General features: G+C 63.6%; 53 protein-coding genes and 4 tRNA genes (1 of these 57 cut by a window edge). 37 read left to right on the top strand and 20 right to left on the bottom strand.

The window, feature by feature from the left end:
* From gltX to NAO55_RS20080, 6 genes are all read left to right on the top strand, one after another.
* Positions 1-636, top strand: the final stretch of a protein-coding gene (gene gltX, locus NAO55_RS20105; RefSeq protein WP_102839877.1) for a glutamate--tRNA ligase. 846 nt of this gene lie to the left of the window's left edge; only the last 636 of its 1,482 coding nucleotides appear in the window; its start codon lies off the left edge, out of view; the stop codon is at positions 634-636.
* A gap of 177 nt (positions 637-813) precedes the next feature.
* A tRNA-Ala gene (locus NAO55_RS20100) sits at positions 814-889 on the top strand.
* A gap of 67 nt (positions 890-956) precedes the next feature.
* Positions 957-1,032: transfer RNA gene (locus tag NAO55_RS20095), tRNA-Glu, on the top strand.
* A gap of 44 nt (positions 1,033-1,076) precedes the next feature.
* A tRNA-Ala gene (locus NAO55_RS20090) sits at positions 1,077-1,152 on the top strand.
* A 42-nt stretch (positions 1,153-1,194) separates the two neighbouring features.
* Positions 1,195-1,270: transfer RNA gene (locus NAO55_RS20085), tRNA-Glu, on the top strand.
* A 183-nt stretch (positions 1,271-1,453) separates the two neighbouring features.
* Positions 1,454-1,903, top strand: a complete 450-nt coding sequence (locus NAO55_RS20080) for an acyl-CoA thioesterase (RefSeq protein WP_102839878.1) — start codon at positions 1,454-1,456, stop codon at positions 1,901-1,903.
* Between the two features lie 8 nt (positions 1,904-1,911).
* Here NAO55_RS20080 and NAO55_RS20075 read toward each other — a convergent pair whose 3' ends face one another.
* Positions 1,912-2,163 (bottom strand): hypothetical protein, encoded by a 252-nt coding sequence (locus NAO55_RS20075; RefSeq protein WP_102839879.1) that lies wholly within the window; start codon positions 2,161-2,163, stop codon positions 1,912-1,914.
* 94 nt (positions 2,164-2,257) lie between these two features.
* On the opposite strand from NAO55_RS20075, the gene dinB reads away from it, so the two are divergent.
* The 18 genes from dinB to NAO55_RS19985 all read left to right on the top strand — a co-directional run bounded on the left by dinB (position 2,258) and on the right by NAO55_RS19985 (position 21,174).
* A complete protein-coding gene (gene dinB / locus NAO55_RS20070; RefSeq protein WP_102840389.1) occupies positions 2,258-3,322 on the top strand; it encodes a DNA polymerase IV in 1,065 nt (354 codons plus the stop codon).
* A 319-nt stretch (positions 3,323-3,641) separates the two neighbouring features.
* On the top strand, positions 3,642-4,565 hold the full coding sequence (locus tag NAO55_RS20065; RefSeq protein ID WP_102839880.1) for a type IV pilus biogenesis protein PilM: 924 nt from the start codon (positions 3,642-3,644) through the stop codon (positions 4,563-4,565).
* Positions 4,565-5,170: a PilN domain-containing protein gene (locus NAO55_RS20060; RefSeq protein ID WP_102839881.1), complete on the top strand. Its 606-nt coding sequence runs from the start codon at positions 4,565-4,567 to the stop codon at positions 5,168-5,170. Before NAO55_RS20065 ends, NAO55_RS20060 begins: the two co-directional genes overlap by 1 nt.
* Entirely contained in the window at positions 5,163-5,837 is a 675-nt protein-coding gene (locus NAO55_RS20055) for a type II secretion system protein GspM (protein WP_102839882.1), read from the top strand. Before NAO55_RS20060 ends, NAO55_RS20055 begins: the two co-directional genes overlap by 8 nt.
* A gap of 91 nt (positions 5,838-5,928) precedes the next feature.
* Complete coding sequence (locus NAO55_RS20050) at positions 5,929-6,156, top strand: Type II secretory pathway component (RefSeq protein WP_232244563.1); 228 nt, start codon at positions 5,929-5,931, stop codon at positions 6,154-6,156.
* Positions 6,153-7,754, top strand: a complete 1,602-nt coding sequence (gene mshL, locus NAO55_RS20045; protein WP_102839883.1) for a pilus (MSHA type) biogenesis protein MshL — start codon at positions 6,153-6,155, stop codon at positions 7,752-7,754. Before NAO55_RS20050 ends, mshL begins: the two co-directional genes overlap by 4 nt.
* Before the next feature lie 5 nt (positions 7,755-7,759).
* Positions 7,760-8,689, top strand: a complete 930-nt coding sequence (locus NAO55_RS20040) for an ExeA family protein (RefSeq protein ID WP_102839884.1) — start codon at positions 7,760-7,762, stop codon at positions 8,687-8,689.
* Positions 8,686-10,053 (top strand): tetratricopeptide repeat protein, encoded by a 1,368-nt coding sequence (locus NAO55_RS20035; protein WP_102839885.1) that lies wholly within the window; start codon positions 8,686-8,688, stop codon positions 10,051-10,053. The genes NAO55_RS20040 and NAO55_RS20035 overlap by 4 nt, the downstream gene beginning before the upstream one ends.
* Entirely contained in the window at positions 10,050-11,774 is a 1,725-nt protein-coding gene (locus NAO55_RS20030; RefSeq protein WP_102839886.1) for a GspE/PulE family protein, read from the top strand. Before NAO55_RS20035 ends, NAO55_RS20030 begins: the two co-directional genes overlap by 4 nt.
* 57 nt (positions 11,775-11,831) lie before the next feature.
* The gene (locus tag NAO55_RS20025; protein WP_102839887.1) at positions 11,832-13,070 is read left to right on the top strand and encodes a type II secretion system F family protein; all 1,239 of its coding nucleotides are present in this window, start codon (positions 11,832-11,834) and stop codon (positions 13,068-13,070) included.
* Positions 13,067-13,603, top strand: a complete 537-nt coding sequence (locus tag NAO55_RS20020; RefSeq protein ID WP_102839888.1) for a hypothetical protein — start codon at positions 13,067-13,069, stop codon at positions 13,601-13,603. The genes NAO55_RS20025 and NAO55_RS20020 overlap by 4 nt, the downstream gene beginning before the upstream one ends.
* The gene (locus NAO55_RS20935; protein ID WP_061341075.1) at positions 13,600-14,085 is read left to right on the top strand and encodes a type II secretion system protein; all 486 of its coding nucleotides are present in this window, start codon (positions 13,600-13,602) and stop codon (positions 14,083-14,085) included. Before NAO55_RS20020 ends, NAO55_RS20935 begins: the two co-directional genes overlap by 4 nt.
* Before the next feature lie 20 nt (positions 14,086-14,105).
* The gene (locus NAO55_RS20930) at positions 14,106-14,579 is read left to right on the top strand and encodes a pilin (protein ID WP_102839889.1); all 474 of its coding nucleotides are present in this window, start codon (positions 14,106-14,108) and stop codon (positions 14,577-14,579) included.
* 3 nt (positions 14,580-14,582) lie between these two features.
* On the top strand, positions 14,583-15,017 hold the full coding sequence (locus tag NAO55_RS20005) for a pilus assembly FimT family protein (RefSeq protein ID WP_102839890.1): 435 nt from the start codon (positions 14,583-14,585) through the stop codon (positions 15,015-15,017).
* A complete protein-coding gene (locus NAO55_RS20000; protein ID WP_102839891.1) occupies positions 15,014-15,487 on the top strand; it encodes a prepilin-type N-terminal cleavage/methylation domain-containing protein in 474 nt (157 codons plus the stop codon). The genes NAO55_RS20005 and NAO55_RS20000 overlap by 4 nt, the downstream gene beginning before the upstream one ends.
* Complete coding sequence (locus NAO55_RS19995) at positions 15,478-16,359, top strand: PulJ/GspJ family protein (protein ID WP_102839892.1); 882 nt, start codon at positions 15,478-15,480, stop codon at positions 16,357-16,359. Before NAO55_RS20000 ends, NAO55_RS19995 begins: the two co-directional genes overlap by 10 nt.
* Entirely contained in the window at positions 16,340-16,777 is a 438-nt protein-coding gene (locus NAO55_RS19990; protein ID WP_232244561.1) for a pilus assembly PilX family protein, read from the top strand. Before NAO55_RS19995 ends, NAO55_RS19990 begins: the two co-directional genes overlap by 20 nt.
* Positions 16,778-16,788: 11 nt before the next feature.
* Positions 16,789-21,174 carry a LamG-like jellyroll fold domain-containing protein gene (locus tag NAO55_RS19985; protein ID WP_180981627.1) on the top strand — a complete coding sequence of 1,462 codons (4,386 nt, stop codon included), beginning with the start codon at positions 16,789-16,791 and terminating at the stop codon, positions 21,172-21,174.
* A 261-nt stretch (positions 21,175-21,435) separates the two neighbouring features.
* On the opposite strand, the gene NAO55_RS19980 is transcribed toward NAO55_RS19985, so the two are convergent.
* The 8 genes from NAO55_RS19980 to NAO55_RS19945 all read right to left on the bottom strand — a co-directional run bounded on the left by NAO55_RS19980 (position 21,436) and on the right by NAO55_RS19945 (position 28,365).
* The gene (locus NAO55_RS19980) at positions 21,436-21,840 is read right to left on the bottom strand and encodes an META domain-containing protein (RefSeq protein ID WP_102840391.1); all 405 of its coding nucleotides are present in this window, start codon (positions 21,838-21,840) and stop codon (positions 21,436-21,438) included.
* Positions 21,840-22,274, bottom strand: coding sequence for a hypothetical protein (locus tag NAO55_RS19975; RefSeq protein ID WP_102839894.1), 435 nt, complete (start codon positions 22,272-22,274; stop codon positions 21,840-21,842). Before NAO55_RS19975 ends, NAO55_RS19980 begins: the two co-directional genes overlap by 1 nt.
* A 95-nt stretch (positions 22,275-22,369) precedes the next feature.
* Positions 22,370-23,176, bottom strand: coding sequence for a dienelactone hydrolase family protein (locus NAO55_RS19970; protein WP_102840392.1), 807 nt, complete (start codon positions 23,174-23,176; stop codon positions 22,370-22,372).
* Between the two features lie 171 nt (positions 23,177-23,347).
* Positions 23,348-24,049 carry an ABC transporter ATP-binding protein gene (locus NAO55_RS19965; protein ID WP_102839895.1) on the bottom strand — a complete coding sequence of 234 codons (702 nt, stop codon included), beginning with the start codon at positions 24,047-24,049 and terminating at the stop codon, positions 23,348-23,350.
* A 2-nt stretch (positions 24,050-24,051) separates the two neighbouring features.
* The gene (livG, locus tag NAO55_RS19960; protein ID WP_102839896.1) at positions 24,052-24,819 is read right to left on the bottom strand and encodes a high-affinity branched-chain amino acid ABC transporter ATP-binding protein LivG; all 768 of its coding nucleotides are present in this window, start codon (positions 24,817-24,819) and stop codon (positions 24,052-24,054) included.
* Positions 24,816-26,072 (bottom strand): high-affinity branched-chain amino acid ABC transporter permease LivM, encoded by a 1,257-nt coding sequence (locus NAO55_RS19955; RefSeq protein ID WP_102839897.1) that lies wholly within the window; start codon positions 26,070-26,072, stop codon positions 24,816-24,818. The genes livG and NAO55_RS19955 overlap by 4 nt, the downstream gene beginning before the upstream one ends.
* On the bottom strand, positions 26,069-26,992 hold the full coding sequence (gene livH / locus NAO55_RS19950) for a high-affinity branched-chain amino acid ABC transporter permease LivH (protein ID WP_102839898.1): 924 nt from the start codon (positions 26,990-26,992) through the stop codon (positions 26,069-26,071). Before livH ends, NAO55_RS19955 begins: the two co-directional genes overlap by 4 nt.
* Before the next feature lie 254 nt (positions 26,993-27,246).
* Positions 27,247-28,365: a branched-chain amino acid ABC transporter substrate-binding protein gene (locus NAO55_RS19945; protein ID WP_102839899.1), complete on the bottom strand. Its 1,119-nt coding sequence runs from the start codon at positions 28,363-28,365 to the stop codon at positions 27,247-27,249.
* Positions 28,366-28,564: 199 nt separating this feature from the next.
* Here NAO55_RS19945 and NAO55_RS19940 point away from each other — a divergent pair, with 199 nt between their 5' ends.
* On the top strand, positions 28,565-28,882 hold the full coding sequence (locus NAO55_RS19940) for a DUF2288 domain-containing protein (RefSeq protein WP_102839900.1): 318 nt from the start codon (positions 28,565-28,567) through the stop codon (positions 28,880-28,882).
* Positions 28,883-28,936: 54 nt separating this feature from the next.
* On the opposite strand, the gene NAO55_RS19935 is transcribed toward NAO55_RS19940, so the two are convergent.
* The 8 genes from NAO55_RS19935 to NAO55_RS19900 all read right to left on the bottom strand — a co-directional run bounded on the left by NAO55_RS19935 (position 28,937) and on the right by NAO55_RS19900 (position 36,848).
* Positions 28,937-30,502 (bottom strand): M48 family metallopeptidase, encoded by a 1,566-nt coding sequence (locus tag NAO55_RS19935; RefSeq protein ID WP_180981628.1) that lies wholly within the window; start codon positions 30,500-30,502, stop codon positions 28,937-28,939.
* A 4-nt stretch (positions 30,503-30,506) separates the two neighbouring features.
* Positions 30,507-30,872, bottom strand: a complete 366-nt coding sequence (locus tag NAO55_RS19930) for a hypothetical protein (RefSeq protein WP_102839902.1) — start codon at positions 30,870-30,872, stop codon at positions 30,507-30,509.
* Positions 30,806-32,164, bottom strand: coding sequence for a CHASE2 domain-containing protein (locus NAO55_RS19925; protein WP_102839903.1), 1,359 nt, complete (start codon positions 32,162-32,164; stop codon positions 30,806-30,808). Before NAO55_RS19925 ends, NAO55_RS19930 begins: the two co-directional genes overlap by 67 nt.
* A gap of 84 nt (positions 32,165-32,248) precedes the next feature.
* Complete coding sequence (gene phnE / locus NAO55_RS19920; protein ID WP_102839904.1) at positions 32,249-33,016, bottom strand: phosphonate ABC transporter, permease protein PhnE; 768 nt, start codon at positions 33,014-33,016, stop codon at positions 32,249-32,251.
* Positions 33,013-33,846, bottom strand: a complete 834-nt coding sequence (locus NAO55_RS19915; protein ID WP_102839905.1) for a PhnE/PtxC family ABC transporter permease — start codon at positions 33,844-33,846, stop codon at positions 33,013-33,015. The genes phnE and NAO55_RS19915 overlap by 4 nt, the downstream gene beginning before the upstream one ends.
* On the bottom strand, positions 33,840-34,694 hold the full coding sequence (locus NAO55_RS19910) for a phosphonate ABC transporter ATP-binding protein (protein WP_102839906.1): 855 nt from the start codon (positions 34,692-34,694) through the stop codon (positions 33,840-33,842). Before NAO55_RS19910 ends, NAO55_RS19915 begins: the two co-directional genes overlap by 7 nt.
* A gap of 19 nt (positions 34,695-34,713) precedes the next feature.
* The gene (locus tag NAO55_RS19905) at positions 34,714-35,565 is read right to left on the bottom strand and encodes a putative selenate ABC transporter substrate-binding protein (RefSeq protein ID WP_102839907.1); all 852 of its coding nucleotides are present in this window, start codon (positions 35,563-35,565) and stop codon (positions 34,714-34,716) included.
* Positions 35,566-36,035: 470 nt separating this feature from the next.
* On the bottom strand, positions 36,036-36,848 hold the full coding sequence (locus NAO55_RS19900) for an undecaprenyl-diphosphate phosphatase (protein ID WP_102839908.1): 813 nt from the start codon (positions 36,846-36,848) through the stop codon (positions 36,036-36,038).
* Positions 36,849-37,093: 245 nt separating this feature from the next.
* Here NAO55_RS19900 and NAO55_RS19895 point away from each other — a divergent pair, with 245 nt between their 5' ends.
* The 5 genes from NAO55_RS19895 to NAO55_RS19875 all read left to right on the top strand — a co-directional run bounded on the left by NAO55_RS19895 (position 37,094) and on the right by NAO55_RS19875 (position 42,679).
* Complete coding sequence (locus NAO55_RS19895) at positions 37,094-37,981, top strand: NAD(P)-dependent oxidoreductase (RefSeq protein ID WP_102839909.1); 888 nt, start codon at positions 37,094-37,096, stop codon at positions 37,979-37,981.
* On the top strand, positions 37,978-38,760 hold the full coding sequence (locus NAO55_RS19890; RefSeq protein ID WP_102839910.1) for a hydroxypyruvate isomerase family protein: 783 nt from the start codon (positions 37,978-37,980) through the stop codon (positions 38,758-38,760). Before NAO55_RS19895 ends, NAO55_RS19890 begins: the two co-directional genes overlap by 4 nt.
* Before the next feature lie 119 nt (positions 38,761-38,879).
* A complete protein-coding gene (locus tag NAO55_RS19885) occupies positions 38,880-40,226 on the top strand; it encodes a spinster family MFS transporter (RefSeq protein WP_102839911.1) in 1,347 nt (448 codons plus the stop codon).
* 159 nt (positions 40,227-40,385) lie between these two features.
* A complete protein-coding gene (locus NAO55_RS19880) occupies positions 40,386-41,651 on the top strand; it encodes an Hsp70 family protein (protein WP_197932482.1) in 1,266 nt (421 codons plus the stop codon).
* Between the two features lie 104 nt (positions 41,652-41,755).
* On the top strand, positions 41,756-42,679 hold the full coding sequence (locus tag NAO55_RS19875) for a CHAD domain-containing protein (protein ID WP_079327361.1): 924 nt from the start codon (positions 41,756-41,758) through the stop codon (positions 42,677-42,679).
* A gap of 60 nt (positions 42,680-42,739) precedes the next feature.
* Here NAO55_RS19875 and rapA read toward each other — a convergent pair whose 3' ends face one another.
* On the bottom strand, positions 42,740-45,589 hold the full coding sequence (gene rapA / locus NAO55_RS19870) for an RNA polymerase-associated protein RapA (RefSeq protein ID WP_102839913.1): 2,850 nt from the start codon (positions 45,587-45,589) through the stop codon (positions 42,740-42,742).
* Positions 45,590-45,738: 149 nt separating this feature from the next.
* On the opposite strand from rapA, the gene NAO55_RS19865 reads away from it, so the two are divergent.
* From NAO55_RS19865 to ccoM, 4 genes are all read left to right on the top strand, one after another.
* A complete protein-coding gene (locus NAO55_RS19865; protein ID WP_102839914.1) occupies positions 45,739-46,035 on the top strand; it encodes an aspartate-semialdehyde dehydrogenase in 297 nt (98 codons plus the stop codon).
* 1 nt (position 46,036) lies between these two features.
* Positions 46,037-46,654, top strand: coding sequence for an alpha-ketoglutarate-dependent dioxygenase AlkB family protein (locus NAO55_RS19860; protein ID WP_102839915.1), 618 nt, complete (start codon positions 46,037-46,039; stop codon positions 46,652-46,654).
* Positions 46,651-46,812 (top strand): hypothetical protein, encoded by a 162-nt coding sequence (locus tag NAO55_RS19855; protein WP_166082524.1) that lies wholly within the window; start codon positions 46,651-46,653, stop codon positions 46,810-46,812. Before NAO55_RS19860 ends, NAO55_RS19855 begins: the two co-directional genes overlap by 4 nt.
* Before the next feature lie 263 nt (positions 46,813-47,075).
* Complete coding sequence (gene ccoM, locus NAO55_RS20925; RefSeq protein WP_285361209.1) at positions 47,076-47,189, top strand: cytochrome c oxidase subunit CcoM; 114 nt, start codon at positions 47,076-47,078, stop codon at positions 47,187-47,189.
* A 70-nt stretch (positions 47,190-47,259) separates the two neighbouring features.
* On the opposite strand, the gene pulA is transcribed toward ccoM, so the two are convergent.
* Together pulA and NAO55_RS19845 are read right to left on the bottom strand one after the other, a co-directional pair.
* Positions 47,260-50,379, bottom strand: coding sequence for a pullulanase-type alpha-1,6-glucosidase (gene pulA, locus NAO55_RS19850; RefSeq protein ID WP_102839917.1), 3,120 nt, complete (start codon positions 50,377-50,379; stop codon positions 47,260-47,262).
* A 227-nt stretch (positions 50,380-50,606) separates the two neighbouring features.
* Positions 50,607-51,077: a MaoC family dehydratase gene (locus tag NAO55_RS19845; protein ID WP_102839918.1), complete on the bottom strand. Its 471-nt coding sequence runs from the start codon at positions 51,075-51,077 to the stop codon at positions 50,607-50,609.
* A 274-nt stretch (positions 51,078-51,351) separates the two neighbouring features.
* Between NAO55_RS19845 and fadD2 the strand changes: the two genes are divergently transcribed.
* The 3 genes from fadD2 to NAO55_RS19830 all read left to right on the top strand — a co-directional run.
* Complete coding sequence (fadD2, locus tag NAO55_RS19840; protein ID WP_102839919.1) at positions 51,352-53,040, top strand: long-chain-fatty-acid--CoA ligase FadD2; 1,689 nt, start codon at positions 51,352-51,354, stop codon at positions 53,038-53,040.
* A gap of 223 nt (positions 53,041-53,263) precedes the next feature.
* Positions 53,264-54,955 (top strand): long-chain-fatty-acid--CoA ligase FadD1, encoded by a 1,692-nt coding sequence (gene fadD1, locus NAO55_RS19835; protein WP_102839920.1) that lies wholly within the window; start codon positions 53,264-53,266, stop codon positions 54,953-54,955.
* Positions 54,956-55,128: 173 nt separating this feature from the next.
* Positions 55,129-56,269: cache domain-containing protein (locus tag NAO55_RS19830; RefSeq protein ID WP_256070295.1), on the top strand; the 1,141-nt coding region annotated here is incomplete at its 3' end.

Genomic DNA, 56,269 nt, shown 5'->3' with positions numbered 1-56,269 from the left:
TGGTCGATGCCGGATGAGCGCGAGAAGTTCACGCTCGACGAGATGATCGAGCACTTCGACATCAACCGGGTATCGCTCGGTGGACCGATCTTCGATCTGGAGAAGCTCTCCTGGCTCAACGGCCAGTGGCTGCGCGAGCTGCCGGTCGAGCAGTTCGCTGCCGAAGTACAGAAGTGGGCGTTCAATCCCGAGTACATGATGCAGATCGCGCCGCACGTGCAGCAGCGCGTGGAAACCTTCAGTCAGATTGCGCCATTGGCTGGCTTCTTCTTTTCCGGTGCATTGCCGCTCGACCCCGCATTGTTCGCTCACAAGAAGCTCGATGCCACGCAGGTGCGCCAGGTCATGCAACTGATCCTGTGGAAGCTCGAGGCACTGCGCCAGTGGGAGAAGGAACGCATCACCGCCTGCGTCACTCAGGTCGCCGAACACCTTGGCTTGAAGCTGCGCGACGTGATGCCGTTGATGTTCGCCGCGATTACCGGTCAGGCCAGTTCTGTCTCCGTGCTCGATGCAATGGAGATTCTCGGCCCGGATCTGACGCGCTTCCGCCTGCGCAACGCGCTGGAGCTGCTTGGCGGGGCGTCGAAGAAGGAAGTCAAGGAGTGGGAGAAGCTTCTGGCCAGCCTCGCCTGAGCCGAGGCGGTGCCGACTCAGGCACCGCCATTCTGCTTGGTGGTTCGGCAGCATCGTGTTGCGACCGTTGGTCGGCGGTAAGTAATTGTTCCTGCTGCCAAAAAAACTGCGGTCGCGCCGAAATTTGTTGTTGACACTGCCGGGGGGCACCCCTAATATGCGCCCCGTCCTCGAGATGGGGCTATAGCTCAGCTGGGAGAGCGCTTGCATGGCATGCAAGAGGTCGACGGTTCGATCCCGTCTAGCTCCACCAATCTCGAAGAGCAGAATTGCCACCAGCCTGTAGCCATCGAAGTACAGGTTGCGCTTGAAGGGATTGCGTCCCCTTCGTCTAGTGGCCTAGGACACCGCCCTTTCACGGCGGTAACAGGGGTTCGAGTCCCCTAGGGGACGCCACTATTCAGCGATGTTCGCATCGCACGTCGAGGGACGCTAAATCCGGGGCTATAGCTCAGCTGGGAGAGCGCTTGCATGGCATGCAAGAGGTCGACGGTTCGATCCCGTCTAGCTCCACCAAATTGCCAGCGATTCCAAAATTTCGGAATCGTCGAAGGTTTCGTCCCCTTCGTCTAGTGGCCTAGGACACCGCCCTTTCACGGCGGTAACAGGGGTTCGAGTCCCCTAGGGGACGCCATTTTTATTGCCCGTTTTGGGCTTCAAGGGGTCATCTTTCATGAGATGGCCCTTTTTGTTTTGCGCGACGAAAATGCGTTGCGTTGGCTGAATGGCTCGTCATAGCCGTCGGCAGCGGGCGTGACTTGCCGGCTCAGCTGCGCTTTCATAGGCCATCGCATCGGTCATCAAGGGTATCTGACGAATGAGCTGGGACCAGCCACAGGCGTTCATCATTGACCTGCAAGTCGAGGTGGAACATATCGACGAGCTTGGGCATGCCAATAACGCGGTCTATGTGACATGGCTGGAGCAGTGCGCCTGGCAGCACTCGCAGAGCCTGGGGCTGGGAATAGCCGACTATCGGCGGCTCGACCGGGCCATGGCGGTGCTGCGCCATGAAATCGATTACCTCGCCGCGGCCTATGAAGGCGATGAGCTACAGCTCGGCACCTGGATTTCGGAGTCCGATCAGCGCCTGAAGATGAAGCGCAGTTTTCAGCTGATCAGGTCCGCCGACGGCGCGACGCTGCTGCGCGCGCAGACCACCTTCGTCTGCATCGAGCTTTCCAGCGGCAGGCCCAAGCGCATGCCGCCGGAGTTCATTGAGGGCTATGGCAATGCGTTGATACAGCCCTATCCGCTAGAGCTCTGATGGGTGGCTTAGCCGCGTTGCTCCGGTTTCATCACGTCGCTTTCGCGGCGCTTCTCGGCGTCGTCGCGCCAGTCGTCCTGGACTTCTTCTTTCATCCGCTGTTTATCGCCATCCTTGTTGTCGTGCATCTGGTCGTCGCCATGCTTCTGTTGCTGGATGTTGGTACCTTGCGGCTGCGTGTTCATCATGTCCTGATCGGCGATCGCCATCGCGGAGAACAAGCTGCCTAGCGTGATGATGCCTGCGTACAAGATTTTCATCTGAGCCTCCGACTATCGGGTGGTAAGGGGCTTGCCCTTTCATTAACGACCTGTCGTGCTGAAGTTTCGTTCATTCCATTCCGGTAGCGGTTCCGTGAGTCAGGCCAGTTCCCGCAAGATCATCCATATCGATTGCGATTGCTTCTATGCCGCGATCGAAATGCGCGACGATCCGAGTCTGGCGCGCCGGCCGATCGCGGTCGGCGGCGCAGCGGACAGGCGCGGCGTCATCGCCACCTGCAACTACGAGGCGCGCGCGTATGGGGTCCGCTCGGCCATGGCGTCCGGCCACGCCCTCAAGCTCTGCCCAGACCTGCTGATCCTGCGTCCTCGGATGGAGGCCTACCGCGAAGCCTCGCGCGAGATCCATAACATCTTTCGGACCTATACCGAGCAGATCGAACCGCTGTCGCTGGATGAGGCCTACCTGGACGTCACCGCCTGCGAACACTTTTCCGGCAGCGCCACGCGCATAGCCGAGGACATCCGTCGGCGTGTCTGGCAGCAGTTGCGCATCACCGTGTCGGCAGGCGTGGCGCCCAACAAGTTCCTGGCCAAGATTGCCAGCGAATGGAACAAGCCCGACGGTCTGTTCGTGATCACCCCGACGCAGGTCGAGGAGTTCGTGCGGGCGTTGGAAGTGAAGCGTCTGCATGGTGTCGGTCGAGTCACTGCCGAGAAACTTGGGCGCCTGGGAATCCACACCTGCAATGACCTGCGTGAGTGGGGCAGATTGGCGCTGGTCCGCGAGTTCGGCGCCTTTGGTGAGCGCCTCTGGGGGCTGGCGCGCGGCATAGACGAGCGTCCGGTACAAGTGGAAAGCCGGCGTCAGTCGGTGAGTGTCGAGCAGACCTACGACCGCGATCTGCCTGACCTTGCGGCCTGTATCGAACGCCTCCCTGAGCTGCTGCAGCAGTTGGGAGTGCGTATGGCCCGGCTGGACGGCGGCTATCGGCCCGGCAAGCCATTCGTCAAGCTGAAGTTCCATGACTTTACCCAGACCACGCTGGAACAGGCCGGTGCCGGGCTGGAGCTTGGCGACTACGCGGAGCTGCTTGCCGGTGCTTTCGCGCGTGGTGGCCGCCCGGTGCGGTTGATTGGAATCGGCGTTCGTCTGATCGACCTGCGTGGAGGCTTCGAGCAGCTCAGTCTGTTCTAGCCGTCCCCGCCTGAGGCACCCTGGCTCCGGAACTTGGCTCGGCGGCGGCTGCCGTTCGTCTGAATCTTCCCCTGCAAAGTCACCCTCGGCAGCCCGCCCATAGAGAGCGCCTTTCGCCTGTTGACGGGCTCACCCGCATCATGACGCGAGTGAAATGACGCATCTTTGGCGAATGCTTGATTCACGACAATATTTGGACCTGCGCGGCGGATATTGTTAGAGTCCGGTTAGATGGCAATATGCTATCTAGTGACGTCATCCGTATCGATCATCTGTTTTCTGGCGGCTGAAGCCCGACGTCCTGGCAGGGGAGCCATTGGTGGGTCTGTTTTCTTCTTCATCCAGAAAGTCCAAGCCGGCCGGCACGCTGGGCATTGAGCCGGGACCGCAAGGTCTCGCGCTGGCGCATCTGCTGCGCTCGCCAGGGGAGCGGCCCGCGCTGCTGCGCTGTGAATATTTCGAAGGTCCGGTCGATGCCCACGCTGCGCTGCTGGAGCGGGCGGTGAGCGAGCGCACCCTGCAAGGGCTACCGGTCAATCTCCTGCTACATCCATCCGAGTACCAGCTGTTCCTGCTCGAGGCCGCTGACGTCCCGCCGCAGGAGCTTCGTGACGCCATGCGTTGGCGAATCAAGGACATGATCAGCCAGTCGCTGGACGACGTCGTGATCGACTGTTTCGCCCTTCCGGAGGACGCCTATCGCGGGCGTACGCGCATGGTCTATTGCGCGGTGCTGGACAAAGGCCGCATGCAGCAGTACGTCGAGCTGGTGCAACAGGCGGGGCTGCGGCTGGCCAGCATCGATATCACCGAGATGGCGTTTCGTAACCTGGGCATGCTCGCCGGCGCCGAGGGCGTCAACATCGCCCTGCTGCGTCTGCGTACCAGCGAAGGCCTGATCTGCATTCAGAACGGTGCGGATCTCTACATGGCGCGGCGCATCGAACAGGGCCTGGCTCGTGCCGCCCAGGAGCTGGGCAGCATGACGCTGGAGATCCAGCGCTCGCTCGACTATTTCGAGAGTCAGCTCGGCAAGGGCTACATCAACCGGCTGATGCTTCTCCCCATGAAGCAGGACGGCGAGCGGACCTACCAGGGGCTTGCCGGCGGTTTGGCAGTCAACCTTCAGCGCCTCGATCTGCGCGATCTGTTCCCGGGCCAGCCAGCCGCGGATCTGAGCGAAGCGCAGCAGGCCTTCTGTCTCGGCGCCGTTGGCGCCGCGCTGCGGCAGGACGCCCCCTGATGCAGAACGTCAACCTCTATCAGCGTGAACGCCGCGCACAGGGTGGGCCGCGCCCGCGGATGATTCTGCTCGGTGCATGCGCGCTGCTCGTGGCGCTGCTGGCGCATGCTGCCTGGCAGGGCTGGATGCTGAAGCAAAGCGCGCTTGCGCGCCAGGCGGCCGAGGCGCAGGCGCTGGCTGCCGAATCCGAGCTGACGGCCTTCAGGGCCGGTTATCGCGAGCCGACGCTGGATAACCGGTTGCCGGCACAGCTGGCGGAACGCGAGGCGCGAAACCGCCAGCTGCAAGCGCTGGCGACGCACCTGCAAACGCTCGACAGCCAGCTGCGTGACGGTTTCGCACCGCTGCTCGCTGCGCTCTCCGAGCGCCATCCACCCAGCGGGCTCTGGCTGACGCGCATCCGCCTGCAGGCCGGAGGCAGCGACATACTGCTGAGAGGGCTGAGCCAGGACCAGGAGCTGCTGCCGCTCTACCTGGAAAGCCTGGGACGCAGCGACGCCCTGCGCGGACGTGAGTTCGGCAGCTTCGACCTGCAGCGCGAAGACGATGGCCTGCTGCTGTTCCACCTGTCGTCCCGTGCCATCAAGGAGAGCGAGAATGAATGATCGCGTGGATAGCTTGCGGCAACGCTGGCAGGCGCTGGCTCCGCGTGAGCAGTGGTTGTGCTTGCTGGTAGGCCTGACCTTGCTGTCGCTGCTTTATGTGCTTCTGGTTGCCGATCCGCTGACCCGGCGCATCGCAGAAGAGGACAGCCAGCGTCGCCTCGCGGAGGCCCGTCGGCTGGAGGCGACCAAGACACGCCTGGAGCTACAGGCGAGACTGGCTGCCGATCCAAATCTGCCTTACCAGCGCGCGATCGAGGCGGCTGATGCCAGCCGCGAACAGATCCTGCGACGTATCGACGAGCAGACCAGCTCGCTGGTGTCACCGTCCCGCATGAAGGTCCTGCTGCAGGACCTGTTGCGTCGCCAGCCGCGGCTGCAGATGGTTGGGCTGCAGAGCTTCAGCACGCCGCTGGAGCTGCCGGGCGCCGCCTCGGTGGACGCCGACGCGACTTCAGCCGCGCCAGGCTTTTATCGTCACGGTCTGCGCCTGACGCTGCAGGGCGGTTATTTCGACCTGCTCAGCTATCTGCAGGCGGTGCAGGACAGCGGCTGGCGCCTGCATTGGGACAGCCTCGATTACCTGATCGAGGACGCCGGCCCGGACGCGGCGCGCATTACCTTGGAACTGCATACCCTCAGTCGCCATGCGGGGTGGGTCGGTGTCTAGAGTTCTGCCCTTCGTTTGTCTGATGTGCCTGCTACCGGCTTCGGCATTCGCCCTTGATCCGACGCGACCGCCGGCGGCGCTTGTCTCTGCGATGCCTGCACAACAGCCATCGGCCGCGCTGCAACTGCAGGCGATCTTCCGTGGCGCGCAAGGCGCACGAGCCGTTCTCAATGGCCGCTCGCTGCGAGTCGGCGACAGCCTGGCCGAGGCCCGGCTGCTGGCCATCAACACCAACTCCGTTTTGATCGAGCGCGACGGCCAGCGGCAACTGCTGCGTCTGGTTGCGCCTATCGTCACCCCGAGCCAAACCCGACCATGATGCCGACCTTTCTGCCGCGCCTCGGCTTGCTGAGCCTGTTCTGTCTTCTGGCCGCCTGTCAGACCTTCGAGGATGGCGATCAGCGTCTTTACGAGCAGAGCAATCGGCTGTTCGAGCAGAGCCTGGAACAGAGCCAGGCCAAGGCAATGCCACCACCTTCGGTACAGGCGGCGCTGATTCCGCCGCTGGACATTGCAGGCGATGCACTCGCCAGCGGTCCGCGCTTCGACGTGGTGGCCAACGACATGCCGGCCCGCGAGTTCTTTCTCAGCCTGATGGATAACGCCGGGCAGAACCTGCTGGTACACCCTGACGTGACCGGCAATATCACCTTCAGCCTGCGCAACGTGACGCTGGAGGAGGTGCTGGCAGCGGTGCGTGACAGCTACGGTTATGACCACCGCCGCACCAGCTACGGCTATCAGATCCAGGCCAATACCGCGGTGACGCGCACTTATGACCTGAACTACCTCAACCTGCAGCGCCAGGGCATGAGCGATACGCGGGTCAGCTCCGGCCAGGTCACGACCAGCGACAATACCGGTACGGGTGCAGGCGGCACCACGACCAGCACCACTTCGAGCACCGTCAATGCCAGCCAGCTGCTGACCAGCAGCAACGTCGACTTCTGGAGCGAAGTACGCGAGGTGGTGGCGATGATGATCGGCGGCGAGGCTGGCAACAGCGTGGTGGTCAATCCGCAGGCCGGCCTGCTGGTGGTGCGCGCGTCGAGCAGCGACCAGCAAAGCGTCGAGCGCTTCCTGCAGCAGGCCCAGCGCAATCTGCAGCGGCAGGTGATTCTGGAGACCAAGATTCTCGAGGTGAATCTCTCCGACGGATTCCAGTCCGGCATCAACTGGGCACAGCTGGGATCGATGGGCAACGCCGAGTTCGCCCTGGGCGTGCAGGGCGACGCGCTGAGTGGCGTGAACAACGTCGGCGGCGTGTTCAGCGCAGCAGTCAGCGTCGGCGATTTCAGCGGTGTGCTGCAGCTGCTCGAGACCCAGGGTGATGTGCGGGTACTGTCCAGTCCGCGCATTTCCACGCTGAACAACCAGAAGGCAGTGATCAAGGTTGGCACCGACGAGTTCTTCGTCACCGACGTCTCGACCACCACCACGTCGCTCGCCGGCGGTACCACCGCGCCCGACCTGGACATCACCCTGACGCCGTTCTTCTCCGGTATTTCGCTGGACGTAACCCCCCAGATCGACGAGCACGAGCAGGTCACTCTGCATGTGCGGCCGACCGTCAGCCGCGTGCAGGACCAGAACAAGAGCATCCAGCTGGGCAGCTCCGACAATGTCTTCAACCTGCCGCTGGCGCTGTCTACCACGCGCCAGTCGGATTCCATCGTGCGCGCTCGTAGCGGTCAGGTGGTGGTGATCGGCGGTCTGCTGGAGAACCGCAATACCAACAACGATGCCAACATTCCCTGGGCGTCCAAGCTGCCCATCGTCGGCGGCCTGTTCCAGCAGCAACGCAAGGCGTTCCAGCAGACCGAGCTGGTGATTCTGATGCGCCCGCAGGTGATCGATGATCAGGTCTGGCTCGACGAGCTGCGGCGCAGCGCCGAATCGTTCCGCCAGGTCAGGTAGGGCGCATGTACGAGGCATTCTTCGGGTTGCGCGAAAAGCCGTTCGCACTGACGCCCAACACCGGCTTCATGGTGCGCCTGCCGTCGTATCAGGCCTGCCTGAACCTGCTGCGCGTGGCGCTGGCCGAAGGCGAGGGCTTCATCAAGGTGACCGGGGAGGTCGGGACCGGCAAGACGCTGCTCTGCCGCGAGCTGCTCAAGCGGCTGGACGCCGAATGCTATCAGGTCGCCTGGTTGCCGAACCCGGCGCTCGGCCCGATGGCGTTGCGTCAGGCACTGGCGCATGAGCTGCATATCGCCCATGTCGAGCGTCTGGACGATCACGGTCTGCTGACTGCGTTGCATCGTCGGCTGATCGAGCTGGCGGCCGCCGGACGCAGCACCGTGCTGTTGATCGATGAGGCTCAGGCGCTGCCCGCGGAAACGCTGGAGGCCCTGCGCTTGCTGACCAACCTGGAGACGGAGCAGCGCAAGCTGTTGCAGGTGGTATTGTTCGGTCAGCCTGAACTGGACGAGACGCTGAGCCATGTGAGCTTTCGCCAGTTGCGCCAGCGCATCACCTTTTCCTACCGGTTGCGGCCGCTCGACGCCAGCGATGTCGGTCGCTATCTGCATGAGCGCCTGGCTGTGGCCGGCTATCAGGGCAGCCCGCTGTTCGGACCTGCCGCGGTGCGATTGCTGGCCAGGAGCAGCGGCGGCATTCCGCGCCTGCTCAACATTCTCGCCAACAAATGCCTGATGGTCGCCTTCGGTGAGGGGAGACCACGGATCACGCGGCGTCACGTGCAAAGGGCGCTGGCGGATACCGAAGGGGCGCGCCCGTTCCTGCAGAGCGCGTCGCCACTGCGCTGGGCGATGGCTGCCGGCGTCGCCACCCTGAGCCTGTTGCTGGGTGTTTGGCCTTGGCTCTCGCGCCTGATCGAGGTGCAGCCATGAGTCTGGTCAACGACATGCTGCGCGATCTGGAAGCCCGCGGCGCCGCATCCGGCGGGCAAGGGCCGCTGATCGGCATGCAAGCGGTGGATGAAGCTGCGGCGCTACGCCGGCAGCGTTCGGCGCGCATCAGACGCTGGCTGGTGCCGGCGGCGGTGGTCGTTGTGGCGGCCGGCGCCGGGCTTGCCGTGGAGCGCTGGGCGGCAGTGCCCGAGCGCGCCGAGGCGCCTGCAGCCGTGCCCGCTTCGACGTCGGTCGACGTCGTACGCCTGCTCGATGTGCTGCCGCATCAGGAGCCAGGCCGTTTCGTGCTGCAGCTGCTACTGGATCGCCCGGTCAGTTACCAGCGTACCGATGAGGGTGGCGCGGTCAGTCTGCGATTGTCTGGTGCCGAGCTTGCCGGTGAGGCGCGTAGCGGACGTTTCGAACAGGATGGGCTGAGCCTTTCCTGGCGTGTCGAGGCTCGCGGCGACGAGGCGCGAGTGCTGCTGTTCGGCTTGACCGAGCGTCTCGACATCCGTGATCGCCTCGAGCCGGCCGGTGGCCATGCTCAGCTCTGGCTGGAGGTGAAGCGGCAAGCGAACGAGCCGGCGGTTACGAGCGAGGCCCTTGAATTGCCGGTGGCCGAAGCCGCCGATGTGCAAGCGGACCTGCCCGACTGGGTGACCCGCACCGTGCCGGAAGCCGTGACCGCCGATGTTGTGCCACCTGCGCGGCAGCCCACCGAAACGACCGTCGAGCCCGAGCCCGTGCCCGCGCCGGAGGTTGCCGCGCAGGCATCGCTGCGTATCGGCAGCCACCGGCCGGACCCGTTGCTCGAGGCGCAGCAGGCCTTGCAGCAGCAGAACTACCCACGTGCCGTCGAGCTGCTGCAAGCGCTGCACGAGGCACAACCGGACAACCCGGAGGCAACGCGCTGGTTGGCCCGGGCCTACCTGGCTGACAACCAGCTCGAAGCGCTCCTGGCCTGGCTGCCTGGGCAGCTGCGGGCCCGGCCTGAGGATGCCGAACTGCGCATGCTGCTGGGCCGGGCACAGCTGCTCGGCGGCGACAAGGCCGCGGCGCTCGCCACCCTCGAACAGCATTCGCCAGCTGTTGCGGCCAACCCGGGCTATCACGCGCTGCTGGCTGCATTGCGGCAGCAGGTCGGCGATTGGTCGGGCAGCGCTGCGCTCTATCGGCAGCTGGTCGCGCTACAGCCGCAGCAGGCCGCCTGGCAGCTGGGTCTGGCCATCGCGCTGGAGCAGCTCGACCAGCCCACCCTGGCTGCCGAACGCTATCGGCTGGCCGTACGTGGCCAGGGGCTGGATGGCAATGCACGGCGTTTCGCCGCCGAACGGGCTGCCGCCCTGGGAGATGGTCGATGACCCAGCAAGACATGCGTCAACGCAAGATCCGCCTGGGCGACCTGCTGGTCCAGGCCGGACTGATCAGCGAGGCTCAGCTGCAACTGGCCCTGCAGGATCAGAAACGAACCGGCTCCAAGCTTGGCCGCACCGTGCTGGACCTCGGCTTCATCGACGAAGGCCGCCTGCTGCGCGCCCTGTCCGAGCAGCTGCAGATCCCCTTCGTCGAACTCAAGCATTACAAATTCGACAACGGGCTGACCCAGAGCCTGCCCGAGGCGGTCGCCCGGCGCTTCCGCGTCATCGTGCTGTCGCGGCAGGGCGACGGCTTGCTGGTGGGCATGACCGATCCGCTGGACATCTTCGCCCAGGACGAGATCGAGCGCCTGCTGGGCAAGCGCGTCCACCCGGCGGTGGTGCGTGAGAGCGAGTTGCTCGGCGCCCTGGACCAGCTCTACCGCCGCACCAGCGAAATCGCCTCGCTGGCCGGCGAGCTGGAAGGCGAGCTGCAGGAAAGCGACTTCGACCTCTCGCGCCTCGGTGAAAGCAACAGCGACGCGCCGGTGGTGCGCCTGCTGCAGACGCTGTTCGAAGACGCGGTGCAGATGAAGGCCTCCGACATCCACATCGAGCCGGACGAAGGCGTGGTGCGCATCCGCCAGCGCATCGACGGCGTGCTCAACGAGCAGGTGATGAAGGAGCACCGCGTCGCCTCGGCGCTGGTCATGCGTCTGAAGATCATGTCCGGCCTGGATATCTCGGAAAAGCGCCTGCCGCAGGACGGGCGTTTCAATATCCGGGTGAAAAACCGCAACCTCGATGTGCGGGTCTCGACCATGCCGGTGCAGTTCGGCGAGTCGGTGGTCATGCGCCTGCTCGACCAGAGCGGGGCGATGTTCCAGCTCGACGGGACCGGCATGCCGCCGGTGATGCTCGAGCGCTTCCGGCGCCTGCTGCAGCGTCCGCACGGGATGGTACTGGTCACTGGCCCGACCGGCTCGGGCAAGACCACTACGCTCTATGCCGGGCTTTCCGAGCTGAACAGCCCGGAAAAGAAGATCATCACCGTCGAGGACCCGGTCGAATACCGGCTGCCGCGGGTCAATCAGGTGCAGGTCAACGCCAGGATCGAACTGACCTTCGCCCGCGTGCTGCGCGCCGCGCTGCGCCAGGACCCGGACATCGTGCTGGTCGGTGAGATCCGCGACCAGGAAACCGCCGAGATCGGCCTGCGCGCCGCGCTGACCGGCCACCTCGTGCTCTCGACGCTGCACACCAACGACGCCCTGACCTCGGCCATGCGCCTGATCGACATGGGCGTCGAGCCGTTCCTTGTCGCCACCGCGCTCAACGCCGTGCTGGCCCAGCGTCTGGTGCGCCGGGTGTGCGAGAACTGCATGGAAGACGACACGCCCGATCCGCGCCAGCTGGCCTGGCTGCAGAGCCTGCACGACGCGCCGCTCAGCGACTACCGCTTCAAGCGTGGCAGCGGCTGCCACCATTGCCACAACTCCGGTTATGCCGGCCGCGTTGGCGTCTACGAACTGCTCGAGCTGGACGAACCGATGATCGCCGCGCTTCGTCGGGGTGATCCGCAGGGCTTCGCCGAGGCCGCGCGCCAGCAGGCGCACTATCGACCCTTGGCGGCCTGCGCGCTGGATTACGCCATCGCCGGGGTCACCAGCCTCGAAGAAGTGCTGAAAGTCTGCGCGACGCTCGCCGATGATGAGGTGGCGGCATGATGCTGCGGCGCATGACGCGTTCGACCGGCCCGGCTCGCCAACGGGGGGCTGCCGGCGATGCCTAGCTTCCGCTACACCGGCCGCGATCTGCGTGGCGCGCGGGTAAGCGGCGCGCTGGAAGGTGCCAGTGCCGACGCCGTGGCCAGCGAGCTGATCTCACGGCAGATCACGCCGCTGACCATCGATGCGGAGCGGGCCCAGGCCGATAGCGTCGACGTGTTTGCCGTGCTGCGCGAAAAGCTGCGGCGCAAACGTGTCGATCTGGACGAACTGATCATCTTCAGCCGCCAGATGTACAGCCTGAACAAAGCTGGCGTGCCGATCATTCGCGCCATCGGCGGGCTGGCCGAATCCAATCGCAACCTGTATTTCCGCGGCATCCTGCAGGACGTGCGCGCCAGCCTCGAAAGCGGCCAGTCCATGGCCGTGGCGCTGAACGCGCATCCCAAGGTGTTCAACAATCTGTTCGTCAGCATGGTCAGCGTCGGCGAGAACACCGGTCAGCTCGATCAGGCGTTCAAGCAGCTGTCTGCCTATCTCGAGCTGGAACGCGAAACCCGCAAGCGCATCAAGCAGGCCACGCGTTATCCGATCTTCGTGCTGGTGGCCATGGGGGTGGCGCTCGGCGTCATCAACCTCCTGGTGATCCCGGCGTTCGCCAAAGTCTTCGCCCAGTTCCACGCGCAACTGCCGTGGGCCACGCGCGTGCTGATCGGCACCTCCAACTTCATGCGCGACTATTGGTGGCTGTTGCTGCTGGGCATCGTTGGCGGGCTTTACGCCTTCTTCAAATGGATCGAAACCGACGCCGGGCGCTTGCGCTGGGACCGCATCAAGCTGCGCCTGCCCATCGTCGGCGGCATCTTCGAACGTATCGCCCTGGCGCGCTTCACCCGCACCTTCGCGATGATGTATCGCGCCGGCGTGCCGTTGCTGCAGACCCTCTCGATCAACAGCGCCAGCGTCGGCAACCAGCATATCGGCCAGGCGATTCTCGGCATCCGCGAAAGCGTCGAGCGAGGCGAAGCACTGACCCGCTCGGCGCACAACTCCGGCCTGTTCACTCCATTGGTACTGCAGATGATGGCCGTCGGCGAAGAAACCGGCGCGCTGGATGACCTGTTCATCGAAGTCGCCGACTTCTACGAGCAGGAGGTGGACTATGACCTCAAGCAGCTGGCTGATGCCATCGAGCCGATTCTTATCGTGGCCATGGGCGTGATGGTGCTGATTCTTGCGCTGGGCGTGTTTCTGCCGATGTGGGAGCTGGGTGCGGCGGCGCGGGGCGGGGCATGACTCTGGTGCTGGATGCCCGAACGGCGCGCCAGTTCGGCTGGCGCGGGGCCTGGCTGGTACTGACGGTCACGCTGCTGGCCGGGGCGCTGCCCATCGCCTGGCGCGCCCTGCAAGTCAGCGAGGCGCGCGCGATGCAGGCCACGCGAGACAATCTGGCGCTCGGCCTTGCGGCACGCGCAGCGGAGGAGGTAGTGGCCGGACATGCACTGGATCGTCAGTGGCTGGCTGCCGACCCGTTCCGCCAGCTGCGCTGGCAGCCGGACGACTATTGCGGCGAGCTGGCCGATGGCGAGCGGCCGCGCCGGGGCTGCTGGCACTACCTGCCGCAAAGGGGCTGGGTGCTGTACCGCAGCCGTTTCCAGAGCGGTGCGTGGACGAACGCAATCCACGGCTACGCGCTGCGACGCGTGCCGGCCAAAGCAGTGGAGGGCTTACGGGACCGGGACGGGGTCGTGAGCCTGGAGCTAGAACCCGTCCCGGCCGGGCAACTGGCGAAATGGATGTCAGCTATCGAGGAGCAAGCAAGACGATGAAAAAAGACAAGGGGTTCACCCTGATTGAACTGGTGGTGGTGATCGCCATCCTGGGGATTCTGGCGGCGGTCGCACTGCCGCGCTTCATGAATGCCACGAAGGACGCGCATCGTTCGGCGGTTGCTGGGACCGCAGGCGCGCTGGGCTCGGCGGTCGCGCTCGTCCATGCGCAGTGGGAACTCAATCGCGCCAAGGGCGTGACCACTCCGGAAACGAACGTACAAGGCTTCGGTGAGGGCAATGTCGATGTCAATGCCGCCGGCTGGCCGGTGAATACCGAAGGCACCGCGCTGCACTGCACCAATGTCTGGCTGAACGTGTTGCAGGGCTCGGTTCCGACCATCGGCGGCTCCGACCCGGACTACGTGGCCAGCAAGAACAGTGGCAATACCGTTTGCACCTACACCTACCAGCGTGACGGCGGCGACGACGCCATCACCTATGACACCACCACCGGCCAAGTGGCCTTTACCTTCAACTAAGCGCGTTCCGGAGAATGCATATGAAAAAGCAACAAAGTGGTTTCACCCTGATCGAGCTGATCATGGTGATCGTAATTCTGGGGATTCTGGCGGCGTTTGCCTTGCCGCGGTTTGCGAATTTCAGTGGCCAGGCGCGGACATCTACCGTAGAGGGAATGGCTGGCGCCCTTCGTTCGGCTGCAGCAATTGCTCACGCCGCTCAGTTGGCCACCGCAAACTCGACGGGAGCTTCGTCGGTCACGCTTGAAGGCCAAGCTGTAACGATGATCGACGGTTATCCGACTGCGAACGCGGCTGGTATTGGCGCTGCTGCTCAAATTGACGGCTTTACGCTTGGTACTGGCGGTGCGGCCGCGGGGGATGTAATCACTTTCACTCCGGTCGGATTCACTGGAGCCAACTGTCTTGCTACCTACACTGCTGCAAATGCAGCAGCTAGTGACGCTACGGCTCGAGTCGCACGCGTCACCACGACCACTTCCGGATGTAACTAACGGATGCGCGGCTTCACCCTCGTCGAGCTGATCATGACACTCGTCATCATCGGCATCCTAGCCGCTGTGGTGGGGCCGCGTTTCTTCGATCGAAAGGTGTTCGACGAACGCCTGCTCTTTGAAGAAACGGTCTCGGCCGTGCGCTATGCGCAGAAGCTGGCCCTGGCCAGCGGCTGCCTGACCCAGGTCAGCCTGGGCGCGGGTGGCTATCGTCTGCGCCGAGCGGCGAACTGCACTTCGGGCGGCTTCAGCGCCGAAGTGCAGGGGCCGGACGGCCAGACACCCTTCGCCAACACCGAAGTGCCTGCGGGCGTTTCGGTGTCGACGACCAACTTTCCTGTGGTGTTCGACTCGCTGGGGCGTCCCTCCAGCGCGGCGAGCGCCTCCATTGGTGCGTTCACTTTCAGCGTGACCGCCGAAACCGGGCTGGTGCAATGAAACTCCAGCGCGGCATGACGCTGGTCGAGCTGGTGATCACCATCGTGATCATCGGTATCGCCGCTGCTGCACTTTATTCCGCCATGGCTGCTATCACCGGGCGCTCTGCCGATCCGATGCTGCGTCAGCAGAGTCTTGCGATTGCCGAGGCCTACCTGGAAGAAATTGAATTGCAGGCGTTTGCCCCGCAGGCGAACGCGGCGTGCAGCCCGGCGCGTGCCTGTTTCAACGATGTGCGCGACTATGCTGGGCTTTCCGAGGCGCCGCACGATGCCTTCGGTATTGCGATTGCTGACTTGGCAGGTTATAACGTCGCCGTTTCGGTGAACGGCCCAGACGCCTGGAGCGGCGTTCAGGCCCTGCGCATCGACGTCAGCGTAACCGATCCGTCTGGCGCCACTTTGCAGCTGAGCGGCTATCGCACCTGCTACGGCGAAACGGACGCCTCGGGGGCAAGTCTATGCCCCTGAAGTCGCGCGGCTTCACCCTGGTGGAGCTGGTTATGGTCATCGCACTGGCCGGCCTGGTGGCTGTGATGATTTCAACGGTGTTGGGCCGGCCGATGGAAAGCTTCGCGGCGCAGAGTCGTCGTGCCGAGCTGGTAGACCTTGGTGCTGGCGCCATGCAGCGTATGGCGCGCGATGTACGCCTCGCGGTTCCCAACTCGTTGCGGGTTTCAGCGGACGGCCAAGCCTTCGAGTTGTTGCTAATTCATAGCGCAGCGCGCTACAGGCCCAACCGCAACGACAGTGACGGGTTGCGCTTTGGCGAGGCCGCTTCCAATTGCGGAAGCACCACAGTCGATGGCACCTGTGATTCGGTGCAGGTTCTTACGCCTTCGCTCGATCTGTCCGGTGCGCGCTGGATGGTGCTCTACAACGTTGGCGCGCAATCAGGCACGACTCCCGTCGCGGGGGCAAATCTATGGGCCGGCGGTAACCCCGGGGTTATTACGCCGACCGGCACGACCTTTTCGCTTCGCAGTGGTGCGCCGACTGACGAGTCGCTCATCGCCCTTGGCAATTTGCCCAGCGGAGGCTTCCGTTTCGCCTTCGCTTCGCCGCAACGACGCCTGTATCTGTCTGAGCGCGTAGTGGGTTATCGCTGCCAGAATGGGCAGCTGGTGCGCTATAGCTATAACCAGCTGCTCGCGAGCCTGCCCTCGTCTCCGCCGCCAGGGTCAGCGCCGCAAGTGCTCGCCAGCGATGTCACGCAGTGTCAGTTCAGCTACCGAGCCGGTACAGCGCAGCGCGGTGGACTGCTGAGCCTCTCGCTCGGTATGACCCATGCTGGCGAAACCCTTCGGTTGACGCAACAGGTCCATGTCGACAATGCACCTTGACCGCCCTTTCCCGAGACGCGCGGCCGGCTTCGGGCTGGTCGCTGCGCTGTTTCTGATGGTGATCGTGGCGCTGATCATTCTGACGATGGCTCGACTGTCGACGACCCAACACGGAACGGTCAGCCTCTCCATTCAACAGGCTCGTGCCTATCAGGCCGCCAACGCGGGCTTGGAGTGGGGTATTGCGCGGGCTCTCGAGGGGGGGAGCTGCGCCTCGGGCGCGTCGCCGACGCTCAGCGGCAGTGGCCTCGATGACTTCGTCCTGCGCGTCGAGTGCCACCGGGATGACTACCTGGACGCCGCCGGCGCGAGTATCAGTCTATATCGCCTCATCGCTACTGCCGAGAACGGCCAGCCTGGGGCGAAAGCGGACTATGCCTATCGACAATTGAGTGCCGTGGTGGAAGGGAAACCCTGATGAAGAGAGCCATGCGTGACGTTCTGCTCGTCTGTTTCGCCCTGGTTTGCTCCGGGCTGGCCTGGAGCGCCGACGTGGGAATCTGTTCGGAGAATTTCCCGGACGGCCTGCAGAGTTACAACCGTGGTCAAATCTCTTTTGACGGCTTCGCCCAATTGCAGGGTAGTCCCGATGGTGTGCTACATGCCGGGGCAATTTACCGACATCGGCTTTGGTCGTTGTTTGCACCAACCTGTACGACGAAGCAGTGCCAAGCTAGTGGCACTAACGGTCCGTTGCAGTCGGCAGGCAGTTTTCCAAGTTTCGTTGGTCAGAAGGATGTGCTTGTTCTTCCTAACCGAGAAGAGCAGCTGGATGCTGATTCGCGCAACCGCTATGGAGTTTGGGACATTAAGAAGCGTGCGCGCTTGGCTGTCCGCAGCGGAGGCCAAAATTTTTATATCGAAGAGGTGCGGATGGCGGATGACGCCATCCTTGAACTTTCGGCTGGCGACTATTGGATCGGGTCGCTCAATACCGGCAAGGCTTCGCAGATTCAGGTCGTTGGCAACGGAAGAGTACGACTGTTCGTTCGTGACTCGGCTAGCTTTGGAGAACGCTCATTGCTCAATTCACCCGCGAACGAGAGCACCGGGGCTTCAAGCAAGCTTTTCTTCTACGGCTACAAGAATGTCGGTTTTGGCACTAACTCAACCATTAGCGGTTATTTATACAGTGAGCAAAACGTCACTCTTGGGGACACATCATCGCTCTACGGCGCCGTGACAGCTGCGAACATTTCACTAGGTTCGAATGCGACCGTTGTGTATATGGCACCAACTGGTAGCTGTGCCAAACCCACTGAGCTTCGGTTGAGCTGGTTGCTCGACGAAGGGAGCTGGACCGGGGCGCTCGGTGAGGTCAAGGATGCATCAGGAAACGGACTTGCGGGTCGGTCAGTTAACGGTGCCATGACTGACTTTGCCGAGCCTGCGTTAAGAGAGGAGGGTAATCTTGGTACCTGTGGATATGGGCGCTTCCGATCTGCTGCACAACAGTATGTTCAAACGCCCCACAATGATCTGTTGACTCTGCAAGATAGTTTCACGATCGGGTTATGGGTTAAGCCCAGAAGCCTTCCTCCTACTGATCTCATGTCGATCCTTTCAAAAGACGAGAACTACGAATTTCATCTGAACCCCGACGGTACGGTGAACTGGTGGTGGCGGACCACCGGGCCGACTTCAACGGTCCATTTCAACAGCAACAAAGCGCTAAAAGTCGGGGAGTGGAGTCATGTTCTAATCCGTTACACGCCTGGTGATCAGCGGATTTTCATTAACGGTGCCGAGGCTGGGAGGGCGAAGTTTTCTGGAACACCGGTGGCCAACACCGATCCGTTGCAACTGGGGTGGGACCAGTTGGCTGGCCGCTATTTCAACGGTGAACTGGATGAGCTCCGCATTTATGACGGCGCTCTCAGCGATAGTGAGGTTGCCGCGTTGGCAGTGGAACGACACGCTTGCTCGCGTCGGCTCCAATGCTTCGGCGATACCTTCGATGACGCGCTCAGTAACGATTGGGTAGCTTCCAGCCGTGGCAGGACGGCGTTCACGCCAGCTGTTTACGGCGAGCGTCTCCGGTTGACCAGTAACGCTACTAACGTAGCTACCGCTACGGCTCTGCAAAGGCTCTTCCCGGCGCAGGGAAACTTCATCCAAGTTGAATTTGATTACTACGCATATAACGGCACTGGTGCCGATGGCATCGCAGTGATTCTGTCCGACGCTACTCAGACCCCTCAGCCGGGGGGATTCGGTGGCTCACTAGGGTATGCGCAACTCAACGACAACGCGAATAAGGTCAGCGGTTTTGCGGGCGGATGGCTCGGGATCGCTCTAGACGAGTACGGTAACTTCTCTACCCGGGGCGAAGGGCGCGAGGGGGGGCGAACCGACCGGATACCAGACTCAGTAAGCGTGCGAGGCGCGGGCAATGGGCTCGTTGGCTACCGTTACCTGGCCGGCACGGAAAGCTCGCTCCGCCCGGGTGTTGACGATGCGAGCAGTAAAAGTGCAGCGCCCGGGCATCGGTATAGGATAACCGTCGATGCACGGAATGAAGGCCAGGCACTAGTTACGGTAGAACGCAAGACGGACTCGGGATTTGAGGTTCTGCCCAACCTCAACAAGTACAACGTCATGGCTGCCGGCAATGGCCAGCCGGCGATGCCAGATCGGTTCTTCTTGTCTTTTACAGGCTCCACCGGTGCGTCGACCAACATCCACGAAATCGACAATCTCAATGTCTGCGCGACGGAAATTCAGTCCATCGGCCAACAGATCCACCACTTCGATCTCCGCTATGTCTCTCCGTCACTGACCTGTAATCCGCAGGAGGTCACGGTTACCGCCTGCCTGAATGCGGACTGCTCTCAGGTCTACAGCGACCCTGTAACGGCGGCTCTAACCGCCGAAGGTGCAGTATGGAAGGGCGGTAACCAGCTGAGTTTTTCCGGCGGGACTGCAAAAGCTATGGTTCAAGTAACCCGCCCTGGGGATGCGACAATTGGGGTCGGCGGATCCACGCCCCCGGCTCTGTCCTTCGGCGAAACCACCTGCTCCACGGTTGGGTGCAAACTGGTAGGCGTGGAGAGCGGGTTTATCGTCGACGTACCAACACTCATCGCCAACCGCCCTCAATCCAATGTCTGGTTACGCGCTGTCAAGGCTGACCCAAGGGACCCGCAGAAGTGCGTGGCCGGGTTTGGCGACGGGACCAAAAGTATTGGTTTTAATGTCACCTACGATTCGCCGAGTACCGGCAGCCGGGCGGTTAGCATTAACGAAACGCCGATCAGTACGACGCCAACCGGTTCGGCAACCGGGTTCACTCCGCTGACCTTGAAGTTCGATGCCGAGGCTAAAGCTCCCCTTACTGTCAGCTATTCCGATGCAGGAAGGATGAACCTCAACGTTCGATATGCGCCTACCGAGGGCGACGAGCGGGGGCTGGTCATGCTGGGAGCAGATCAGTTCGTCAGCAAACCGTACGGAATCCACATCGAGACGGATATCGACAAGCGCGCGCCGAACAAACGTTGCAATGGAGCGACGATAGATGAATGTCGAGAAGTCTTCATCGCGGCTGGAGAGCCGTTTCCGGTGCGCTTCCGGGCGGTAGGGTGGGGCGGCTCTGACAGTGAGCCGCGGACCGCACTATCGCTAGTAGATAACATCACCACGCCGAACTTTGCGCTGAGTGCCGCGAGCGGTGCGTTCAAGTTGGAACAGACGCTGATGGCGCCAGCTGGCGGTGACCCCGGGGCGCTCAGCGCTAGATCTTATAACCATGCTTTAGGCGAAGTGACTACTGTGGCGGCACAGAGCATTTCCGAGGTTGGGATCTTCCAGCTCACCGCCAGCCCGAATCAAGGCGTCAGTTACCTCGGTGAGTCCGTCGACGGCGGCGTCAGCAACCTCATTGGCCGCTTTATCCCCGCTCGTCTAGGGGTGGCCGCGGTCGCCAGCCTTACTCCAAGTTGCGGTGCGTTCAGCTATCAGGGGCAGCCTATCGACTTTGCACCGGGTTTCGAGCCTCAGGTAACGGTGACCGGCTACAGCAGCGCCGGGTCGGTCACGAACAATTATGATCGCGGGCCGTTCTGGCGGTTGGGCTCGCCGACACGTGAGGCGTATCGATCGGTCGTCGGCAAGAAGTCATTGGATGATCGGTTGATCACGCAGGGAGCTTCTAGTGAGGTAATGGAGGGTATGGACGACGGTGATGGTGCGCGGATGTACCGATGGTCCGGTGAGCAGCTTATCTACGAACCGGGCGCCGCGCCTTCGCCAGATGATCTTCCCTTCGTTGCTGTAGTGGAACAGACACTCACGGCAGCGGGCCTAACGGATCTGGATGGAGCCTGTTACTCGACGGCTGGCTTTGGTTGTCAATCATACAATTACGAGTTTACGCAGAGTCCTGGCAGCGAAATTCGACTTGGTCGGCTATCACTCGGTAACGCTCACGGTTCGGAATTGCAGGGACTGGATTTACCCATAACTATCGAAACTTGGCAGGCACTTGGAACAACCTCAGGCTTCAGACCAGAGAACGATCAATGCACAGTCTCTGTAACGGTAGGCGAGCCTTCGCTGCAGGCATTCAGCGGTGATCTTTCGCAGGGGGAAACCTTGGCGAAGGTGAGCATGCTGCTTGGCGGCAATGGCGTTATAGGGCTGAGTGCGCCGGGACAGGGCAATCAGGGCAACGTCAAGGTTGCGCTGCCGCTGATGCCCGAATGGCTTAAATACGATTGGGTCGGTGGAGGAAGAGAATCTGCAACCGGGCTGGCAAGCTTTGGCATATACCGCGGCTCGCCACCGCTGATTTTTCGCCGCGAAGTTTATCGCTAGAAGCAAGAAGGCCGCTCCCGGGAGCGGCCTTCTTGCTTGGGTATAAAAGAGGGGATTCCCGGCCTGCCTGTACCGAGGTCCCCGAAACTGGTCGCTAGAGTCTATGCACTGCGTGTGCCAGTTTCGTTTCAGTCTCGGTGGCCGGCCAAGGGCGCGATCTGCCTGGCGGCGGTCGCGCTGTTGCGATTGGTCGGCGGGTCGAGGTAACGGTCTGCGTTCGGATTCGGTGCAGCGCTGGCTGCTGTGCCCGATTGTGGCGCGTCAGTTCTGGTCGGGCCAGAAGCGGATCGGCGCGCCCTCTGCTGGCCACAGGCGCAACTGGTCGATGTTCGATACGTCCCAGCGCTCGACTCGGCTGAGCAGATCGAGGAAGCGTTGCTCCTGCTCCATGAGCTCTGGCATGCACATCTTGCGCGTGCTGCCGATGTTCTCGAAGCGCAGGGTTTGACCTTCCAGGTGATAGCTGGCGAACCAGTGGTTGCAGCCGGCATTGCCGTAGGCGCGCTCGGCCGAGAGGGTCAGCGAAACCGGCGTGCGGCCGACCACCGCATCATCACCGATCCACTCGGCGACATAGGTGACATCGTTCTGCAGTGTCAGCGGTTCCACGGCGCAGCCGGAGGCGGCCAGCGTGATGGCGAGCAACGGGATGGTGTAGCGGTGCATCATCGAGCTTCCTTGCAAGTGGGGCAGAAATGCTGACCGTCCCGGCTGGCCCAGCCGAGTTCGGCGATACGGGCTTCGGCAGCCGGAGCTTGTGCCGTTGCACCGAGTGCCGCGTCGACGGCGAACTCGAAGTCCAGCTGTTTGCCGCAGCCATTGCAGTCGACCTGCCAGTTATGGATTGCCAGCTCGCGAAATACCGGCCCGCTGGCCACGGCCATCCATTGCCCGGGCGGGTTGATCAGGTGACGGACCTTTTCAACGGTCAGCCGCTGGGAAAGGTCGCGGCTGCCTTTGAGGGTTACCAGCAGGGTGTCGCCGCTGCGAATCGAACCGCCATTACCGGTGACCTGATAGCGGCCCGGCGCCAGGGCGCGGCATTCGGTGAGCGTGTGGGCGGGGTTGAGCAGGGTGTAGCGGAAGTCGTGTTCGGCCATGACTCGTGTTCGACGCTGAGTTGTGCGTGCAATGCTAGCACGAGCCCCGGCGGCAGGCGCGCCGCCGGGACGAATCGAGCGTGAGGGATCGAAGATCACTGTGCCGGAGCGGGGTTGGACTTGCCGAAGGTGTCCTCGAAGAAGCGCTGCATGTCGCGCCAGGAGCGTTCGTCCGCGGCTTTCTGATAGGCCACGTCGAGGCCATTCTTCTGATGGGCATCGGCACCGGGGTTGGTGAAACCGTGCTTGGCGCCCGGCAGGCTGACGAATTGGTAGTCGGCGCCAGCCTTGACCATCTCGACGTTCAGCGCGGCGATGTCATCGCTGCTGATCATGCTGTCTTCGGCACCATGCTCGACCAGCACGCGCGCCTTGACGCTGCCCGGCGCGGCGCGGGTTTCGGTGGCTAGCGCGCCATGGAAGCTGACCACGCCGTCCAGTGGCACGCCCTGGCGCGCCATGTCCAGCACCACCTTGCCGCCGAAGCAGTAGCCCACCGCGCCGAGCTTGTCGGTATCCGTCTGGGCCTGCTCCTTGAGCAGATCCAGCCCGGCATTGAAGCGGCCTTTGGCCGCATCGGCGTCCTTCAAGGCGGCCTGCATGAAGCCCATGGCGTCCTTGGGGTGCTCGGTGTTCTTGCCTTCGCCGTACATGTCGATGGCCAGGGCGCTGTAGCCGAGTTCGGCGAGGTCGCGGGCGCGTTGCTTGGCGTAGTCGTTCAGGCCCCACCATTCGTGCACCACGACGATGCCGGGGCGCTTGCCTTCGATGGCGTCGTCGTAGGCGTAATAGCCGATCATCTTGGTGCCATCGGCAGCGGTGTAGTGGATTTCCTGGGTTTGTACCGCGGCGTTGGCAGTGACGCTGGCAGCCATGAGCAGGCCGAGTAGGCAGTGGCGCATCATGAGGTCTCCTTGACGGGCATGAGGTGAAAGAGGCGGTTCGACGAAGAATAGCGGGTGTTCGACTGGACGCGCAGCGCCCGGGTTCGTCTGGCGGCGCGATGGGGATGGCTGAAAACGAAAAAGCCCCGCCGGCTGGCAGGGCTTCGTTCGTCGAGCATGGTTGCGGTGTCAGCCGCCCAGGTAGGCGTCGCGCACCTTCGGATCGGTCAGCAGATCCTCGCCGCTACCCTGCATGACGATGTGGCCGTTCTCCAGTACGTAACCGCGGTCGGCCAACTTGAGCGCCTGGTTGGCATTCTGCTCGACCAGGAACACCGTCACGCCATCCTCGCGCAGCTGTTCGATGATCTCGAAGATCTGCTGGATGATGATCGGCGCCAGTCCCAGCGACGGCTCGTCGAGCAGCAGCAGCTTGGGCTTGCTCATAAGCGCGCGGGCGATGGCGAGCATCTGCTGTTCACCACCGGACATGGTGCCGCCGCGCTGCTGATAGCGTTCCTTGAGCCGCGGAAACAGGCCGAGCACCTTGTCCAGCTGCTCCTGGAAATCGGCCTTGCCAGTGAAGAAACCGCCCATGGACAGGTTCTCTTCAACGGTCAGACGAGCAAAGATCCGCCGCCCTTCAGGCACCACGGCAATGGCCTTGCGCATGATGTCGCAGGTCTGCTGGCCGACCAGCTCTTCACCCTGGAAACGGATGCTTCCGCTGGCCGCCTGTGGCGAGCCGCAGAGGGTCATTAGCAGGGTCGACTTGCCGGCACCGTTGGCGCCGATCAGGGTGACGATTTCGCCCTGTTCGACCTGCACGTTGATGTCGTGCAGGGCCTGGATCTTGCCGTAGAAGGTCGAGACGTTTTCGAAAGTCAGCATGCTTACGCCTCTCCCAGATAGGCTTTGATCACGTCCGGGTTGTTGCGGACCTGCTCGGGCGTACCGTTGGCCAGCGGGGTGCCCTGGTTGATCACGTAGATGTGGTCGGAAATGCTCATGACCAGCTTCATGTCGTGCTCGATCAGCAGCACGGTGACGCCGTGCTCGTCGCGCAGCATGGCGATCAGCGCCTTGAGGTCCTCGGTCTCCTTCGGGTTCAGGCCGGCGGCCGGCTCGTCGAGCATGAGGATGCGCGGGCGCGTCATCATGCAGCGGGCGATCTCCAGGCGGCGCTGCTGGCCGTAAGCGAGGGTGCCCGCCGGGCGGTTGGCGATGTCGGTGAGGTTCACCTGTTCCAGCCAGTGTGCAGCGAACTCCATGGCCTCGCGTTCGCTCTGGCGGAACGCCGGCGTCTTCAGCAGACCGGCGAGGAAGTTGGTGTTCAGGTGCCGGTGTTGCGCCACCAGCAGGTTTTCCACCGCCGTCATGTCCTTGAACAGGCGGACGTTCTGGAAGGTGCGCACTACGCCCTGGCGGGCGATCTTGTGGCCGGGCAGGCCGTGGATCGGCGTGCCGTCGAGGAGAATTTCCCCCGCGGTCGGCTGATAGAAGCCGGTCAGGCAGTTGAACACTGTGGTCTTGCCGGCGCCGTTGGGGCCGATCATCGATACCACTTGCTTGTCATGTACCTTCAGCCCCACCTCGTTGACAGCCAGCAGGCCGCCAAAACGCATCATCAGGCCGCGTACTTCTAGAATCGGGCGGCTCATTGCTTCAGCTCCAGGTGTGGGCGTTGCATCGGCAGCAGGCCTTGCGGACGCCAGATCATCATCAGCACCATCAGGGCGCCGAACATCAACATGCGGTATTCGCTGAATTCGCGCATCAGCTCAGGCAGCAGGATCATCACGATGGCGGCGAGGATCACCCCGAGCTGCGAGCCCATGCCGCCCAGCACGACGATGGCGAGAATGATCGCCGACTCGATGAAGGTGAACGACTCCGGCGAGACCAGCCCCTGGCGTGCGGCGAAGAAGCTGCCGGCGAACCCAGCGAAGGTCGCGCCGAGGGTGAAGGCCGAGAGCTTGATCACGGTGGGGTTCATGCCCAGGGCGCGGCAGGCGATCTCGTCTTCGCGCAGGGCTTCCCAGGCGCGACCGATCGGCATGCGCAGCAGACGGTTGATCACGAACAGCGTCAGCAGCACCAGCAGCAGGGCGATCAGGTAGAGAAAGATCACCTTGTTCACCGAGTTGTAGGCGATGCCGAAATACTCGTGGAACGTCTGCATGCCCTCGGCGGCGCGGCGGTCGAAGGACAGGCCGAACAGCGTCGGTTTTTCGATGCCGCTGATGCCGTTCGGGCCGCCGGTGAGATCGGTCATGTTGCGCAGCAGGATGCGGATGATCTCGCCGAAGCCGAGGGTCACGATAGCCAGGTAGTCACCGCGCAGGCGTAGGACCGGGAAGCCGAGCAGGAAGCCGAACAGTGCGGCCATCGCCCCGGCGATCGGCAGCGCGGTCCAGAAACCGACCCCGTAGTAATGCGAGAGCAGCGCGTAGGTATAGGCGCCGACGGCATAGAAACCGACATAACCCAGGTCGAGCAGGCCGGCCAATCCCACGACGATGTTCAGGCCGAGGCCGAGCATCACGTAGATCAGGATCAGGGTGGCGATATCCACCGCGCCGCGCGAACCATAGAACGGCCACGCCAGCGCGAGCACGATCAGCCCCAGAATGATCCAGCGCTGGGTCGACGGCAGGGTAAGGAAGCTACCGGCACCGGCTGGCACGCTCGGCAGGCTCGGGCTGGCCGCCCAGCCGGCGGCCAGATGGGTGCGGAACAGTTGCCAGACGAACATGGCCACCGCGCAGGCGGCGATGATCCAGAAGGTGCTCGCCTCGGCGCCATGCACTTCGACGCGGATGCCGACGGTGGTGAGCTTCAGGCCGAACACCGGCACCGCCACGGCGATGACCAGCAGGGCGCTGAAGAAGGCTGTACGAAGATTGCCGGTCATACCTTTTCGACCTCCGGGCGGCCGAGGATGCCGGTGGGGCGGAACAGCAACACGAGCACGAGCAGGCTGAAGGCCACCACATCCTTGTACTGATCACCGAAGATGTCGGCACCGAAGGCTTCGGCCACGCCGAGCACCAGACCACCGAGCATGGCCCCGGGGATGCTGCCGATGCCGCCGAGAACCGCGGCGGTGAATGCCTTGATGCCGGCCAGGAAGCCGATGTGCGGGTTGATCACGCCATACTGCATGCTGATCAGCACCGCCGCGACGGCAGCCAGAGCTGCGCCGATGACGAAGGTCAGGGCGATGATGCCGTTGGTGTTGATGCCCAGCAGGTTGGCCATCTTCAGATCCTCGGCGCAGGCGCGGCAGGCACGGCCCAGGCGCGAGCGGGAGATGAACAGCGTGAGGCCGTACATGGCGACGAAGGTGACCACGAAGATCAGGATCTGCATGTAGGAGATCACCACGCCATTCATGGTGCTTTCGCCGAAGACCAGATTGCCCGGCATCAGGTTGGGGATGGCCTTGTCCTTGGAGTCCTGGGCCAGCAGCACGACGTTCTGCAGGAAGATCGACATGCCGATCGCCGAGATCAGCGGGATCAGCCGATTACTGCCGCGCAGCGGGCGATAGGCGACCCGTTCGATGCTGTAGCCGTAGGCGCTGGTGACGATCATGGCCGCGACGAAGGCGCCGATCATCAGGATGGGCAGGGCGTCCAGGCCCATCATCGACAGGCCGACAATGGCGATGAACGTGACATACGAGCCGATCATGTACACCTCGCCGTGGGCGAAGTTGATCATGCCGATGATGCCGTACACCATCGTGTAGCCGATGGCGATCAGCGCGTAGGTGCTGCCAACGGTCAGCCCGTTGATCAGCTGTTGTAGGTAGTGGTAAAGCTCAGGCATCACTGCTCTCCGAAGTCCCTGCAATTCCATCCGGTCTGGCTGCGCTGCCCACGTCGAACACACCGCCCACCCTGGCGCGGCGCCACTGCGGTACGGCCCCCTGCGGATCACGCACGGCGCCGGTTCGAGGCGGGCCTGCTGTTCAGGCCGCTCGCTGGATTACAGGTATGGCAAGACGGCCCGGTGCTTGTGGCAGGGCCGCCCGCTAAAACAAAGCCCACAAGCGAGTGTGGGCTTTGCGAGGCTGATGGAAATTACTTGGCTTCGGTCTTGGTGCCGTCCTGGTGCCATTCATAGACGACGAAGTTGAAGTTCTTCAGGTCGCCTTTCTCGTCGAACTCCAGGACGCCGGTCGGGGTATCGAAGCTGTTGCTGCGCAGCGCTTCGGCGACCTTGTCGGTGTCGGTACTGCCCGCTTTCTCGATGCCTTCGGCGATGACCTGAACCGCAGCATAGGCCGGGAACACGAACGGACCGCTCGGATCCTGCTTCTTGGCCTTGAAGGCCTCGACCAGTTCCTTGTTGCGCGGATCCTGGTCGAAGGATTTCGGCAGCGTTACGTACATACCTTCGGAGGCCGGGCCGGCAATGGCGGAGATTTCCGAGTTGCCGACGCCTTCCGGACCCATGAAGCGCACGTTCAGGCCCTTTTCCTTGGACTGGCGCAGCAGCAGACCCAGTTCCGGGTGGTAGCCGCCGTAATAGACGAAGTCGACGCCTTCGCGCTTGAGCTTGGCGATCAGCGAGGAGAAATCCTTGTCGCCGGCATTGATGCCTTCGAACAGGCCGACCTTGACGTTCTTGCTTTCCAGGGTCTGCTTGACGGCAGTGGCGATGCCTTCGCCGTACTGCTGCTTGTCGTGGATGACCGCGACGTTCTTCGGTTTGACGTGGTCGGCGATGAAGTTGCCGGCGGTCGGGCCTTGCAGGCTGTCGAGGCCGATGGTGCGGAAGATCAGTTCGTAACCGCGGGAGGTGATGTCCGGGCTGGTGGACGCCGCGGTAATCATCAGGATGCCTTCGTCCTCATAGATGTCGGATGCCGGCTGAGTGGAGCTGGAGCAGAGGTGGCCGACGACGAACTGCACTTCGTCGTTGACGATCTTGTTGGCTACCGCCACGGCCTGCTTCGGATCGCAGGCGTCGTCGTAGCGCACGCCCTCGAGTTGCTGACCGTTCACCCCGCCGGCCTTGTTGATCTGCTCGATGGCCATTTCGGCCCCGATGAACTGCATGTCCCCGTACTGCGCCACCGGCCCGGTTACCGGCCCTGCCAATCCGATGCGGATGGTATCGGCGGCCAGGGTGTAGCTGGCTGCGCCGGTCAGTGCCATTGCCAGGAAAATTTTCGAAAGACGCTGCTTGGTCTTCATAAGTGCTCCACTTGCATCGTTATTGTTTGAATCCTGCGGGCCGGAGGGCCGTTAAGAGGCGAACATCCCGAAACGCTCCGGCAACTGTACCGGCACAGTGTAGAAGTGTCTCCTCCGTTTGCACAGCCGGCAGATTCAACCGTTTGATGGGAATTGGGGCGCGGGTATCATGGCGCCCTTTTCGTTACGGACGAATCCCATGGCCGACGACGCAAGCACTCTTTATGCCAAGCTGCTGGGCGAAACCGCAGCGATCACCTGGCAGGAACTGCAACCCTTCTTTGCCCGCGGCGCATTGCTGCAGGTGGCCGGCGAGGCCGATCTGGTCGAGGTGGCGGTGGCAGTAGCCGAAGACGATCAGACCAAGGTGGCCGCCTGGCTGACCAGCGGCCAGTTGACGAAGATGCCTGCCGAGCAGGCGCAAGACTGGCTGGAGCGCGATCCCGACCTGTGGGCCGTGGTAGTCGCACCCTGGGTGCTGGTGCAGGAACGCGTCGGCAAACCTGCACTGCACTGAAAAGGGGCGAGGCTCGCGAGCTGCCAGGTGTGGAGCCAGCCCGCACCCGAAGGTTTAGCCGAGCTTCTTGCAGACCTCTTTGCGGTTTGGCATCTGCTTGCATTTTTCGCTGAGTGCGCGCAGTTCACTCTCATTGTTCTTGAGCTTATGGGCGAGCATCTTTTCGACAATGAACTGTTCCTGTGAACCCAGGTGGCGTTCAGCCCGTTCAATGGTCGCAAGGGCTGCACCTGCATCGCCATTGTTCAGATGGTAGTGAACCAGTTGTTCGTAGACTTCCGGTCCCGCTAGCGACCAGTCCTTGATCGCGTTGAGCTGTGCCAGGGCACGACGTTTGTCTCCGGTTGCCATGTGGACGTTGAAAAGGCTACGACGAATGCCTGGCTGGTTAGCCACCGGAGACTTGAGGGCTCGCTCGGCCAAGGTTCGGGCATCCTTGAGATTCTTCTGAGCCAGGGCTTCATTGGCTCCGTAGGCGCTCCTGTAAGCGTCCAGTGAGGCTTTCACGCTTGGCGCGTTGCGGACTGTAAGCCAGTTCCGTTTATTCACCCGGTTGTAGCGCTCGGCATCGTACTCGCGCTGCAGATAATGGCGCAGGTCGTCGTCGCGACGCTGGGCTGACATGTGTGAGCGGGTGAGGTGTTGGCCGACTGCGCTGACGGTGGTCATCAGGCCCTGATTGACGAACGTGTTGATCTCCTGAGTAAAGCCGTTCAGGTCGAGGCGCTGCAGCGAATCCTGCATCGCGCTCCGTCTAGCCTGTATGAAACCAGCCATGAGGGGTTCCTGCTTGCCCTGAAAGTCGCTGAGTCGCTGCAGGCTATGGCTGGCACCGCGCGGCGCGTAATGCGCGCGGATTAGCAGATCGGTACCCAGCAGATCTGCCTGGTCTTCCTGGGCACGACCCCAGGCGGTGTTCCATACGTTGTCCGAAAAGGTGTTGGCGAGAGAGGTGTAGAGCACTGTATCGCCGATAGCCCTCTGCGTGGCTTGCGGATTCTTGCTGACCACCTTCCACTTCGATGCTCCGCGATCCAGACGAGAGTCGGCGACCATCGTCGCAATGACCGCGGTAGTGGCAATGTTGGTCAGCAGTTCGCGCTGCTCGTTGAAGGCTTGGCGGCGATCATGGTGACGCAGCAGCACATGGCTCATTTCATGGGCCAGCATCGCCGCAATTTCGTCCTCGCTTTCTACGCTTTCCAGCATGCCGAGCGGCACGTAGAGATTGCCGTACGGGTCGGCTGATGGCCCGAACGAGTAACTGTCGGTGACCGTTATCCGCAACTGTGGCTGTTCACCAGGCCAACCCTTGGCGAGGCGTTCGACGATGCCTTGCAGATAGTTCTGCAGCGCAGGAATCAGCACTACGTTCTGTTGGCGGATTTCATTGGCTGGCAGGTTACGACCGTCATAGCTAAGTCGCAGGTTTTGGGTGTGTTGCGGATCGAGGCGGAAGTAACTGCGAACCTCCTCCTGCTCCAGGTATTTGCCCTGGAATCTGCTTTGTGTGCTTTGCCCGGCAAGATTGATCAGCGCGTCGGGTGCTCCTTTGAGCGTGCTGCATCCGCCGAGACAAGCCAGCAGTAGGGCCGACGCCAATGCGGCCGGCTTAGGCAATAGATCAGTTCTTCGCACAGCCGGCCCCGTACCCAATGGTGGAGAGATTGGTTGCGCTTTCTGCGCGGGCCTTGGGTAGCGCTGCACACGGCATTGGCACGGTCTTGCCTTGACTCAGGCGGACATCCACACCGTCCAGCCAGACCAGCTGCCCGGCTACCTCGACCTGCACCAGTTCAAGATCGTCATTCCACTGCTGTGCGGCCAGTGGTGTGGCGGGTAACTCGGCGCGTGCAACCTTCTTCAGCAAACGACCCTCCGCATCAAGGAGGGCGATCGGATCGTTGGTGTATTGCTCGACGGTCAATCCGGCCGCGTAGCTGGTACTGCTGAGCAGCAGGGCGCAGAGCAGGGTGAGGGGTGTGCGCATGATGACTCCTTTCGTGTGCTGGTCGAGGGGAGGGAGGGGCATTCCGGTTCTTCTGGCAATAGCACGCCAATCAGCAGCAACAAGCCAAGGATGTTCACTGGAGAGACACGCAAGTGATAAAGCAGCAGGCTGATTAGCAGCAGACAGAGCGTCGCGCCGAGCGCGAACGCCAGGCGATGCTTGGGCGATAGTCCTGCGCGGGCCGAGTGAAACCAGAGAGTGATCAGGGCAAAGAAGAACTCGAGCAGGTCCAGGACATCGATTTCGGTATTCAACAGCTGGGGTGGTGCGGCGATGTATTTCTGGTCGTACTCGATCAAGTTATCCAGCGCCATGGCGTGGGCGTAAACGCCCGGCAGCTTGCCGTGAACTGGGGAGCTGGTGAGGTCCTCGGCGGAGCTGATCGAGGCACCGACCAAAACCAGGCGATCGCCAAGCAGCTCTCGCAACAAGGCTCGCTCCTCCGGTACGGTCGTAGCCAGAGCACTCGCGGTAATCGTCAGGTGATACGGACAGCGTGCTTCCGCAGGAGCGCTGATGCGCCAGAACACTGCCTGAGCAATCTGGCTAAGAATTCTGCTCCAGAGTCCGGATGACGAAGCACATTGGCTGACGTCGCTCACCAGACGCTGCTCTCGCGCCGGGTCACCGCCCCATTGCAGAGCGATCGGCGGCTGCTCCCCGGCGAGCTGCGCCGTTGCTGGTAGCGGCGGGCAGGCATGGCTTGAGCAGTAGCGTCGGTACAACGCGAAGGCCGCACTGTCCATCCAGCCGTGCGCGGTTTCGGCTGCCAGCGGATACTGATCTTCATAACCGCTCCAGCTCACGAGTGCCGGCTCGCTGACTTCGGTAAAGATCGGCAGGGCATTGGATTCAGCGCTGCCGGAGTTGGCGAGATACAGCGGCACGCCGGCAGCTCGATAGCGTTCGAACACGTTGGACAGGAGTCGGCTGCTATCGCTGTTGCGTCCGCGGGAGTGGTCATAGCTGTACATCAGGTCAACCATGACCGCGGCTGGCCGATAGGCCAGGAGCTGGCGGAAAAGCTTGCTCTGTTCGCTGTAGGGCAGTGGCCAATGGCTTTCGCGCTGGCGCAGAAAAGCGTCATCGATGATGACAACGGCGATTTGCTCTCTGGCGCCGGCATCGCCGTAGGCGTTGGCTTGCAATTGGTTGAGCAGGCGGGACGATGCGCCATCGGTGGCCGTAGTCAGGCCGAAGGGATCGAGCAGGATTGCCAGTAATGCCAATACGGTTCTTAACGTAGACAACTGGCGCGGTAGGGCCGGCACTTCATCATCCTTGATGATTCCAAAACGACATCACGGATGTTCGGTGAATTAGTTCACAAAAGTCAACGGAGTCGGCCGCGACGATTAGCCTCTTACCCAGCGCTGCCTGGCCCAGGCGCTCAGACTGTCCACCGCCAGCACCATCGTCAGCATGGCGAGAATAACTGTCGAGGCCTGGGCTTCCTGGAACAGGCTGAGACTCATGTAGAGCATTTGGCCGAGGCCCCCGGCGCCGACGAAGCCCAGCACGCTGGCCATGCGGATGTTGTTTTCCCAGCGATACAGCGTGTAGGCCACCAGTTGCGGCCAGAGCGAGGGCAGGGTGCCGTAGCAGAACGCTGCGATGCGGCCGCTACCGGCCAGGCGCAGGGCGTCGGCGGGGGGCGGCGGAGTGTTTTCCAGCGCTTCGGCGAACAGCCGCCCCAACACCCCGGCCGTGTGCAGCGCCAGCGCCAGGGTGCCGGCGTTGGGTCCTAGGCCAGCGGCGAGCACCATCAGCGCCGCCCACACCAGTTCCGGAATCGCCCGTAGTGCATTGAGCAACAGCCGCGACGCCGCTTGCGCGAGCAGACCGAAGCGCCCGGCCGCCGGTAGCGCCAGCAGCAGGCCGAGCAGCGCGGCGAGCAGGGTGCCAATGGCCGACATGGCCAGGGTTTCCAGCGTGCCGTGAGCGATCGCCCGCAGATGACTGGCCGATAGATCCGGGGTCATGAAGCCTGACGCGTAGGCAGCCATCTGGGTCAGGCCGTCGCGGCTGAGCAGCGCGGCGCTGTCCAGTTGCAGGAAGGCGAATGCTGCCACCACGGCACCGAGCAGACCCAGCGGGATGAGCAGGCGCGACAGCACCCTCATGCGAACCTCCAGCGCAGCAGCCGGCTGAGCAGGTCCGCCAGCAGCACCAGGGCGAGGAAGGTCAACAGCATGCTGGCCACCTCGCCGCCAGCGAACATGCGCATCGACAGATCCATCTGCTGACCCAGGCCGCCGGCGCCGACGAAGCCCATCACCACCGATGCACGAATCGCGCATTCCCAGCGGTAGACGCTGTAGGACAGCATCTCTCCAGTGGCCTGCGGCAGCACGCCGTAGAAGAACGCCTGCAGCCGGGAGGCACCGCCGCCGAGCAGCGCGCGGGCCGGCAGCGGGTCGACCGATTCGAAGATCTCCGCGTAGACCTTGCCGAGCATGCCGGCGTAGGTGATGGCGATGGCCAGCACGCCGGCCGTTGGGCCGAGGCCGACGGCGCGGACGAACAGCAGCGCCCAGACGATTTCCGGGATGCTGCGTAGCACGATCAGCAGGCCGCGTACCGGCCAGCGCAGCGCGTGGGTCCACCAGGCCGGACGGCCGCCTCGGCTGAGCGCCGAAAGCGACAGCGCGCGGGTGGCGAGAAGGGCGCAAGGGATGGCGATGGCCAGCGCCAGAGTCATGCCGGCGGTGGCGATGGCCAGGGTTTCCAGCGTCGCCTGCCAGAGCAGGGCGAGGAATTCGCTGCCATGCTCCGGCGGCCAGAAGGCCGAAACGAAGCTGCCCATGGTATCGGCGTTGCTGCCGTCGAACAGCACGCCCAGGTCCAGCTCGCTCAACCGCAGGCCCGGCCACAGCAGCGCCACGGCCAGCAGTGTCAGCAGCAGGCGAGAGGTGGCGGCAGGGTCGCGAGGAACGAGCGCGGGGTTCAGCATCGCGGAATGTTCAGCTGCACGCGCGGCGCCGGCGCCGGTGCCGGCGTGTGTTCGAGCTGCTCGTTGGCGTACAGCGCAGCCAGTTCGCCCGGGCCGATTTCGGTGGCCGATTTGTCGAACAGGATGCGCCCGTCCCGCACACCGATGACGCGCGGGAAGTGCTCCAGTGCCAGCTCCACCGCATGCAGGCTGGCCAGCAGGGTGGCGTTGCGCCGTTGCGCCTCGCAATTGAGCAGGCCGAGGGTGTGGCTAGCCAACACCGGGTCCATAGCCGAAACGGGTTCGTCAGCGAGGATCAAGTCCGCACCCTGGTAGAGCATGCGGGCAATACCGACGCGCTGCAGCTGACCGCCGGAGAGCTGATCGCAGCGCATGTACAGCTTGTCCGCCAGGTCCAGGCGACCGAGTGCGTCTGCAGCGCCCTGGCGATCCAGTGGGTAGATCAGGCTGAGCAGGCTTTTGGCGAGCGACCACTGGCCGAGACGACCGGCCAGCACCGCGGTGATGACCCGTTGCCGCGGTGGCAGCGGCGGCGCCTGGTGGATCAGGCCAATGCGTGTGCGCAGGCGCTGGCGAGCCCCGGTGGAGAGCGACCAGGGACTCTGTCCGAGCAGCTCGATTTCGCCGCCGTCAGGCTTGAGCGCCGTGGCCAGCAATCGCAGCAGGGTGGTCTTGCCAGCACCGGACGGGCCGATGATAGCAACGCGCTCGCCGGGTGCGACCGCCAGGTCGATGCCCCGCAGCGCCAGCTGGCCACCAGCGTGCGTGTGATCGACACCGGCAAGCCTCAGCGCCGGGCCGTGCGCTGCGGCGTGGTCCGGCGTCTGGGTGGTTTGCAGGCTGTTCATGAGCGACGCGAACGTGGCGTCACTTCAGCAGGCCGGCCGCGCGCGCAGCCTCCTCGATGCCTTTGTAGTTTTCCGGCTTGGTCTCGATGAAGCGCGAGGCGGCCTGCAGGTCGAGAATCGCCTTGTGCTCCGGGTTGGCCGGGTCCAGGGCGAGGAACGCTGCCTTGATCTTTTCGACCAGCGCCGGATCGAGGTTTCCGCGTACCGTCCAGTTGTAGTCGTAGTAGGGCGGGGTGGTGGAGATCACCCGGACCTTATCGGTATCGACCTTGCCGGCCGCAACGAGCTTGTCCCAGACCGAGGCGTTGAGCACGCCGGCGTCGGCCTTGCCAGCTTCGACCCAGGCCGCAGTGGCGTCATGGGCACCGGAGTAGGCGATGCGCTTGAAGTACTTCTCCGGCTCGATGCCGTCCTTGAGCATGAAGTAGCGCGGCATCAGGCTGCCGGAGGTGGAGGACACCGAGCCGAACGCGAAGGTCTTTCCCTTCAGGTCGGCCAGCGATTTGACCTCGGGGTCGGCGGTGATGAACTTGCTGGTGAACTGCTCGTCCTGCTCGCGCTGCACCAGCGGGATCGCATCGCCGGTCTTCAGGCGGGTCTGGACGAAGGTGAAACCGCCGAGCCAGGCGAGGTCGAGGCGATCGGAGGCCAGGGATTCGACGACGGCGGCGTAATCCGACACCGGGGTGAATTTCACCGGCATGCCCAGTTGCTGCTCCAGATACTCGCCCAGCGGCTTGAACTTGCGGATCAGCTCGGTCGGTGCTTCGTCGGGGATGGCGGAAACCCGAAGGGTTTCAGCGGCATGGGTGGTCGTAATAGACAGGGACAGGGCAAGGCCGGCGACGGCTGCCAGGGAGCGCTTCAGCATTGAGGGTTCTCCGGTTCAATAGCGGAAAAAGCGCGCGGATTATAGAACCTCTGCGGCACATCGCGGCAAGGGAAAGCTCCATCCGTGCCTTGGCGCGGCGCCAGGCAAGTAAATCGGCTCGCTCGGCGAACTTTTTTCAGCGGCCATACCTAAGGAATCTGTAGTGGCCGAATATCAGCAAAGTGCCACCCGCGCAGGGCAAGGGATACGAATGTGAAAGGCGGTAAGCGGCGGAAAACGACGATGGTCTGGGCGGATGGTCATTCCTTCAGGGAGGTCGCACGGATAGAGGCTAGCTCGCCAGACACCGTGCCCCCGCGCAATGCACCGCTTGGCGAGAAGATGCTGGTCGAGGCGCGTCTGGCCGTGGTTCTGCTCGGGCCACTGCTTATCGACCTGCCCCAGACCTGAGGCCGAACCTCGACCTCCCTGCCGCGGATCACTGCGGCAGGGCATTCGCGGCGGGCTGCTCAGACAGCGCTGAACAGCAACAGCAGCACGACACCGAGTATCAGTCGGTAGATCACGAATGGCAGCATGCCGACACGCTCAAGCAGCTTGAGGAAGAGGTGGATGCACAGATAGGCGCTCACCGCCGACAGCACCACGCCCAGCCCCATCGCCGGCCAATCCACGGGCGCGCCGCCTTCGACCAGATCCAGTGTGCTCAGCGCACTGGCGAGCACGATCACCGGAATCGACAGCAGAAAGGAGAAGCGCGCCGCGCCCGAGCGCGACAAGCCGAGCAGCAGGCCGGCGGTCATGGTCACACCCGAGCGCGAGGTCCCGGGAATCAGCGCCAGTGCCTGGGCACAGCCGATCAGCAGAATGTCCTTCCAGGAGAGGCTGTGTTCGTCGCGCGGTTGCGCGGTGCGCCGGCTGACCACATCCGCCCACCACAGCAATATGCCAAAGCCGATGGTGGCCCAGGCGATCACCAGCGGTGAGCGCATGTGCACTTCGATGAAGCCCTTGAACAGCAGACCGGCGATGCCCACCGGAATCGTGCCGAGAATCACCGCCCAGGCGAGCCGACTGTCGCCGACGCGCTCGCGGCGTCCGAGCGAGGTAAACCAGTCGCGGGTCATGCCGAACACCTCCTGGCGGAAATACCAGACCACGGCGGCGAGCGTGCCGAGGTGCACCGCCACGTCGAATGCCAGTCCCTGGTCGTCCCAGCCCACGAGGTGTGGGAAGAGGATCAGATGAGCCGAGCTCGAAACCGGCAAGAACTCGGTAAGCCCCTGCACGATGGCCAGGACGATGATCTGAACTAATTCCATTGCGTACTTCCTGCGATCTGTTCGAATGCGCGCCGCAGCAGGGCGCGTGGTTGAGTGGCGTGATGAGGCCGGGCCTCGGAGCTTCCTTCAGAGGCGCACGAGGGCGGATCGTTCCGGTTGGCTTGGCGATTTGCTCGTCGGTCGTCTCGATGTACGGCTCGTCGGTGTGAACCGAAGGCGGATCACATGGCCGTTCGCGATGGTGCGGCGCTAGAATCAGGGCCTTGTTTGCCAAGGAGACGTCCATGTCCGATCTGCCAACTCTCGCCTTCGCCGGTATCGGTCTGATGGGCCTGCCGATGTGTCGCCGCCTGCTCGCCGCAGGTTATCAGCTGGTCGTCTGGAACCGCTCGCCCGACAAGTGCCAGCCGCTGATCGAACTTGGCGCCAGGGCCGTCGCGACCCCCGCCGAGCTCTGTGCCGAGGCCGACATCGTGCTGCTGTGCCTGGCCGATACCGCCGCCGTGCGCGAGGTGCTGTTCGGCAAGGGGGGCATCGCCGAGGGCGGCAAGGCCGGCAAGCTGCTGGTCGACCATTCCAGCCTGGAGCCCACTGCGACCCGTGATATGGCCGCCGAGCTGGAATTCCGCAGTGGCATGCGCTGGGTCGATGCGCCGGTCTCCGGTGGCACCGCCGGCGCGGAAGCCGGCACGCTGGCGATCATGGCCGGCGGGCGGGCCGAGGACGTCGAACGGGTGCGGCCGATCCTGATGAACCTGGGCCAGCGTCTGACCCATATGGGTGAGGTGGGTGCCGGGCAGGTGACCAAGGTCTGCAACCAGATGATCGTCGCCTGTAATGCCCTGGTGATCGCCGAAGTGGTGGCGCTGGCCGAACGCGCCGGGGTCGATGCCAGCCTGCTGGCGCCGGCACTGGCGGGCGGTTTCGCTGACTCCAGACCGTTGCAGATTCTTGCCCCGCAGATGGCTGCGAGTGAGTTCGAGCCGGTGAAATGGCACGTGCGCACCTTGCTCAAGGATCTCGACACCGCAGTGAAACTCTCCCGCGAGCAGGGCTCGGCGACCCCCTTGAGCGGTTTGGCCGCGCAGCTGATGCGCCTGCACGGCAGCCAGGGCAACCTGGAGCGCGATCCGGCAACGCTGGTCGAGATGTACCGGGAGGGCGACCAGTGAAGATCTCCGCCAACCTCTCGCTGCTGTTCACCGAGCTGCCCCTGGCCGAGCGCATCCTCGCCGCCCGCGTCGCCGGCTTCGATGGCGTGGAAATCCAGTTTCCCTATGAGGTGCCGGCCATCCAGTTGCGCGAGCAACTCGAGCGCGCCGGCCTGCCACTGGTGCTGATCAACCTGCCGGCCGGCGATCTGATGCAGGGCGGTCCCGGGTTGGCGGCCGTGCCGGAGCGGCAGGAAGCCTTCGACAATGCCTTGCAGGAGGCGCTGACCTACGCACTGATGGCGCGCCCGGCGTGTGTCAACGTGCTGCCGGGCCGACTGGCGGAGGGCGTTGAGCGCGAACTGGCGCTGGAGACGTTGGAGCACAACCTGTGGAAGACCGCCGATGCCTTCGACATGCTCGGCATCCGCGTGCTCTGCGAGGCGATCAACCCGCTCGACATGCCGGGCTTTCTGGTCAACAGCGCGGCGGATCTGGCGACGTTGCTGGAGCGGGTTGACCACCCCAGCTGCATGGCGCAGCTGGACTTTTACCACATGGCCCGCCAGGGCCTGGACCTGCCGGAGTGCATCACCCAGCTGGCCGGGCGTATCGGTCACGTACAGTTCGCCGATTGCCCCGGGCGCGGCGCCCCGGGCAGCGGCGAAGTGGACTTTGCGGGTGCGCTGCAGGCATTGCAGACCGGCGGCTACCAGGGCTGGCTGGGCGCGGAATACAAGCCGGGCGAGCAGGGCAGCGAGGCCAGTCTGGGATGGCTGGCCGATTGGCGTGCCCGCTGACCATCGCGCGGCATAAGCGAGGCTGATGTTCGGAGACAGGATCAGGTACAGACTCTAGAGTCATCGTCGAGTCCCGGCTGGTCTGCGGCCGGAATATAAGAACAATCGAGACCGACGTCATGCAGCCTTCCACCCAAGCTTCCAACGCCTGGCGCGTGCTGTTTCTGCTGTTTCTGGCGAACCTGTTCAACTTCTTCGATCGCACCATCCCGGCGATCATCGCCGAGCCGATTCGTCTGGAATGGAGCCTCAACGACTTCCAGCTCGGCCTGATCGGCACCGCCTTCACCATCGTCTACGCCATTGCCGGTCTGCCGCTGGGGCGCATGGCCGACCTCGGTTCGCGGCGCAAGATCATGGGCTGGGGGCTCACCGCCTGGAGCGGCCTGACGGCGATCAACGGGCTGGCCTGGAATTTCTGGAGCTTCCTGCTGGTGCGTATGGGCATCGGCATCGGCGAGGCCAGCTACGCGCCGGCCGCCAACTCGCTGATCGGCGATCTGTTCCCGGCACACAAGCGGGCACGGGCCATGGGCATCTTCATGCTGGGCTTGCCGCTGGGACTGCTGTTGGCATTCTTCACTATCGGCTCCATGGTCGAGTTCTTCGGCAGTTGGCGTGCGCCCTTCTTCATAGCTGCGGTGCCGGGGCTGGTGCTGGCGCTGTTCATCTTCCTGATCCGCGAGCCTAAGCGCGGTGCGGCGGAGACCGTCAAGGTCTCGCAGGAGCCGGTGCAGCAGCCGGTGCGCAAAGTCCTGGCCATTCGTACCTTCTGGTGGCTGGTGCTGGCCGGGCTGGCGTTCAACTTCGCCACCTACGCCTGCAACGCCTTCATGGTGCCGCTGCTGATGCGTTACCACGGGGTCTCTTTGGTCAATGCCTCGGTCGCCACCGGCGTGATCGTCGGCCTGACCGGTTTGATCGGGCTGACCCTGGGCGGCTGGGTCGCTGACCGCATCCATCAGCGCTTTGCCCGTGGCCGGCTGATATTCGCCGCGGTGAGCATGCTGGTCGCCACGCTCGCGACCGGCTACGCGTTGCTCGCCGGGCGGATCGACGTGGGCCTGTTCGTTGCGGTGTTCAGCATCGGCTGGCTGTTCTCCTACAACTTCTATACCTGCGTCTATACCGCGATCCAGGACGTCGTCGAACCGCGCCTGCGGGCCACGGCCATGGCGCTGTTCTTCGCCGGTCTGTACCTGCTCGGTGGCGGCATGGGCACCGTGGTTGTGGGGCTGCTTTCGGACCACTTCGCCGAGTCGGCAATGCTCGCGGCAGGCGCCAGCGAGATGGCCGAGGCCTTCCGTGCGGAAGGGCTGCACGGGGCGATGTATCTGATTCCGGCGTCGCTGCTGCTGACCATGGTGTTCCTGTTCCAGGCCTCGCGGACCTTCTGTGCCGATGCCAAACGCATGACGGCGGGGATGACCGCCGCAGCGCCCGGCGCGGAGGCGGTGCCTGCCTGATACACGTTGCGTCATGGGGTTTGTGCCCGGACCAGCAATGGCCGGGCATTTTTTTCATCTGGACAAGGCCGGCGAGGGGTTGACCGACGATAGGCCTGCAACGGCGGACCACCTCCTTTACACTGCGCGGCCGTTTTTTCTGTACCCGCGGACCACGCCATGCTCAACGCTTCACCCGCCCGCGCCTGCGGCATCGATTTTGGCACCTCCAACTCCACGGTCGGCTGGTGGCGGCCGGATGCCGATCCGCTGATCGCCCTCGAGGGTGATCAGCCGACGCTGCCCTCGGTGGTGTTCTTCAACCTCGAAGAGCGCCGCCCTGTCTACGGTCGCCAGGCGCTGCACGAATACCTCGAAGGCTACGAAGGCCGGCTGATGCGCTCGCTCAAGAGCCTGCTCGGCTCCAAGCTGCTGAAGAGCGAAACCACCGTGCTCGGTAGCGCCATGCCGTTCAAGGAGATCCTTGGCCTGTTCCTCGGCACCCTCAAACAGCGGGCCGAGACGGCCGCCGGCCGGCCATTCGAGGAAGTCGTGCTGGGGCGGCCGGTGTTCTTTGTCGACGACGACCCACAGGCGGACCGCGAGGCATCGGACACCCTCGCCGCTGCCGCCCGCAAGATCGGCTTCAAGGAGGTGTCGTTCCAGTACGAGCCGATCGCCGCGGCCTTCGACTACGAGTCGCGCATCGAGCGCGAGGAGCGCGTGCTGATCGTGGATATCGGCGGCGGTACCTCCGACTTCTCGCTGGTGCGCCTGTCGCCTGAGCGCCGTGCGGTGGACGACCGGCAGGCGGACATCCTCGCGACAGGCGGCGTGCATATCGGCGGCACCGACTTCGACAAGCAGCTCAGCCTGCACGGGGTGATGCCGCTGTTCGGCTATGGCAGCCGGATGAAAAGCGATGCACCGATGCCCACCAGCACCCACCTCAACCTCGCCACCTGGCACACCATCAACGCGGTCTACGCCCCGGCGTCGCAGCGCGCCCTGCAGAGCATGCGCTACGACATCGTCGATCCCACCGGCATCGATCGGCTGTTCCGCCTGATCGAGCAGCGCGCCGGCCACTGGCTGGCGATGCAGGTGGAGCAGGGCAAGATCGAGCTGACCGAGCAGCAGCGCTTCGCCATCGACTTCCAGCGCATCGAGCCGGATCTGCGCGTCGAGCTGAGCCGGCAGGGGTTCGAGAGTGCCATCGCCGCGCTGCTCGAACGCATCGGCGTCAGCATTGGACAGCTGCTGGCCGATGCCGGGGTGCGTGCCGAGGAGGTCGACACCGTGTTCTTCACCGGCGGTTCCAGTGCCATTCCCGCGCTGCGCGACAGCGTCGCCGAGCTGCTGCCGCGGGCGCGCCATGTCGAGGGCAACCGCTTCGGCAGCATCGGCAGCGGGTTGGCCATCGAGGCGCGCAAGCGCTACGGTTGAGCCGGGCCGCAACGTCATTCGCTGACACAAAAACTTCACACTGACGGGTCAACGTCGGGTGCAGGCTGCGGGTCCCATTAACGGTGCTCAAGCGGAGCGTCTTCATGGAGAGCAATTCGATGGCCTATCGCATCCGACCTACTCGCAACGCCGCCAAGGAAGTGCGCAAGGCCGCCCTGCAGCGCATCGACAAGGCGATCCAGGCGCTTACGGTCGAGGCGGATGAGCGCGCGGAAGGGGTGCATCAGGCGCGCAAGCGCTTCAAGGAACTGCGAGCCCTGTTGCGGCTGGTACGCGAGCCGCTCGGTGCACGTTTCAAGCTCGACAACCGGCGGCTGCGCGACGTGGGGCGGCGCCTGGCCGAGTCCCGCGATGCCGCGGCGATGCTGGAAAGCTGGGACGCCCTGGCACGGGCCAACCAGCCACTGTTCGTCAGCGACGCGTTCCGCCAGATCCGCCTGCAACTGCAGCAGCGCGCCGCGCCGGATGGCGAGGTGCACGCGGATTTCGACGCGGAGCTGGCCGAAGTGCTGGGTGAGCTGCGTGCGCTGACCCAGGAAATGCAGCACTGGAAGCTGTCCGGCAAGGGCTTCGGGCTGCTCGCCAACGGGTTGCGCCGCACCTACAGCGACGGCGTGCGGGATCTGGCGCGGGCGGAACGGGATGCTTCGGACGAGCTGCTGCACGAGTGGCGCAAGCGGGTGAAGGATCATTGGTATCACTGCCAGCTGCTTTCGCCGTGCTGGCCGGACGCGCTGGAAAGCCGCGCCGATCAGCTCAAGCAGGTCGCCGATGCCTTGGGCGATGACCATGACCTGGCGATGATGGCCCAGCTGATGGAGCGCGAGCCCGATCTGTTCGGCGCGCTGGAGACTCGAGAGCAGTTGCAGCGTTGTATCCAGCAGCGCCGCGAGCAGCTGCAGCAACGAGCGCTGCGCCTTGGCCGGCGGCTCTACGCCGAGGGGCCGAAGGCGCTGGTCACCCGAATGGCGGCCTACTGGTGCATCGCCCGGGCGGAGCGCGGTTAGCTTCGCACGTGGCCCTGGGGGCGGGCCTCAGCCCGCCGGTCAGGGCCGGAACGCGCCAGCTTATCCGGCAACCAGTACGCGTATCGCTTCCAGGCGCAGGGCGGCCTTTTCCAGTGCCGCCAGACCGTCCTCGCGTTGCTGGCGCAGCGCTTCGATTTCGCTGTCACGCACGCTCGGGTTGACGGCCTGCAGGGCCACCAGTCGGGCAAGCTCTTCGTCCAGCCCGGCCTTGAGCTTGCGCTGGGCTTCGGCGACGCGTTCGACATGGCGCGGCTTGATCTTGGCCTCGGCGGCGGCGATCTGCGTGGCCAGCACGTCGCGCTGGGCCTGGACGAACTTGTTGGCGCTGGCGCGTGGCACGCTTTCCAGCTGATCGTTGAGCGTGTCGAAGGCCACCTTGGCCGCCAGGTCGTTGCCGTTGCCGTCGAGCAGGCAGCGCAGCGCCAGCGGCGGCAGGAAGCGGCTCAGCTGCAGGGCGCGCGGCGCCACCACCTCGCTGACGAACAACAGTTCGAGGAGCACGGTGCCCGGCTTGAGCGCCTTGTTCTTGATCAGCGCCACCGCGGTGTTGCCCATGGATCCGGACAGCACCAGGTCCATGCCGCCCTGCACCATGGGATGTTCCCAGGTGAGGAATTGCATGTCTTCGCGGGCTAGCGCCTGTTCGCGGTCGTAGGTGATGGTCACGGCCTCGTCGTCGCCCAGCGGGAAGCTGGCGTCCAGCATCTTTTCGCTGGGGCGCAGCACCAGGGCATTTTCCGAGTGGTCTTCACTGTCGATGCCGAACGCATCGAACAGCTGCTCCATGTAGATCGGCAGCGCGAACTGATCGTCCTGCTCCTCGATGGCGTCCACCAGCGCCTTGCCCTGCTCGCCACCGCCGGAGTTGAGTTCCAGCAAACGGTCGCGGCCGGCATGCAGCTCGGCTTCCAGGCGCTCACGCTCGGCGCGGGCTTCGTCGATCAGGCCCTGGAAGGTGTCGTCATCGCCATCTTCCAGCAGCGGCAGCAGGCGCGGGCCGAACTGATGTTGCAGGGCATTGCCGGTCGGGCAGGTGGCCAGGAAGGCGTTCAGCGCTTCGTGGTACCACTTGAACAGGCGCTCCTGCGGGCTGGTTTCCAGATAGGGCACGTGCAGCTGGATAGTGTGCTGCTGGCCGATACGGTCGAGGCGGCCGATGCGCTGCTCGAGCAGGTCCGGATGAGCCGGCAGATCGAACAGCACCAGATGGTGGCTGAACTGGAAGTTGCGGCCTTCGCTGCCGATTTCCGAGCAGATCAGCACCTGCGCGCCGAACTCCTCGTCGGCGAAGTAGGCCGCGGCGCGGTCGCGCTCGAGGATGCTCATGCCCTCGTGGAAAACCGTGGCCGGGATGCCGGAGCGCACGCGCAGCGCGTCCTCCAGATCCAGCGCGGTCTCGGCATGCGCGCAGATGACCAGCACCTTGTACTTCTTCAGCATTTTTAGGGTGTCGATCAGCCACTCGACGCGCGGGTCGAACTGCCACCAGCGGTTCTGCTCGTCGGCCGGTTCCTGCTGACTCTGGAAGGCGACTTCCGGATACAGCTCGGCGTGCTCGCCCAGCGGCAGCTCCATGTATTCGGCGGGGCAGGGCAGCGGGTAGGGGTGCAGCTGGCGCTCGGGAAAGCCCTGCACGGCGGCGCGCGTATTGCGGAACAGCAGGCGGCCGGTGCCGTGACGGTCGAGCAGCTCGCGGATCAGCCGACTGCTGGCCTCGATATCGCCATCGGTGGCGGCGGCGAGCAGGGCTTCGCCTTCGGCACCAAGGAAATCATGGATGGTCTGATGAGCCTGCTGCGAGAGACGACCCTCGTCGAGCAGTTCCTGCACGGCTTCGGCCACTGGCTGATAGCTGGAGCTCTCGGCGCGGAAGGCATCGAGGTCATGGAAACGATTCGGATCGAGCAGGCGCAGACGTGCGAAGTGGCTGTCCAGGCCGAGCTGTTCGGGTGTCGCGGTCAGCAGCAGCACGCCGGGAATCACTTCAGCCAGCTGTTCGACCAGCGTGTATTCGGCGCTGGCGCCTTCCGGATGCCAGACCAGGTGATGCGCCTCGTCCACCACCAGCAGGTCCCAGCCGGCGGCGAAGGCGGCGTCCTGGGCGCGCTCGTCTTCCTTCAGCCACTCCAGCGATACCAGCGCCAGTTGGGTGTCTTCGAACGGGTTGCTGGCATCGCTCTCGATGAAGCGCTCGGCATCAAACAGCGCGACTTCCAGGTTGAAGCGGCGACGCATTTCCACCAGCCATTGGTGCTGGAGGTTTTCCGGAACCAGGATCAGCACCCGGCTGGCACGGCCGGAGAGCAGCTGGCGATGGATGATCAGGCCGGCTTCGATGGTCTTGCCCAAACCTACCTCGTCGGCCAGCAGCACGCGGGGGGCGATGCGGTCGGCGACCTCCTTGGCAATGTGCAGCTGGTGCGCGATGGGCTGTGCACGCACGCCACCCAGGCCCCACAGCGAGGACTGCAACTGGGCGCTCTGGTGCTGCAGGGTGTGGTAACGCAGGCTGAACCAGGCCAGCGGGTCGATCTGGCCGGCGAAGAGGCGGTCGCTGGCCAGGCGGAACTGGATGAAGTTCGACAGCTGGGTTTCCGGCAGGGTGCGGGCTTCGTTCTGCGCGGTCAGGCCGTGATAGACCAGCAGGCCATCGACGTCATCGACCTCGCGCACGGTCATCTTCCAACCTTCGAAGTGGGTGATCTCGTCTCCCGGGACGAAGCGTACGCGGGTCAGTGGCGCACTGCGCGTCGCATACTGGCGGGTCTCGCCGGTCGCCGGGTAAAGCACGGTGAGCATCCGTCCATCCTGAGTGAGGATGGTTCCGAGGCCGAGTTCCGCCTCGCTGTCGCTGATCCAGCGTTGCCCCGGTAGATACTGCTGCGCCATGCTGCCTCCCGCTGTGAAAAAGCCGGCTATGGTAACGGAACGTCGCCACGAGAGCGACGGCCGATGGCGACTGCTCGACGCATCAAGTGTAGCGGTCCTGCTAAAGTTGGCCGGTGTTGCGCCGACTCATCGGCAAAGAGGGCTCAAACATGCTGCCACCCATTCCAAGCGGCGTATTCCCGGTCAGCGCCCAGCAGGACGCGGTCAAGCCGCGCCCCGAGGTGGCGCCGGTGGCTCCGGTGCAGCCAAGTTCCGGCGAAAGCGCCGTCACCCTCGATCGTCGGCATCCGCAGGAGAGCGCGGAAATGCTGCGCGACGAGCAAAGGCGCCGGCAACGCCGCGGTTACACCCCGGAAGAGCTGGCGAAGGGCGAGACCGACGAGCAGGATCAGGCCGGTTTGGAAGAGCTGCCACGGCAGGGCCTCTGGGTCGACGTCGAGGTCTGAGGTGTTGACGACCGACCCAAGCGTTGTTTCATCGATCGAGCTGCCTGACGCCGTGTTGGATTACCGGGCGGGCTGGGTCGACGGTGATACCGCCGATGCCTGGCAGCAGGAGTTGCTCCGCGCCACGCCCTGGACGCAACCGGAGATACGCATCTACGGCCGCCGAGTTGCGGTACCGCGGCTGGTCGCCTGGTATGGCGACGCCGAGGCCGGATACCGCTATTCCGGCTTGCGGCATGAACCGTTGGCCTGGACACCGCTCTTGCAAGACATCCTTCAGCGTCTGCAGAACGAGACTGGCCGTCGCTTCAATGGCGTATTGCTCAACCTGTATCGCGACGGTCGCGATGCCATGGGCTGGCACAGTGACGACGAAGTCGAGCTGGGCCGCAATCCGGTCGTGGCATCGTTGAGCCTGGGAACCGAACGACGCTTCGACCTGCGGCGCAAGGGCAGCGGGCGTATTCAGCACTCGCTGCTGCTTGGGCATGGCTCGTTGCTGGTCATGAGCGGCGCGACGCAGCATCATTGGCAGCACCAGATCGCGCGGACCAGCAAGGTATCGCAGCCGCGCCTCAACCTGACCTTTCGCCTTATCCGGCCGGGAACGAACGCATGAGCAGTGACGAGAACCTGATCGATTTCAGCGCCGAGCGTGCACGCCGCATTCATGACCTGAACGACAAGCGACTCGAGGAGATGCGCAAGACCTTCGAGCAGGTCCTGCCGCTTGGCAAATCGAAGAAGAAGGGCAAGAAGCCGACAAAGAAACGTTGATCGGCATGCCAGCTCGCGCGCCACACCGGCAGTCCATACCGATTCGCTATTAGCGATCGCCTCCGCTATTTGCGGCCTGCCCATTTCAGGGCGAATTCGGCCGAACCCTTCCTCCAATACCCCCATTTTCTTGACCTGGATCAGTCGTTGCGCGCGCCTGGGATCGGCATTTTGCGGCCATTGACCCGGGTCAATTTTTTCCCGATCACCCGGGTTTACCTTGCACCCATCGAACAGCGAATCAGGTTTCGGAGGTAGGTCTCATGTTTGTCGATAATGTGGTGCTCGCAGGGGTGGTCACGGTCGGCCTGATGGTCGCCTTCTTCGCAGGTTTCGGATATTTCGTTTGGCGGGATGCCCACAAGAAAAAGGGCTGATTCCGTCGAACACAAGGGCACGCAAGGCATTTAGGCGACCTCTGGTCGCCTTTTTTTTTTTGCCCGCGATTTAACGACGTGTCTGCGCTTGGACGAACACGGTCGTGGTGAAAGCCGGCACCTCGAATTTCCCCTTGCTCACGGTAGCCTGGCGAGCGATCGGGTCGACCGAGCCTTCGAGCAGCGGATGCAACCGATAGCCATCCGCCCCTGACAGACGAACCCGCTTGTCCGACGCATTGATCACCACCATCAGCGAGCTGTAGCGGGGGTCCAGATCACGGCCGGCGCGCGGTCCATCGGCCAGGCTGTAGGCGATCACCCCGGGCTGCTGCTCGGGCCCGGTATTGTGGAACTGCAGGCGCCGCTGCACCTCGCGGGCGTTGTCGAGCTGGAATAGCGCGCTGTCGCTGCGAATTTTCACCAGCTCCAGAAAGCGCCGCTTTGCGGTGACGATGTCGGCAGCGCCCGGTTCGGCCTGTGGGTCGACGATGATCCTGCGAATCAGCGGCCAGTTGTCGCCGTCCTTGTCGGCACGCGGCAAGCCCTTGTTCCAGTTGTTGTCCTGGTAGCCGAAATCCACCGCGTTGAACCAGTCCCCCGAGTCGTAGCTGTCGCGCTGCATGGACTTTGAACGCAGGATGTCCGAGCCGAGATGGATGAACGGCACGCCCTGGCTGAACAGCGGCACCGACAGCGCCACCAGGTGCAGGCGGACCCGGTCGGCAACCGACAGGCTGCTGGCGAACTTGTACTGGTTGTTGTCCCACAGCGTCTGGTTATCGTGCTTGGAGACGTAATTGACCGTTTCCTGCGGGTCCAGCGTATAGCCGGCGGGCTGGCCGTTGTAGTCGATCTCGCTGCCCTTGCGTGTGCTGCCGTCGGCGGTGACGAACTGGAAATCACGCAGCCCGCCGGCGATGCCGACGCGGATCAGGTCGGCTGCGTGCAGCAGCTGCGCTTTTTCCTGAGCCCCGGCACCGCTCAGCTCGTTGGGCCGCAGGTAGAGGCCGTTGGCGAAGCCCTGGTTGCGGCGGATGCTGTCGCCGCCATCGAAGGGGCTGCCGCCGCGTACCGCATCACGCTGTCGATCGTTGAATGTGCCGACACCGGTGCCGGCCATGTTCAGCTGGTTGGCATTGATGCCGCGCGCATTGCCGGCGACCTCGCCGAATTCCCAGCCTTCGCCGTAGAAATAGGTCTCGCGATCGATGCGGCGGACCGCACGATACGCATCGACGATCTGCTCGCGCATGTGGTGACCCATCAGATCGAAGCGAAAACCGGCGATCTTGTAGTCGCGGGCCCAGACCTTCAGCGAGTCGATCATCAGCTTGGCCATCATGCGATGTTCGCTGGCGGTGTTCTCGCAGCAGGTCGAGGTTTCCACCGCGCCGGTGGTGGGGTTGCGGCGGTGGTAATAGCCGGGCACGACCTTGTCCAGAACCGATTTGTCGGCCAGACCCGAGGCGTTCGTGTGGTTGTAGACCACGTCCATCACCGTGGCCAGGCCGTTATTGGCGAGCGACTGCACCATCTGGCGGAACTCGATGATGCGTTGCACACCTTCGGCGTCACTGGCGTAGCTGCCCTCGGGCGCGGTGAAGTGGAAGGGGTCGTAACCCCAGTTGAAATCGTCCAGCCCGCGCAGGTCGTCGTACAGCGATTGCGCCTGGCCGCTCGCCGGATCGAAGCCCTCGAGTACCTGGCGGATGCTCGCCGCTGCGCAATGCTGCGCCCAGCGCTGACGGGCCTGGTCCGACAGGTCGCAGAGTTTGGCGAAGGGGTCGTCGAGGCCGACCCGCCGGTCGGGGTCCTCGTCGATGGTGGCGATGTCGAACACCGGCAGCAGCTGAACGTGGGTGAGCCCGGCCTTCTGCAGGTCACGCAGGTGACGCATGCCGTTGCTGTGCTGTTGGGTAAACGCGGCGTAGGTGCCGCGCAGCTCCGCCGGCAGGCTGGTGTCGCTGGCGCTGAAGTCGCGCAGATGGGTTTCGTAGATCACGCTCGCTTCGGGACGCTCCGGGCGTGGCGGACGCACGGCATCCCAGCCGGCGGGCTTGAGGTCATCGGCGTTCAGGTCGACCACCTGGGCGTACTGGCTGTTGCGCGACAGGCTTAGGGCGTAGGGATCACTGACCAGCGTCGTCTCGATGCTGCCGGTGCTGGGTCGGTAGGCGGTGACTTCATACTGGTAGTATTGGCGATCCAGCGAGCGCGGGCCTTCCAGGCTCCAGACGCCGAGCCGCTCCCGCATAGGCTTGGGATAGCCGGGTAGCAGCCGTTTGGCGGCATCGAACACATGCAGGCGAACCCGCTGCGCGGTCGGTGCCCAGAGCTTGAAGGACACACCTCTGGCATCGAGCGTCGCGCCCAGCTTGCCGTTGTAGGCGAACAGCATGTCGAGGATGCCGGCGGTCTGCACTTCGGTGGCATCGATGACCCGGTCGTCCGCATCATAGGCAATTACCACCAGCTGGCTCATCACGGCGCGGCGAATGTCTCTCACACCTGCCGTGAGTTGGTAAGCGGGGGCGTCGGCCAGATGCGGGTGCTGGCGCCTGAGGCCGTTGCGCAGGCTGGACGGCTGCATCGCCAGGACCTGCCCGCCGCTGACGGTGCGCGCCTCGCTGTCGATGCGGATGCTGGCATCGTGGGCATAGCGCAACTCGACGCGGCTGGCGCCCGGTGCGCCGCCCACCAGCGCGAGCGTGAACGGATCGAGCCAGTGCGCACGGGCTCCGTTGATCGCCACGGCGCTGCTGCTTAGTGGCGTGCTGGACAATTGCGGGTTGCCGCTGACCGTGAAGACGCGACGGCCGAGTTCGTCGAAGCGCCAGACCAGGTCGGTACCGCCCAGATCCTTCTCGTCGCCCTTGTGCATGATCAGGTTCAGGCAACTGGCGTCGGCGCTCAGCGGGATGCGATAGAGCGCGCCGTATTCGGGGTCGGATTCCGCCGCCGCGAGCGGTTGCGCCCAGCTGGTTTCGGTCGCACTGCCGTTGCAGTCGGCGGTGTTCCACAGATGTGGACCCCAGCCGTTGTAGTTGCCATCGGCGCGCTGGTAGTAGAGCAGGGCCTCGTCGGGGCCGGGGTCGAGTGGGGCTGCCGAAGTGGGTTGCACGGCCAGCGACAAGCCGCCGAGGACGAGCGCCGCCAGGCGCCGATAAGCGATCGAGCGAGTGAGCATGGGTGAGGGTCCCGTTGTTGTTCTTCTTGTACTGCTCGCTGGATGGTCGGCGCGGAGTATTCGATGCACATCCTTCCGCTGGAATCCGCTTTAGGCGTAGGCCAGGGCCGTAATAGCGTTCTGCTTGCCCCCCTTGCCGCGCAAAGGTATGGCTGGAAATGCTGAGGGCGCCCATCAGGCGCCTCGGATTGCCTCGTCGCGCGACGGGGCCGTGGCCGCAGGAGTGCTCAGCCGATGGTGATCGGTGGCAGTTCCTTCAGTTCGACGGTTTCCTGCTTGCGCGGCGCAAGCACTTCGGCTTCGCCGTCGACCACCAATTCGTCGTTCTGATTGAACACGCGGGTGGCGATGCGCACGCGGTTCTTCGGCAGCTTCTCGAGAATTTCCAGGCGCACGCTCAGCGTGTCACCGATTTTCACCGGACGGGTGAACTTCATGGTCTGGCCGAGATAGATGGTGCCCGGGCCCGGCATGGTGCAAGCCACGGCGGCGCTGATCAGTGCGCCACTGAACATGCCATGGGCGATGCGTTCCTTGAACAGGGTGCCGGCAGCGAACTCGGCGTCCAGGTGCACCGGGTTGCGATCGCCGGACATCGCGGCGAACAGCTGGATATCCTTTTCCTCGACGTGTTTTTCGTAGCGCGCCTGCTGGCCGACCTCCAGGTCGGAGTAAGGCGTGTTGCTGATGGTGCTCATGGAATGTCCTCAGGCTGGTCGGCGCACCGGGTGCTGCGGCCGATGGATCGAAGCGAGTCGCGCGATCCCAGATGACCGGTGTCGGCGCGCTGGGGCTGCATTCTAGAGGCACGGGCTGCACTTGTCCCGGCGCCGGGCCGCGCGATGCCGTGACGAAAGATTCACAGCAGTGATTAATGCGGTTTGGGCTGTTGCGTCGCGATGCCGACCTGATAAGTTCGCCAGAGCCCGCTGCGCGCGGGCCAGACACTCTCAGGTAACGAGGCCAATAACAATGCAGCCTGAATTCTGGAATGACAAACGCCCTGCCGGCGTGCCCAACGAGATCGATCTAGGTGCTTACCGCTCGGTCGTCGAAGTGTTCGAGCGTGCCTGCAAGACTCACGCGGACCGCCCTGCATTCAGCAACATGGGTGTCACCCTCAGTTACTCCGATCTGGAGCGCCACTCCGCCGCTTTTGCCGCCTGGCTGCAGCACCACACCGATCTGCAGCCCGGCGACCGCATTGCCATTCAGATGCCCAACCTGCTGCAGTACCCCATCGCCGTGTTCGGCGCGCTGCGTGCAGGACTCATCGTGGTCAATACCAACCCGCTGTACACCGCGCGGGAGATGCGGCACCAGTTCCAGGATTCCGGCGCGCGGGCGCTGGTGTACCTCAATACCTTCGGCCACCACGTGCAGGAGGTGCTGCCCGACACCGCCATCGAGCACCTGATCGAAGTGCGCATCGGCGACATGTTGCCAGCCCTGAAAGGTGCGCTGGTCAACGCCGCGGTCAAGCACCTGAAGAAGATGGTGCCGGATTACAGCCTGCCGCAAGCCGTTTCCTTCAAGAGCGTGCTGGGCGACGGCGCCCGCCACAACCACAAGCCGGCAGCCCTGGAGCCCGATCACGTCGCCGTGCTGCAGTACACCGGTGGTACCACCGGTGTGGCCAAGGGCGCGATGCTCACTCATGGCAATCTCGTGGCGAACATGCAGCAGGTTCGGGCAAACATGCAGCAGCTGGATGAGCATGGCCATCCGGTGATCCGTGAGGGTCAGGAAGTGATGATCGCGCCGCTGCCGCTCTACCATATCTATGCCTTCACGGCGAATTGCATGTGCATGGTGGTGACCGGCAACCACAACGTGCTGATCACCAATCCCCGGGATATCAACGGTTTCGTCAAGGAGCTGCAGCGCTGGCAGTTCTCCGGCTTCCTCGGGCTCAACACCTTGTTCGTCGCGCTGATGGCCCACCCGCAGTTCAACAAGATCGACTTCTCCCGTCTCAAAGGCACCAACTCCGGTGGCACCGCGCTGGTTTCGGCGGTCGCCGAGCGCTGGAAGAGCATGACCGGCTGCACCGTCGTCGAAGGCTATGGCCTGACCGAAACCTCGCCGGTTGTTTGCGCGAATCCGTACGGTGAGCACTCCCGTCTTGGTACCGTCGGGCTGCCGGTCCCCGGGACCACCGTGAAGGTCATTGATGACGAGGGCAACGCCTTGCCGCTCGGCGAGCGTGGCGAGCTGTGCGTCAAGGGCCCGCAAGTGATGAAGGGCTATTGGCAGCGTCCCGAAGCGACTGCCGAGGTGCTGGACGAGGAGGGCTGGCTGAAGACCGGCGACATCGCGGTGATCGACCAGGACGGTTTCGTCAGCATCGTCGACCGCAAGAAGGACCTGATCATCGTCTCGGGCTTCAACGTCTACCCCAACGAGATCGAGGACGTGGTGATGGCTCACCCGAAAGTCGCGGCTTGCGCCGCCATCGGTGTGGCGGACGAAAAATCCGGCGAGGCGGTCAAGCTGTTCGTCGTGCCCAGCGATCCGACGCTCACCCAAGAAGAATTACAGGCTTACTGCCGTGAGAATTTCACCGGCTACAAGATGCCACGGCATTACGTGTTCCGGGATGCATTGCCGATGACCCCGGTCGGCAAGATCCTGCGTCGGGAGCTGCGCGAAAGCGCCTGACGACGCGAGATGCACTGTCGTTGCGGGAGACAGATGAGGTGACCGGGATATATTTTTCGGTCACTTTATGTCGAATCAACGGTTTCCGGACTCTGTTCGCTCCTCGGCAAAGCTGCTAACCTCGGGCACGCTTTTAGCCCGATCAGCGGTACAAAAGTTAACAAATCACAACAAAACAGCTGCCATCGCGCAGTAATAAAGCTGTTGCTTAGGAGTGGGGTTCATGACCGATAACTTCTGGAAGGATAAGTATCCCGTTGGTGTTGCCAGCGAGATCAATCCCAACGAGTATCAGAACATTCAGGCTGTGCTCAAGCAGTCCTGCGAGCGTTTCGCGGACAAGCCGGCCTTCAGTAGCCTCGGCAAGACCCTGACCTACGGTGAGCTGTACAAGCTGTCCGGCGAATTCGCAGCCTACCTGCAGCAGAACACCGATCTCCAGCCGGGCGACCGCATCGCCGTACAGCTGCCCAACCTGATCCAGTATCCCATCGTGGTGTTCGGTGCCATGCGCGCCGGGCTCATCGTGGTCAACACCAACCCGCTGTATACCGCGCGGGAGATGGAACACCAGTTCAACGACGCCGGCGCCAAGGCGCTGGTCTGCCTGGCCAACATGGCGCACCTGGCCGAGGAAGTGCTGCCCAAGACCGGCATCAAACACGTGGTCATCACCGAAGTCGCCGACATGCTGCCGCCGCTCAAGCGCATGCTGATCAACGCGGTGGTCAAGCACGTGAAGAAGATGGTGCCGGCCTACAGCCTGCCGAAAGCGGTCAAGCTCAACGACGCGCTGGCACTCGGCCGCGGCAAGGCGGTGAGCGAGGCTTCGCCAAAGAGCGACGAGGTGGCCGTGCTGCAGTACACCGGCGGCACCACCGGCGTGGCCAAGGGCGCCATGCTCACGCACCGCAACCTCGTCGCCAACATGTTGCAGTGCAAGGCGCTGATGGGTTCTAACCTCAATGACGGCAGCGAAGTGCTGATCGCGCCGTTGCCGCTCTACCACATCTACGCCTTCACCTTTCACTGCATGGCGATGATGCTCAGCGGCAACCACAACATCCTGATCTCCAACCCGCGCGACCTGCCAGCGATGATCAAGGACCTGTCCAAGTACCGCTTCAGCGGCTTCGTTGGCCTCAATACGCTGTTCGTCGCGCTGTGCAACAGCGAAGACTTCCGCAAGCTCGATTTCTCGGCGCTGAAGATCACCCTTTCCGGTGGCATGGCGCTGCAGCTGGCCACGGCCGAGCGCTGGAAGCAGGTCACCGGATGCTCGATCTGCGAAGGCTACGGCCTGACCGAGACCAGCCCGGTGGCCTCGGTCAACCCGATCGAGCACATCCAGCTCGGCTCCATCGGCATTCCGGTGCCCTCGACGCAGTTCAAGGTCATCAATGACGACGGTCAGGACCTTCCGCAGGGCGAGATCGGCGAGTTGTGCATCAAGGGCCCGCAGGTGATGAAGGGCTACTGGCAGCGCCCCGAGGCCACCGCTGAGGTGATCGACGCGGATGGTTGGTTCAAGACCGGCGACATCGGCGTGATCCAGGAAGACGGCTACATCCGCATCGTCGACCGCAAGAAGGACATGATCCTGGTGTCCGGCTTCAACGTATATCCCAACGAGCTGGAAGACGTGCTCGCCAGCCTGCCGGGCGTGTTGCAGTGCGCTGCCATCGGCGTCCCGGACGAGAAATCCGGTGAGGCGATCAAGCTGTTCGTGGTGGTCAAACCGGGCGAGAGCCTGACCAAGGAGCAGGTCATGCAGCACATGCATGACAACCTGACGGGCTACAAGCGCCCGCGCTACGTGGAGTTCCGCGACAGCCTGCCGACCACCAACGTCGGCAAGATCCTGCGCCGCGAGCTGCGTGACGAGGAGCTGCGCAAGCTCGGCCACAAGCAGTAAACGCAGCTGTTGTGAAAAGAACCCGCTTCGGCGGGTTTTTTTCGTTTTTGCGAACGGCGTTTCATCGGCAGCGCCTTCGAGAGCTTGAGTTAGCGCTTGGTAGCGTTCTTCTCATCCTGTAGTGGGTGGCACAATAGCCCTACTTAACCATTTAGTTTGTAGGGGAATATCGGATGCTGTCGTCACTACGTCTGCGAGTGAAACTGCTGCTGCTTGCCCTTGGTCCGATCCTGCTCCTCGCGATCCTGCTCAGCGGCGTCGCCGTGGTCGAGCTGCAGGACTTGGCCGATCAGCAGGAAGCACAGACCCGTGCCAGCCTCATTCGTGATCGCCGGGCCGAGCTCGAGCACTACGTGCAACTGGCACGCAATGCGATTGCGCCGATCTACGAGCTCTCGGCCGAGGGCGATCTGCAGGCGCGGGCCGAGGCCGTGGCGCTGCTCGAGCGGCTGGCGTACGGCCGCGAAGGTTATTTCTGGGGCTACGATGGCCAGTTCTTGCGCGTGTTCCAGGGTGACACCCACGAGCGCATCGGCGAGAGCTTCGCCGATTTCCAGGACCCGAATGGCGTGTATGCCATCCGTGAACTGGTCAAGGCCGGTCAGAATGGCAGCCATTTCGTCGACTACAGCTTCGCGGTGCCGGGCAGCGATGCGCTGGTGCCCAAGGTCGGTTACGCCGAATACCTGCCGAAGTGGAACCTGGCGTTCGGCACCTCGCTGAACCTCGACGACGTCGAGCGCGATGTGGTCGAGGCCCGCGCGGTTTTCCAGGCGCGTATTGACAGCCTGACGATGATCATGCTCGGCGCCGCGTTGCTGCTGCTGGTGCTGATGGCCGGGCTCGCGGTACTGATGAGCAATGCCATCCTGCGTCCACTGCTGCAGATCAAGCAGAACCTCGACGATATGGCGCAGGGCGACGGCGACCTGACGCACCGCCTGCCGATCACCAGCCAGGACGAGTTGGGTGAGCTGGCCACCTCGTTCAATCGCTTCGTCGAGAAGATCCATTCGCTGGTACAGCAGGTGGCCGGCACCACCACCCAGCTGACCGGTCTGGTCGCGGCCGTGGCCAGCCAGGCGCAGCGTTCGGAGCAGGCCATGGCCGACCAGCGCAGCGAGACCGATCAGGTCGCCACGGCGATCAACGAGATGTCCGCTGCGGCCAATGAAGTGGCGATGAGCGCCCAGCGTGCGGCCGAAGCGGCACGCGAGACCGATCAGCAAGGCGTTGCGGCCAAGCAGGTGGTGGACCAGAGCATTCGCCAGATCCACGAGCTGGTGGGCGAGCTGCGCGACAGTGGCGAGTCGC

This window comes from Stutzerimonas frequens, from assembly GCF_024448335.1.
In the GTDB taxonomy this organism is placed as follows: Bacteria; Pseudomonadota; Gammaproteobacteria; order Pseudomonadales; family Pseudomonadaceae; genus Stutzerimonas; species Stutzerimonas frequens.
The sequence above is the reverse complement of the archived record's forward strand: the minus strand, read 5'-3'. Positions and strand labels throughout refer to the sequence as shown.

Bases quoted from the DNA above. Each gene is read 5' to 3' on its own strand.
- rapA (WP_102839913.1), bottom strand. From the start codon at position 45,589: ATGGCGCAGCAGTATCTACCGGGGCAACGCTGGATCAGCGACAGCGAG.
- NAO55_RS20055 (WP_102839882.1), top strand. From the start codon at position 5,163: ATGAATGATCGCGTGGATAGCTTGCGGCAACGCTGGCAGGCGCTGGCT.
- NAO55_RS20080 (WP_102839878.1), top strand. From the start codon at position 1,454: ATGAGCTGGGACCAGCCACAGGCGTTCATCATTGACCTGCAAGTCGAG.
- NAO55_RS19905 (WP_102839907.1), bottom strand. From the start codon at position 35,565: ATGCTGAAGCGCTCCCTGGCAGCCGTCGCCGGCCTTGCCCTGTCCCTG.
- phnE (WP_102839904.1), bottom strand. From the start codon at position 33,016: ATGAGGGTGCTGTCGCGCCTGCTCATCCCGCTGGGTCTGCTCGGTGCC.
- NAO55_RS19955 (WP_102839897.1), bottom strand. From the start codon at position 26,072: ATGACCGGCAATCTTCGTACAGCCTTCTTCAGCGCCCTGCTGGTCATC.
- NAO55_RS19865 (WP_102839914.1), top strand. From the start codon at position 45,739: ATGCTGCCACCCATTCCAAGCGGCGTATTCCCGGTCAGCGCCCAGCAG.
- NAO55_RS19875 (WP_079327361.1), top strand. From the start codon at position 41,756: ATGGAGAGCAATTCGATGGCCTATCGCATCCGACCTACTCGCAACGCC.
- NAO55_RS19895 (WP_102839909.1), top strand. From the start codon at position 37,094: ATGTCCGATCTGCCAACTCTCGCCTTCGCCGGTATCGGTCTGATGGGC.
- NAO55_RS19845 (WP_102839918.1), bottom strand. From the start codon at position 51,077: ATGAGCACCATCAGCAACACGCCTTACTCCGACCTGGAGGTCGGCCAG.
- NAO55_RS19990 (WP_232244561.1), top strand. From the start codon at position 16,340: ATGTCGACAATGCACCTTGACCGCCCTTTCCCGAGACGCGCGGCCGGC.
- NAO55_RS20035 (WP_102839885.1), top strand. From the start codon at position 8,686: ATGAGTCTGGTCAACGACATGCTGCGCGATCTGGAAGCCCGCGGCGCC.
- NAO55_RS19880 (WP_197932482.1), top strand. From the start codon at position 40,386: ATGCTCAACGCTTCACCCGCCCGCGCCTGCGGCATCGATTTTGGCACC.
- NAO55_RS20040 (WP_102839884.1), top strand. From the start codon at position 7,760: ATGTACGAGGCATTCTTCGGGTTGCGCGAAAAGCCGTTCGCACTGACG.
- pulA (WP_102839917.1), bottom strand. From the start codon at position 50,379: ATGCTCACTCGCTCGATCGCTTATCGGCGCCTGGCGGCGCTCGTCCTC.
- NAO55_RS19910 (WP_102839906.1), bottom strand. From the start codon at position 34,694: ATGAACAGCCTGCAAACCACCCAGACGCCGGACCACGCCGCAGCGCAC.
- NAO55_RS19885 (WP_102839911.1), top strand. From the start codon at position 38,880: ATGCAGCCTTCCACCCAAGCTTCCAACGCCTGGCGCGTGCTGTTTCTG.
- livG (WP_102839896.1), bottom strand. From the start codon at position 24,819: ATGAGCCGCCCGATTCTAGAAGTACGCGGCCTGATGATGCGTTTTGGC.
- NAO55_RS19940 (WP_102839900.1), top strand. From the start codon at position 28,565: ATGGCCGACGACGCAAGCACTCTTTATGCCAAGCTGCTGGGCGAAACC.
- NAO55_RS19965 (WP_102839895.1), bottom strand. From the start codon at position 24,049: ATGCTGACTTTCGAAAACGTCTCGACCTTCTACGGCAAGATCCAGGCC.
- NAO55_RS20000 (WP_102839891.1), top strand. From the start codon at position 15,014: ATGAAACTCCAGCGCGGCATGACGCTGGTCGAGCTGGTGATCACCATC.
- fadD2 (WP_102839919.1), top strand. From the start codon at position 51,352: ATGCAGCCTGAATTCTGGAATGACAAACGCCCTGCCGGCGTGCCCAAC.
- NAO55_RS19900 (WP_102839908.1), bottom strand. From the start codon at position 36,848: ATGGAATTAGTTCAGATCATCGTCCTGGCCATCGTGCAGGGGCTTACC.
- NAO55_RS19915 (WP_102839905.1), bottom strand. From the start codon at position 33,846: ATGCTGAACCCCGCGCTCGTTCCTCGCGACCCTGCCGCCACCTCTCGC.
- NAO55_RS20050 (WP_232244563.1), top strand. From the start codon at position 5,929: ATGCCTGCACAACAGCCATCGGCCGCGCTGCAACTGCAGGCGATCTTC.
- NAO55_RS20935 (WP_061341075.1), top strand. From the start codon at position 13,600: ATGAAAAAAGACAAGGGGTTCACCCTGATTGAACTGGTGGTGGTGATC.
- NAO55_RS19855 (WP_166082524.1), top strand. From the start codon at position 46,651: ATGAGCAGTGACGAGAACCTGATCGATTTCAGCGCCGAGCGTGCACGC.
- NAO55_RS20020 (WP_102839888.1), top strand. From the start codon at position 13,067: ATGACTCTGGTGCTGGATGCCCGAACGGCGCGCCAGTTCGGCTGGCGC.
- NAO55_RS19970 (WP_102840392.1), bottom strand. From the start codon at position 23,176: ATGCGCCACTGCCTACTCGGCCTGCTCATGGCTGCCAGCGTCACTGCC.
- NAO55_RS19975 (WP_102839894.1), bottom strand. From the start codon at position 22,274: ATGGCCGAACACGACTTCCGCTACACCCTGCTCAACCCCGCCCACACG.
- NAO55_RS20075 (WP_102839879.1), bottom strand. From the start codon at position 2,163: ATGAAAATCTTGTACGCAGGCATCATCACGCTAGGCAGCTTGTTCTCC.
- NAO55_RS20030 (WP_102839886.1), top strand. From the start codon at position 10,050: ATGACCCAGCAAGACATGCGTCAACGCAAGATCCGCCTGGGCGACCTG.
- NAO55_RS20930 (WP_102839889.1), top strand. From the start codon at position 14,106: ATGAAAAAGCAACAAAGTGGTTTCACCCTGATCGAGCTGATCATGGTG.
- NAO55_RS19985 (WP_180981627.1), top strand. From the start codon at position 16,789: ATGCGTGACGTTCTGCTCGTCTGTTTCGCCCTGGTTTGCTCCGGGCTG.
- NAO55_RS19995 (WP_102839892.1), top strand. From the start codon at position 15,478: ATGCCCCTGAAGTCGCGCGGCTTCACCCTGGTGGAGCTGGTTATGGTC.
- ccoM (WP_285361209.1), top strand. From the start codon at position 47,076: ATGTTTGTCGATAATGTGGTGCTCGCAGGGGTGGTCACGGTCGGCCTG.
- mshL (WP_102839883.1), top strand. From the start codon at position 6,153: ATGATGCCGACCTTTCTGCCGCGCCTCGGCTTGCTGAGCCTGTTCTGT.
- NAO55_RS20060 (WP_102839881.1), top strand. From the start codon at position 4,565: ATGCAGAACGTCAACCTCTATCAGCGTGAACGCCGCGCACAGGGTGGG.
- fadD1 (WP_102839920.1), top strand. From the start codon at position 53,264: ATGACCGATAACTTCTGGAAGGATAAGTATCCCGTTGGTGTTGCCAGC.
- NAO55_RS19980 (WP_102840391.1), bottom strand. From the start codon at position 21,840: ATGCACCGCTACACCATCCCGTTGCTCGCCATCACGCTGGCCGCCTCC.
- livH (WP_102839898.1), bottom strand. From the start codon at position 26,992: ATGCCTGAGCTTTACCACTACCTACAACAGCTGATCAACGGGCTGACC.
- NAO55_RS20025 (WP_102839887.1), top strand. From the start codon at position 11,832: ATGCCTAGCTTCCGCTACACCGGCCGCGATCTGCGTGGCGCGCGGGTA.
- NAO55_RS20005 (WP_102839890.1), top strand. From the start codon at position 14,583: ATGCGCGGCTTCACCCTCGTCGAGCTGATCATGACACTCGTCATCATC.
- NAO55_RS19930 (WP_102839902.1), bottom strand. From the start codon at position 30,872: ATGCGCACACCCCTCACCCTGCTCTGCGCCCTGCTGCTCAGCAGTACC.
- NAO55_RS19945 (WP_102839899.1), bottom strand. From the start codon at position 28,365: ATGAAGACCAAGCAGCGTCTTTCGAAAATTTTCCTGGCAATGGCACTG.